We start from the raw sequence: 57,671 nt of genomic DNA on the forward strand, positions 1-57,671 counted from the left end.
GATCCCTAGCAGGGCACCCCGGATAGGTGGCCGAGCGTGTCTTGAGTCACGACCGGAATGAAGCGACCAACTCCCATCCTCGCCAGCCAGTCCCAGACCAGCTACCTCAAGACTCACAGCGTGTCTGATAGACCGACGAGTTGGCGAGCACATGATGTACGCGATGACCTTGCGGCAGTTTATATCGCAAACCCCTGTGAGTGAGCAGGGCTCAGTCGGGTGGTCCCACGGCACCATGCATCAGGCAAGAGTTGTGCCCGGGCACGCCCTGGAAGGGCTCTGTGCCGTTCTTAACCAGAAGCGGCAACGGCCCGCTCGCGTCCGGGGGGAGGCGCGAGCAGGCCGTTGCCTGTCATGGTGCCGGAGAACTACAGCTGAGCTTGGCGGGCTCGCGTCCTCCGGACAATTGCGGTGCCAGCTACCAGGAGCAGCAGTGCCAGCACGACCAGTCCGCCGATGGCGGCTCCGGTGATGGCCAGGCCGGGACCTGAGGGGGCCTCGGGACCGGGGTCCGGCAGGTCTAGCAGGTCTCCATCTGTGCTGGTGACCGGCTCACCAGTCGGCGGGGTGCCGGTCACTGAGGCGGTGTTCTCCACCTCCCCAGCATCGACGTCATCCTGCGTGAGCTCGTAGGTTGCCGTAGCAGTCACCGACTCACCCGGAGCCAACACCCCGGACTCAGCCGGCCACTCACCATAGGCGATCTCCGAGAGACCCTCCAGCTCATCCGTGATGGAGACCCCAGTCAATGTCACCTGGCCCGTGTTCTCCACAGTGAAGGTGTATTCCACTGTGTCTCCCGGATTGCCGGTGCCATCCTCCTCGAGCTGACTCGTCTTGACCAGATCGATGGAGGCCTCTCCAGCCAGCGGGTGCAGGTGCTCGTCCTCGTCCACCGGAGGCTCGCCACTCGGCGGGTTGCCGGTGGTGCTGGCGAGGTTCTCCACCTCACCGGCATCCACATCAGCCTGCGTCAGGGTGTACGACGCCGTAGCAGTCACCGACTCACCCGGAGCCAACACCCCAGACTCGCCCGGCCACTCACCATAGGCGATCTCCGAGAGACCCTCCAGCTCATCCGTGACCGAGACATCAGACAATGTGACATTGCCAGTGTTGGTCACCGTGAAGGAGAAGTCCACCTCATCGCCAACCTCGCCCGAAGCCTCCGGGTCGAGCTGTCCGACCTTGCTCAGCGAAATCCGCGGATCACCTTCCACGGAGACGATTTCTTCGTCCTCGTCCACCGGAGGCTCACCACTTGGCGGCGTGCCAATGACGGTGGCGGTGTTCTCCACCTCACCGGCATCCACATCAGCCTGCGTCAGGGTGTACGACGCCGTAGCAGTCACCGACTCACCCGGAGCCAACACCCCAGACTCGCCCGGCCACTCACCATAGGCGATCTCCGAGAGACCCTCCAGCTCATCGTCAATGCTGACATCGGTCAGAGTGACATTTCCGGTGTTGGTGGCGATGAACGTGTACTCGACCTCATCGCCGGCCTCGCCTTCTGCCTCACCGGTCAGTCCACCTGACTTCGCCAGGTCGATCTGCGGATTGCTGAGAACGATGACAATGTCCTCATCCTCATCCTCCACGGGATCGCCGGTCGGCGGAGTGCCGGTGGTGCTGGCGAGGTTCTCCACCTCACCGGCATCCACATCAGCCTGAGTCAGGGTGTACGACGCCGTAGCAGTTACCGACTCACCCGGAGCCAACACCCCAGACTCGCCCGGCCACTCACCATAGGCGATCTCCGAGAGACCCTCCAGCTCATCGTCAATGCTGACATCAGACAATGTGACATTGCCAGTGTTAGTCGCAGTGAACTCGTAGGAAATCAGGTCTCCGGCCTGTGAGTTCGGGCCCTGTTCCAGAGTGCCTTCCTTGACCAGGGAGATCTGAGGCTCAGCGTTCACGGGAACAGTTTCTTCGTCCTCGTCCACCGGAGGCTCACCTGTGGGTGGGGTACCAGTGGTCGTGGCGGTGTTCTCCACCTGACCGGCGTCCACATCAGCTTGCGTCAGCTCATAGATCGCCGTGGCAGTCACAGACTCACCCGGAGCAAGCACCCCGGACTCACCGGGCCACTGCCCATAACTGAGCTCAGAGAGGCCCTCGAGTTCGTCACTCACGGCAACATCGGTCAGCGTGACATTGCCGGTGTTGGTCACCTCGAAGGTGTAGGTGACGATCTCGCCGGCAACCTGATCGGCGTCGTCGTCGAGCGATCCTGTCTTGACCAGGTCGATGGCAGGCAACTGAGGGACCGGCTGCTCGTGCTCATCTTCATCCTCCACGGGATCGCCGGTCGGCGGGTTGCCGGTGGTGCTGGCGAGGTTCTCCACCTCACCGGCATCCACATCAGCCTGAGTCAGGGTGTACGACGCCGTAGCAGTTACCGACTCACCCGGAGCCAACACCCCAGACTCGCCCGGCCACTCACCATAGGCGATCTCCGAGAGACCCTCCAGCTCATCGTCAATGCTGACATCAGACAATGTGACATTGCCAGTGTTAGTCGCAGTGAACTCGTAGGAAATCAGGTCTCCGGCAGCAGAGTTGACACCGGCGTCCAGCGAGCCGGTCTTCTCCAGTTCGATGTCAGGGCTGCTGGCCACCGGCACCGTGTACTCGTCCTCATCCTCGACCGGGTCGCCGGTCGGCGGAGTGCCGGTCACTTCAGCGAAGTTGTCCACCCCACCAGCATCCACGTCAGCCTGGGTCAGCTCGTAGGTCGCGGTCGCGGTGACTGACTGGAGCGGTGCCAGGACACCGGTCTCGCCTGGCCAGTCCAGGTACTCGAGGTCCGACAGGCCCTCCAGCTCATCACTGATTGACACTTCACTCAACGTGACGTTGCCCGTATTGGTCGCAGTGAAGGTGTAAGTCACCACATCACCAGCCGCGCCAGGCGCCTGTGGGTCCAGCAACCCGATCTTGTCGAGCGAGATCCGCGGTCCCGGCTCGACAGGAACGGTTTCATCGTCCTCGTCAACCGGATGCTCTTCATCACCAGGCGGCGTTCCGGTGGCGGTGGCGTCGTTGTCGACCCCACCAGCATCCACATCGGCCTGAGTCAGGGTGTACGACGCCGTAGCAGTCACCGACTCACCCGGAGCCAACACCCCAGACTCGCCCGGCCACTCACCATAGGCGATCTCCGACAGACCCTCCAGCTCATCGTCAATGCTGACATCGGTCAGAGTGACATTACCGGTATTTGTGACGGTGAAGGTGTAGGTCACAAGGTCATCGGCTATGCCCTCGGCCTCAGGATCCAGCGCACCAACTTTGTTCAAGTCAATGTCCGGAAGGCGATTGATCTCAACGATCTCCTCGTCCTCGTCCTCCACAGGCTCTTCGTCATCTCCAGGAGGAGTTCCGGTGGCAGTCGCGGTGTTGGGCACCTCGCCGGCGTCGATATCGTCCTGGGTCAGCTCATAGGTCGCGGTGGCAGTCACCGACTCACCGGGAACCAAAACTCCCGGCTGATCTGCATCCGGCCAGTCACCGAAGACAATCTCCGGATCCTCACCCAGCAGAGGATCGGAGATCCCCACATCTGTCAGGGTGACATTACCGGTATTGGTCACCACGAAGGTGTAGACGACTGGGTCACCAGCGATGCTGTCGGGACCTTCGGTCAGCTCACCTGTCTTGACCAGGTCGATGGCAGGATTCTGCGGGATGGGCTGTTCGTGCTCATCTTCATCCTCCACGGGATCACCGGTCGGCGGGTTGCCGGTGGTGCTGGCGAGGTTTTCCACCTCACCGGCATCCACATCGGCCTGAGTCAGGGTGTACGACGCCGTGGCAGTCACCGACTCACCCGGAGCAAGCACCCCGGACTCACCCGGCCAGGCATCCTCGTCAATCGTCAGCGGCTCGTCGCTGATCAGTGGGTCACTGATCTCAACACCGGTGAGTGTGACATTGCCGGTGTTGGTCACCTCGAAGGTGTAGACGACATCATCGCCGGCCTCACCCTGGGCGCCCTCTTCGAAAGCGCCGGTCTTCTCTATGCCGATATTCGGTTCCGCGGGAACAGTGACGGTCTCGTCATCTTCGTCCTCCACAGGATCACCACTGGGCGGAGTGCCCTCGGTGGTGGCGGTGTTCTCCACCTGACCAGCATCGACATCAGCCTGAGTCAGCGTATAGGTTGCAGTGCCGGTCACCGACTCCCCCGGGCTCAACACGCCTTCTTCACCCGGCCATGCATCATCTGCGAAAACGATCTCGGACAGCCCTTCCAGCTCGTCCTCAATCGTCACCTCGCTCAGGGTGACGTTGCCTGTGTTAGTCGCGGTGAACTCGTAGGTGATCACGCCACCTTCATTAGCATCAGCCAGTGTGCCGGTCTTCTCCAGTCCGATGCTGGGTGCCTGTGGAACGACGACAGTCACGCTGTCTTCGTCCTCAACGGTCTGATCCTCAGGTGTGGTGCCGACAACGTTTGCGGTGTTCTCGACCTCGCCAGCGTCGATATCGGCCTGGGTCAGGGCATAGGTCGCCTCCGCGGTGACGGTCTCACCTGGGTCGAGGACACCCTCCTCACCCGACCAGTCCAGGTACTCGAGAGCGGACAGGCCCGGCAGTGGGTCGTCAATGGTGACGTCGGTCAAGGTGACGTTGCCCGTATTCTGCGCGATGAAGGTGTAAGTAACGATCTCACCGGGGACTCCGATGGCATCTTGGTCGAGGATGCCGATCTTGTCCAACGAGATCCCTGGCTGGTGGGGAAGCGGGATGTTGTACTCATCTTCGTCCTCAACCTCTTCGCCGACCGGAGAGGTCCCGGTCACTGTGGCCTCATTGTCGATTCCACCATTGTTGACGTCAACTTGGGTGACCTCGTAGGTGGCGGTGGCTCTCACCGAGTCCCCAGGAGCCAGCACACCTGTCTCATAGGGCCACTCTTCGAACTCGATCTCGGAGAGGCCCTCCAAGTCGTCATCCAACTCGATGGCAGAAAGTGTGACGTTGCCGGTGTTGGTGATGAGGAAGGTGTAGGTGGCCACATCTCCAGCCTCACCCTCAGCGTCTGCGGGAAGCAGACCACTCTTGATCAGTGAGATGCTCGGGTTGCCTTCGATGAAGACCGTCTCGTCATCCTCGTGTTCGACAGGATCACCGCTCGGTGGGGCGCCTTCTGTGGTGGCGGTGTTGTCTACCTGACCAGCGTCCACATCAGCCTGGGTCAGGGTATAGGTTGCTGTGGCCTCAACGGTTTGGCCCGGAGTTAGCACACCAGGCTCGCCGGGCCAGGCTTCCTCGGCGATCTGCAGCGGCTCATCGCTGAGCAGCGGGTCGTGAATCACGACTCCGGTCAGGGTCACATTGCCGGTGTTTTCCACCTCGAAGGTGTAGCTGACGGTGTCGCCCTCAACCCCTTCGGACCCATCAGTAAGTTCACCGGTTTTCACGATGGTGATATCCGGATCGCCCTGCACCTCGACAGAGGCGGAGTCCTCGTCGGAGACGGGGTCTCCAGCAGGCGGATTACCAGTGGTCGTCGCGGTGTTGTCCACCTGGCCTGCATCCACATCAGCCTGGGTCAGCAGGTAGCTCGCGGTGGCGGTCACTGACTGACCAGGTTCTAGGACACCAACCTCACCTGGCCATTCGCCGAAGACAATCTCGGAGTCCGCGTCGTCGAGCAGAGGATCAGTGATGCCCACGCCCGTGAGCGTGACGTTGCCGTTGTTGGTGACCTCGAAGCTGTAGTTGACGATGTCATCGGCTACTCCGGTGGCGTCGTCGGCCAGATCACCGTTCTTCGTCAGTGAGATGCTGGGGTTACCCTCGATCAGTAGGGTCTCATCGTCTTCGTCTTCTACAGGTGGGCCCGTCGGTGGATTGCCGATCACGTCCGCATTGTTGAACACTGAACCGTTGTTCACATCTGACTGGGTCAGTGTGTAGGTGGCAGTCGCGCTTACCGATTCTCCGACCAGGAGCACTCCTTCTTCACCGGGCCAGTCATAGGTCAGCTCAGAGAGGCCGGGGAGGGAGTCATCAGTGATCTCCACCCCGGAGAGGTCTACGTTACCGGTGTTGGTCGCGGTGAAGGTGTAGGTGACCTCATCGCCAACGACTCCTGCGGCGTCCTCAGCAAGTGAGCCGGTCTTCGACAGCTCGATTGAGGGTGAGAACTCTGGTATCTCCACGCGGTCCGGATCTGTGTCAGTGACGGGACTTCCCACCGGAGGCACACCAAAGACTGTAGCGAAGTTGTCCACGTATCCGTTCAATACGTCCTGCTCGGTCAGCTGATAGCTGGCAGTGGCACTAACCGACTGACCCGCTTCGAGCACCCCGGGGGCTCCTGGCCAGTCGCCGTAGACGATATCTGAAAGCCCTTCGAGCTCATCCACCAGATCAATGTCCGCAAGAGTGAACTCTCCCTCATTGGCGATGTCGAACGTGTAGGTGACTGTGTCACCGGCTTGGCCGTAAGCTCCACCGTCAAGTTCACCGGACTTGTCCAGCGAAATGACGGCGCAGTTCTCATTAATAACGTCAACCAAAGTGGTCCGGAGGTCTTCGAAGCCGGACATGTAGTAGTCGGAACCTTCAACAGGACCAGTGATCTGGGAAATGTTGTTGACGAAGAGCTGCGGGTTGCTCAAATTATCAGCAACGCCAATGCCTATGATGCGGGTTCCCCCCGCCTTCAACGCGTTGGCGCGGGGTATTGCGGCATTGAGCGCCGTTGTATTGGAAACGTTTGTTTGCGGATTGTTCCCGACCCCGGTTGCGGTGGGCTCGCCGTCTGTCACGAATAGCAGCGCATCGTAGTATTCATCCGATTGGTGGGGCGTGTAGATCCCCGCCTCCCAGTTGGTCCAGAAGCGCGGATTAGTAGGCTTTACCAGGCCGTTGATGTGGTCGGTGAGGGTTTGCCTTCCCTGCTCGGTGCTTGTAGGAGTGAGCGGCAGAATCGCGTTAGCACCAGGCCCATTGGTCGTTGCCCAAGCTGGAGAATGGGACGCAAAAGTGTGGACCGATATGTTGACCGGATAATTGGCAAGGTCTTGTACCAGCGCAGTGAGCTCCTGCTTGGCGGTGTTCAGCTGGTTGTTTGACACCGAACCGGAGAGGTCCACAGTCACTGCGAGGTTCTGCTCACACCGCTGTTGCAGGGGCGGATTGGTGTAGGGCTGAGCATGCGCAGCTGGAACCCCCGTAACAACGGTAGTGACTGCCATGAGGCATGCTGTTAATAACGCGGCGACGCGACGCCCCATGGTTCGGGACGGAGGGCTCTGTCGCCCGCGTCTCCGGGCCTTCTGAAAGAACACTGTGACGACATTGAAGAATCGCACGACAAAACTAAGCGACCTCTGCTCTTGTCCTTTACCGGGCGTCATAGAGACTCCATTCATCTGAACCTGAAAACAACGAATTGGCCTATAAGCACGCTCCAGCCTGAACATCAGCTGAAAGAACTGCCCTGATTCCTGGTTTTTGACCTGGAACAAGCTGGGCGCCGGCCGGGCATGCTTAATCCGCTGCCCAATATTCCTCAACTAAAACTGCAAATTTGCCGAATTGAAGCTATACGCCGGCTTTTCACCCTGAAGTTCACCCTTTGAGATTGAGGGTGATAACCCCACGAGCTAGGGGTCCCCGTCTACCCTGAGTGGAGTAACCCGCTGCTATAGGCGCGCTCAAGCGCTTCAGCTCGCGAACGCACCCCCAACTTGCGGTAGATTCTCCGAAGATGGGTCTTCACCGTGTTCTCAGACACGAGCAGCCTACGGGCGATAGCCGCACGGGACTCGGCGTTGACGAGCTCGTCCAGCACACGATGTTCTGTGTGGGTGAGCTGCACGTCTTGGAGCGGTTCGGGAGATGACCGCTCGTCCTCACCTCGCATCGCCTCAGCTAGATCATGGCGATCCGGTGCGTACTCGTGCAGCAATCCGGTCAACCAGCGCGGCGGAATGACCATGATGTCGTAGGGCGAACCGCATTCATCCGCCAGAGCGAGCGCAGTCACAAACTGCCGCCCAGCAATCTTGCTGTCAGCATTCGGGTAACCTTCCTCGACGAGGCCGAGTTCTGCCTGGACCCAGCAGAGTCTCATACTGATCTCCTCCCGCAGGGTGATCGAGGTACTCTCCAGGATTTCTGCCGCAATGTCCCGTGCTTTGAGCCAGTCCTCTTCATACAGAGCGAGCACCGCGGCCACTCGCTCAATGCTCACTCCGGGCCGTCCCGGGTAGTCAGTCTCCCGAGCCTGGTCAAGATACTTCGACGCAGTAGCCAGAGCGCCGGCGGTGAAAGCGACCGCAGCAGCCCGGGTGAGCAGCTGGACTTGCATGTATGGACTGGTAGGCGGGCGGTCACCGCGTGCAGAAAGTTCCGCAGCGACATAACTCACTATGCCAGGCTCCTTGAAGTAGAGCGCGAGCCGTGCGCGGATATCAAGAATAAAAGCCCAATACTCTGTGCTGCCCTGATGATGCTTGAGACGGTCAAGTTCGGCCGCCGCCGTTTGCGGCCGCCGATCCGCCAGAGAGACATAGGCGGAGGCAATGCAGGCAGGAGCACCGAAATAGCTTTCGTCCCAAGCTGGCGGCAGATCGAAGGAGTGGATCCAGTTGAGCACCCGACGAGTGGCATTGATGTTTCCAGACCCTGCATGGATTAAGGCTTTGATACCGGCACTGTGGAGATTGCGCCAGCTGAAGCGCGCCTGTTCGTCGGTCAACGGTTGAACGATCGGTTCGATCAGCCCCAATGCGTCGGCGTAGTGACCTAGAAACAGTTTGGTGTTGGCCGCAAACTGCCGCAGCGCCTTGACCACCCAGACCTGGGCTGCCTGCACCACGAACCGCTGGTCCTGCGGGACCTCCAAGCCCTCACCCCGAACGACGCGTCCCTCGACGCGAGGCAACAACTCGGTGATGATCTCGTCGGCATGGTGGAAATCGCCGACCAGATAGTGATAGGCGAATGCGACCGTCTGGTTCATCAGACGATGCAGCCCCCGGGTCTCGGGATCCAACATAGACAGAGTGTGATCCCCCACGGCAGTCAAGGTGGCTATGGTGGTCTCCGGACGACCGGCCAGCAGCGCCAAGCGGAACCAGCCAAGGTAGGGCCATTGCCGTATCAGCTCGGGGGAGGCCCGATCGAGGATACGAGTAAGCTCCTCCCTAGCGACATTCTGGAGCTCGTTGAAGTGCAGCAATGTCAGTGCGGAAATCCGCTCCCATGACCCCGCGCGGTCGGCAAGCAGCAAGGCCTGTCGAATATGTCCCTTATGCTCACACCACTCAGATATGGTCACATAGACACGGCGCAGCTCAGCCGGTTGGATACGTTCCAGAGCGAGTTCCCGCAGACCCTCCACCAGTGCCGGATCCAGGTAAAAGGTGCCGCCCTCGTGGAACTCGCCGTGCCCAGCATCACGCAGGCGCCGCAGGACCCTCCTGGCTCCGAAGGCATCCATGACGAGCAGGTTTGCAGTGAGCTGCTCATCGAGCATGGGAGGAAGCGCCAGCCGCAGCAGAAGTCTCTGGTCCTGAGCTGGTGTGCTCTCAGCCAGCAGCCGCCGCACCAGCCGCAGGTTCAACTGTTGCCGCACGTTCTGCGCAGTCTCAGCGGTAATGACCGAATCCCGCTGCTCGCGAGCGCGGTACACCATCGCCTGCAGCATCAGTGGGGAGGAGATCCCGCGGAGCACCTCCCCATCAGGCATGGCCAAACCCGCAAGCTCCAAGGAGCTCTGGATCTCCGCCTCGGTCAGCTCAAGATCTGCGTCACCAATCATTGGGACGTGGAAGTCGTCCTGAACATCGAAGATGAAATCCTCATCCAGCCAGGGAGCCAGCAGAACGAATCGCAACGTCCTGCGGCACGCCAGAGTCTTGATGAGGTCCAGTGCCTCCTCCGTCAACCGGTCAGCCCGCTCCACCACGACCACCGCCTCCGCGGCACGGCGCTGCAGCTGCCGAGAAAGAACCGTTCCCATCCGGCGCAGCGGGCGCGGGGCCCATGCTCCGCCAAGATTCTTCGCGTCCTCGTCCAGCAGCTGAGCAGTCTCAAGCTCGTCCACAAGATCGACGTAGAAGTCCCACCCGTTGCCGCCGGAATCCTCGGCATTGAGCCAGATCACGGGCCGCTGTGTGTGCTGTCTAGCCCACTGGGCGGCCACCGTAGTCTTGCCGGTGCCTTCGGCGGCAACCATCAGCACCAGACCACTGCCGGTAACGCTGTCTTCAAGAAGCCTCACCAGGCGGGGACGGTCCGGCACATCATGGGGCACCGCCGGCAGCCGCGGGGAGAAGTACTGCGGCTGGGCTGGACCCAAATGCGGGATAGCAGAGGCATCAGAGGCTCCCGCCTCGAAATCTTGCATCAGCGGAGCACTTCCCGGTGGCCCTGCAGCAAGCCGTGAACATGGGCCACCGACAATGCCTGGCCCCGGCTGACTACTCCCAGCTTCCGATATAATGAGCGCAACTGACTCTTGACGGTGTTGCGGGAGACCACCAGCGCATCAGCGATGCCCTCGACCTCGGGATGGCGGGCAAGGGCGTGCAGGACCACGCGTTCACGCTGGGTCAAGTCAGGCACAAACCTGCTAAGGGGCATAACATTTGGCACTCGCTCACCGCTGAGAACTTCAGCGTTGTCGAACCCCGAACTGATCGCCAGGTCATGAAGGTCCTCCAGCTCCTGCCGCGGCAGCAACATCAGATGGGAACGTACCCCACTTTCCACCGTTACAGCCAACAAATGGTGCACATGAGGTAACGCAGTCTCTATCTCACCACCCCGAAGTGCTGCTGCGCCCCAGATCAGATGGGCCAATGCCACCTGACGAGCAGACGCCTCGGCCAAGTCGAAACCCACCAGCAGGTTGACTGCTTCGCGGTCATGGGCAAGATGCCCCGCCAAAGCGCACACGAGCCGCCCGAAAGAGCAACTCGGTTCGGCAGGTAGCTCTTCGAGTACCGCCCGCGCCCGTACACCGTGGCCTTCGGCTAGGTGCAGAACGGCCCGCACGGGCGCAAGAGTCTTCGACTCATCGGCGAAGACCTTGCTTCGCCGATGGCGTCGCAGATACCTGTCAATGCGCTGTAACCCGTGGGGCACATGCCCAGAAACCAGGTCCGCCAACGCTTCGAGGGCCAGGAACTCGGCCCTGAACTCAGTGGTTTGCAGATGAGGGGCCAGTGCCTGCACCTCTGCGCGCACTGCACGGGTGTCAAAGGACTCCAGTGCGATGAGTCCACGTGCCAAACGGTAAAGCGCCCCCGGAGGGCCATTGAACACGCTTGCCGGCACCTTGAGCTGGGCCGCCTCTTCAATAGCCACACCTGCTGCGGGGAGATCGCCCGCAGCCGCGCGCAGATATGCGGCAGCACCCAGAGTCTGAAACGCCGCCGCAGGCGACAGAGTCTCTATCACAGCAATGTTCTCGTCAAGGACTTCCCATGCTTCGGTGAGGTTGCCGGCAGCGACCAGGCTCAGGGCATTCTCCAGTCGCAGCCACCCGATCTGGTCGCTGAGCAGAGAAAGATCACCCTGCTGTTCCCGGAAAAGCTCCAGTGCCTGACGCGCTGGAGCAGCACACTGAGACGCTTTCCCGCTGAGTCTCAGCGAGATCGCCTCAACGGTCCACAGCGCCGCTGCCTCGATATCGGTTACACGGCCGACCAACCGTCTGGAGCCTGCCACTGTGGCTTCGAAGTACTCCTGGGCGGTGAGTCGGCGGCTTCGCCGCGCATAACAGCCCATGGCAATGGCGAAAGCGAGCAGCGGGTATCTCCTCACCTCTTTCGGCTTCAGGTGAGCGCACGCGTCGAATACGCTGCCCTCGCCAATCAGCTGCATGCCATCTGCCAGCAGAGCTTCGGAGGCAAGGTCATAGTCCTCAGCGGCCACCGCGTATATCACAGCATCCTGGGGTCTGCCCTGCTCCAGGCACCATCGTGCGGTGATGCGTCGGGCCGGGCGCTGAGCGATGGCAGACTCAGCAGCGTGCTCCATCAGTCCTTGCCGAAAGGCGCTGTGGTAATGCCACAGTGGGTCACCGCAGCGCTCGGCGCGAGTGAGGATTCCCTCTCTTTCCAAAGTCTCCAGGATCCTCTGCGGATCGTCGGCATCGGAAAGTTCCCCGGCTAACTGAAGGTCGAACTCCTCGGGCACACAAGTGCGTAGCATGAAGCTGCGGCACTCAGAATCCATACTGCCCAGCACATCACCAACTACTCTGGCAGCGACCTGTGCGACAGTCTCTCCTGCTGCCCGGCTCTGCATGCCCATGATCATGGCGCGCAACAGCAGCGGGTGACCACCGCAGGCTTCGTGAAGAGTACCGCCAAAGCTGTGATCGCCGAGACTTGCGGCTATCATCCGCGACGACTCCTGCGGAGTCAGCAGCAGAGCCGGCGGGCTGATAATGGTCCTACCGATTCTTGCGCCCACCAAGCCGCCCTCCAGATAGCCTCGGGTGCGAGTGGTGACGATGATCCGCAGTCTCGGACAGGTCCGCAGCAGATGGAAGACATCTTCGGCAACATGCTCGGCATCTTCGCAGCGGTCCAGATCGTCAATGACCAGCAGTTCTGTCTCAGCGCCGATGAAGAGCTGCACCAGGGCAGCTCGCATATCAGGGGCCTTCCCCAGCGCCTCGGCAAAGTCAGCTGCACGTGGGGATTGTCCAGCGACGATCTGGGCAGCAGTTACCCACAGACTGCGCCGGGTGGATGCCGGGCAGCCTGCAGAGAGCCACACGCCCAGCGGCGGATTCGCCTGCACATACTGAGCCACCGCTGTGGTCTTTCCGCTCCCGGCCGGCCCGCGACACACGGTGAGCGGGGATTCCGCGAAGGCGGACAGCAGACGATCACGGAGGATGAGACCCTCCGGCACACGGGGAACACCGGTCATAGACTCTGCAGTTTCGCTCAAGGAACTCAAGGAAGATCCTTCATGGAAACTGGAAGGCTGACTTGACTTCATGATAATGCCACCTCGGCTGCTGTCCCCTACTTCCACGCCCCCACCTCAGACGCGATCGCAGCCAGCCGATGAGCGCACCATCGTGCAGATGTCGCACGAAAGTACGTCAGAATCCTTCATCACCAGATGAACCGCCCTCATCGTCGAGTTACTCTCACATCTTATTTAATCTATACATTGAAGACAAGACGACGTTCTTGACGTGAAGTAATGGAGGTGTCCCATCCCCACCCCACGCCCCAGCAATCCCGCATACTCGGTGCCCGTCTGCGCGCAGCGAGGTCGGAACTCGGCTGGTCCCAGGAGAAAGTCGCTCTGCAGGCAGGAATATCCTTGCAGCATCTGAGCCTGCTAGAGCGTGGACTCAGCAACGGACGTACCAAGTCCCCGGCGAACCCCCGACTGGGCGTCCTGCTCAACCTGGCAAAGGCACTGACCATCGACATCGGACACCTAATCGAGCCGCTGCGGATCGACTACTCGGGCTCCCAAGCAGAAGAGGGACACCGGTCGTCATCACCGGAGCACCCACAGGGCACCTAAGCACCGGCACCCAAGAGCTCTATCAGACTCCACAGACGGGATTCATAGCACCAAGGAGCTCGGCGTCGTCGGTGAGATGTTCGTGGTTGAGCAGGCCAGCGAAAAGCCCGCTCGGCCGCCGGTGGTGATTTGAGCCAGCTCCATCTCCCCGACCGCGGCGGCATCCTCCAGAAGTTCCGGCCGGCTAGGGCGTCGGGTTATCAGGTACGCCTTAGTGCCAGCAGCTCTCACATCTGGCCGATGCGCTGGAAGGACTGGTGCCAGGAGAGCGCCTCGGCCAGCAGGTGCGGGGTGTGGCGGCCCGTCGGATTCTCCGCCAGCGCCCGGTCCAGATAGTCCTGCAGCCTGTCCCGGTAATCAGGATGGGCGCAGTTGCCGATGATGGTCCGAGCCCGCGCAGTGGGTGAGAGTCCGCGCAAATCAGCCAGCCCCTGCTCAGTCACCAGGATCTGAGTGTCGTGCTCCGTGTGGTCGATATGGCTGGCAAAGGGCACGATGGCAGAGATTCTGCCGCCCTTGGCCGTGGAGGGTGAGACGAAGAAGTTCAGATACGCGTTGCGGGCAAAGTCACCGGAGCCGCCGATGCCATTGATGATGGAGCTGGCCATCACGTGGGTGGAGTTCACATTGCCGTAGATATCGGCCTCCACCATCCCGTTGATAGCGATCAGCCCCAGCCGGCGGATCACTTCAGGATGGTTGGAAATCTCCTGGGGCCGCGTGGATCAGCAGACTCTAGAAAGTTACGTCCGGGGAGTACCCAAATCCTCAGAGCTCCCGGAGACATTCCACGGCGTCTCGCATATCTCGCCATTCATCATAGAGCTGCGCGTAGTCCTCTGCGGTCTGCGGCTGTGGAAGGACCTCATCATTTGACGAGAGTAACGCTGAACAGATCGTGGTGTATTCCGCAGCCGGCTCTATCGCAGCGAAACCAACCGCCGCAGCACCCAGCAGAGTGATCTCAGGCTCCCGCTGGACCATGAGAGGCCGGTTGAGGATATTGGCGCGCAGTTGCAGGGCGGGCCGGGAACGTGAAACTCCACCGGCAAGCACCACCGGGAGGCTTTGGTCAGGGTCGAGGACATCGATGGCTTCGCGAACAGTGAACCCGACTGATTCATGCACAGCACGCAGCAGATGGGCCGGACCATGATCCGTGCCTTGGCCGAGCACTGCACCGCGCGCCTTGGGCTTCCAGTGAGGAAACCGGGCACCGGTGAGTGAGGTCAGCACTTTCAGCCCGCACGCTCCAGGGGGGAGCGCCATGACTTCTTCAGCCTCCACCGAACCGATGAGCCCGCGCCAGTGCGTCACCGCTCCGCCTGTCAGGCCAGTCGCTCCCACCGCTGCGAAGAGCTCAGGGAGCACGGCGGGATTAAGCATAGTGCCCTGAGGCTGGTGCGTCTCATCGGGAATCAGCCGCCCAAGCACGTCCGTGGTTCCGGCAATATCGGCGATACGGTCTCTGCGGTCCCCCAAGAGCACCGCGATACCGATGGACCCGTCCGGACCACCTGCGGCCACAGGTAGGCCCTGTGGCAAGCCAGTCCGGTGGGAAGCCTCTGAACTGAGCTCACCGATGATCGATAGGGGTTCGGTCTGGGGCGGGAAGATTGAGGGGTCGAGCCCCATCTGTTCTAATGCGCCGTGGTTCCAGGTGCGGCAGCGCACTGCAGAAGCCAGGGTGTAGGCGGCGTCTATCGTGTCAGTGAGGATCTGCCCGGTCAGCCTAGCCACCACGAAGTCCTTGGGGGAAAGCAGTGCGTGGAGACGGTGGTTGATATCCTCCCGTCGGCGGGCCTGCAGTGCGTAAGCGAGCGCTCCCCCGGTACTGCGCGGTCTGCCCGCTTCATCCAGCACGGAGGCGAGCAGAGACTCATCCTGCTGCTGGAACTCATCCAATCCGCGGGAGTCGGACCACCCTCCGCCCTGGTCCAGGGGATTGAGGTTTTGGTCAACCGGGATAGTACCAATGTGGGCGGAGAGGGACAGAGCCCGCGGGGTACCGGCGGGAGCAACCTCTCGCAATGTATTCAGCACGCAGCGGTAAAGTTCCTCAGCGTCGAAAAGACCGCCCCCTACGCCCCCGTGCCGGTCAACCCGGGAGGATGCAAGGATACTTCCGTCGGCGCCAACCAGCCCTGCTCGTACCGCCGAGGTGCCGATGTCCAGGGCTAATATTTGTCCAACTGCTGGGGTGGAATCTGCATAGATGGGGTTCGCAGTTCTTTCTGTCACTGGGCTTCGATTCTCAGCAGAAGCGGGAACTCCTGGAGCGTCCAGCTGGTAACTCGCTCCACAACGTTGCCGTCAGCTGCGTAGGTTATGCGTCTGGACTCCAGCGCTGGGGCGCCCTCCTCAGCACCAAGCCGGGCAGCGTGGTCAGCGCTCAGCCCGACGGCAGTGAGCTCTTGGTCGGCATGGCTCAGTTCGACTCCGTACCGTCCGGTCAGAGTGCGGTACAGGGAATCTTCAAGTAGCGACTCACGGGTGAGCGCTGGTGCCACAGCGTAGGGGATCCAAGCATCCTGCAGAGCAGCAGGAACCCCACCGACCTTACGAATGCGCTTCACACGATGAGCAATATCATCGGCGCGGATGCCGAAAAGGTCGGCGATGTCGGGTGGGACGGGATACTCCTCGAAGTGGATAGTCTCGCTGGTGACGTCTACGTCATCGGCCGCCAATTCATCACCGAATGACTGCAGCCGGTTCAAATGCCGCCCGGAGCGCCGTTCGGCCACGAACGTGCCGCTCCCCTGGCGTCGCACTACATAACGCTCGGCGTCGAGCATATCTAGTGACTGCCGGACGGTCATCCGGCTCACGCCATAGCGGCGTGCCAAATCATTTTCATTGGGAAGTTGGGCACCTGCAGGGAGACGACCGTCCCGTATCTGGGAGACGATGTCGTCGTAAATTACCCGGTAACGCGGAGCACGAGGCACTAGACCGCTCCCGACTCACGCAGACGATCCCATTCCTGATCACTGAGCCCCAGTAGCTGCCGGTAGACGTACTCGCTGTCCTCTCCGACCTGTGGGGGCGCCTTCTCCACTCTGGCCGGTGTCTTCTCCAACTTCACGGGGTTGCCTGGCATGCGGATGGTGCCCAACCGTGCGTGCTCAGCCTCAACAATCATGTCCCTGGCTGCGATTTGAGGGGTTGCTGCGGCCTCGGTCACACTCGCCACATTCGCGTATGGCACCCCCACCTCGTCCAACGCGCGGGCTGCATCTTCTCTGCTGCGCACGGCCACCCACTTTCCGATCTCCTGTTCGAGGAAGTCCTGATGCCTCATTCTGCCCTCGACGGTAGCAAAACGAGGATCGTCAGCCAGATCGCTCCTGCCCATAGCAGCACAGAGTTTAGGGAACAAAGAAGAGGTTCCCGCCTGAATGTAGATGGGGCCATCTGCTGCTTCATAGACGTTGACCGGTGCGGTCAGTGGGTCCCGGGACCCACTGCGGGGCATGCTCTCTCCGAGCATCAACTCAGCAATCAGGCGAGTGCCTAAAGCCGAGAACATCGTGTCAAATGAGGCGACGTCGACCAGTTGTCCTTCACCTGAGCGCTGGCGGTGGAAAAGCGCTAACAGAGTTCCAATCACAGCCTGGTACCCAGTAGCGTAATCAGCGATGTAAGTTCCTGAGAGTGTCGGTTTTCCATCTGGCTCGCCAGTGATGCTCATGAGCCCGGAGGAGGCCTGGGAGATAGCATCGAACAGGGCGCGACGAGAATCCGGACCTGTCTGACCGAATCCGGAAATGGAGACCAGAATAATATCCTCGTTGATCTCCTTCATCCGGTCGTGGCCGAGGCCCATCTTTTCCAGGGTCCCGGGCCGATAGTTCTCCACAACAACGTCGGCCCATTCGACGAGTTTCTCCAGGACTCCAAGCGCCAAGGGATGCCTGGTGTCGAGGCTGGCGTCGTATTTATTCCGGTGGTAGAGGAACATGTAGACGCTCTCACCTCGATAGTAAGGTCCGTGGTGCCTGGAATCTTCACCGCGCGGACGCTCGACTTTGACCACTTCCGCACCGAAATCGCCAAGGATCTGGGCGCAGAGGGGACCAGCGATGAACCGGGAGAGATCTAGAACCCGAATGCCGTCAAGGACTGCGGCTGCGGGGCTCATTTCTGCTCCACCAGGTCGGGAATGGTGGTCTCCTTCTTCACAAAAGCGGGGTAGGTCCATGCATTGGCATCACGGTCGATGGGAACGTCCAACACCACAGGTTTCTTAGCGCCGAAGGACTCCTCGACCCGACGGCGCAGATCGGAGAGGTTCCCGATGACTTCCCCGGCGACTCCCATCCCCTGCGCGACAATGCCGAAGTTCACTGGGTCAAAGTCCACACCGATAGTACGTCCGTCAAAGTGCAGCTCCTGCTCCTGCCGGATATTGCCGTAGCTGGCGTCGTTGAGCACCACAATGCAGACATTACCGCCTACTCGGGCCAGAGTCTCCAGTTCACCGAGGCTCATGCCAAGAGAACCATCGCCGATGAGTGCCAGGATGGGACGTTCCGGATCTACCAAGGTGGTGGCGATGGCGGAGGGAAGAGCAAAGCCCATGTTCCCGAAACCGACAGGCTTCATGTAGGTGCCGGGTTGGGTGATGTCCCAAAGGAAAGACCAGACCCCGGGGTTCCCAGCATCGGGGATCAGCAGAGTGTCCTCAGGGCTGACCTCACGAAGAGCCCGAACCACGTCCGCCGGAGAGAGCGGAGACTTGGGATTCTCCTCGGCTGGGGTGCTGTGCTCCCACCAGGTATTGCGAGCAGCGGTAAGGTCATGGATCCACTGCCGGCGGCTAGCCTTCGCCTGCTCGGCTCGGGAGCCAACGGCGACAAGCAGGTCACGGGAGAAGGATCCCAGGTCGGCAACTAGTCCATCGGTCAGTTCTGAGTAGTACCGCCCAATCATAGTGGGGTCTACATCGACCTGGACCACCTGTGGTAGTTTCAGCTTCCACCGTCCGGTTGAGACGGCGTTGAGGCTGTTGCCCAAAGCCAGCACCAGATCGGACTCCTCCAAAATGCGCTGGGAAAGAGCCGTACCCATACGACTGACAGCGCCAAAGACCAATGGATGAGTGGTGGGGACTGCTCCGATGCCGTTGAAGGTTGTCACCACTGGAAGGGCGAGCGCCTCAGCAAGGACCAGCACCTCCTCGGAGGCATGTGCGCGATTGCCGCCATTGCCCAGCCAGATGACAGGGCGCTCAGCATCCAGGACCGTCTCGGTCACCCGGGCCAGCGCCACCGGGTTGGTAGAGGGCCGTTCAGAAACCCAGGAACGGCTGGGGTGAACCGTGGGAACCGCAGGTGGGTCCTCTACAGTGCCTTCGATAGTGTCACGGGCGAAGTCCAGGTGCACAGGGCCGGGATTACCGGTGACTGCGTTGATGTAGGCCTCCTCCATCGCCTGCTTGATTGAGGAGGCATGCGCGACCAGCCGGGAGTATTTCACCAAGGGTTTGATCAGCTCTACGTGGTCGGCGTTCTGCGCATCGTCTTTATGGATGTTCTCACCGTTGTTATTGCAGGTGATGACAAACCCTGGGCTAGAGTCCCGGTAAGCGCCCCCGACCCCGGTGATCAGGTTGGTAGCGCCAGGTCCGGTCGTGGAGATACAGGCCGCGGGCTTGCCAGTCAGCCGCCCGTAGGCGTCCATCATTACTGCGGCGGCATTCTCGTGGCGAGTGTGGATGAACTCGATGTCGGGGGCGTCAATGATGGCATCGGTGATGGCTAGCGTCTGGCCTCCGACGACGCCGTAGACGTATTCGACTCCCAGCGACCGGAGCATATCAACAACCAGCTGTCCACCGGTCTTCTGTGTTGTAGTCATAAGTGATGTTCCTTTGGGTGTGTTAGGGAAGATGGTCAGTGGTTGGGAAGGGTGACGGACGCCCAGCCGGCCAACAGCATCCGGTCGTCGGATGCGCGGCGAGCCCATACCTCCAGGTCGATGTGCCGTCTCTCTGCCCCGTTGGTAACTGAGGTGATAAGTCCTGTGCAGCTGAAGGGTTCGAAGACTTCCAGGGGCGCCAGAAACTTGGTGTGCATCCATCCAGAGGTGAAGAAGCTCTGACCGAAGTGCCCCACCAGCAGTTCGGTCAGCACCCCGTAGATCTGCAGTCCCTGGACAACCGGGGCCCTGAGCTGCCCTTGCCGAGCAATGCGGAAGTCGTTATGGAAGTTCTTTACGTACTCACCGATTCGGCTGAAGACTGCAGCCTGATCTGCGGCAATAGTCTTCTCAAGCGGCTCCAGCACATCCCCACTTCGTGGGTCTGGTTCACCCGGGGTGATGGTTCTGGCGCCGGCGGGGATCTCGCCGGTCACACGCTTAGCAGGTTTAGCGGAGCCCCGCCCAGCGATCTCACCAGGCACTGTGCGCATAATCTCCACTCCGCGGTGACGGATCAGGCTGCGACCGTCCTCACCGAGAGCTTGAGCCTCCATGACTACGTGCCCTTGGCCTCGTTTGACGTATGCGTCGGTGTAGCGTCCCTGCAAGGTGACTGTCTCGCCCAATCTGACCGGGAAATCAAACCACATCTGCTCCTCGGTGTGATAGCCGACCACTTTGCTGCCGGCGTACTTGAGGGTGAATAACTGCAACAGATCATTAGCCAATAGGGCTGCGTGCCCAATCCTTGCTCCATCAAAAAAAGGGCTGGACTCCAGATGCCAGGGGGAATAGTCGTCCTGGGTAAATGCAAAACGCTTGATCTTGTGCTCATCGACAACTAACTGCACCGGGCCAAAGTCCTCGGGAACCTCAATGCTCTCGAACACCGGCTCCTTGAGCCCAGCGTCCGGGTCCTCGGTGCCACCGAGCTGCCGGGGATCGATGAGATCCCGCCACAGCTGATGAGATTCTCGCATCACTCGCTCCTAATTCGTCTAGACAACTAGTCATATTCTGATGTATTCCATTGATTTGTGTCAACTGGCTCAGACCACCCCGGCCTGGCGCAGTGCCACGAACTCTTCGTCGCTGCGGCTGAGCAGTTCCTGGTAGACGTAGCTGTTGTGCTCACCCACCTGAGGCGCTCCGCGCCGGATGACCCCGGGGGACTCGCTGAGCTTGACCGGCATGCCGGTCAGCGTGACCTCGCCAATCCCGGTGTGCGGCACAGGTACGAGCATCTGGCGGGCTGCCAGCTGGGGCAACTCGACCACCTCCGGGACAGTCAGGGCTGGGCCGAAGGGGATTGCGGCCTCCTCCAACAGTTCGGCCACTTGGTCGGTGGTGAGGCTGCTTAGCCACTGCTGCACGCAGTCCTCGACTGCCTCGATGTCCGCCATCCGGCCGGCGATGGTGCCCCACTCCCCTTCGGCAAGTTCAGGAGCGCCTATCAGCCCGCAGAGTCGCCGGAAGAGAGGGTTGGTGCCGGCATGCATGTAGACCCAGCCGTCGGAGGTCTGGAAGAGGTTGGCGGGCCCACTGAGCTCGTCCCTGGAGCCGGTTCGTCGGGACTGCCGACCAAGGTTGGCATAGGCGCTGGGCGCTGTTCCCAGGGAGGAGAACAGCACGTCGAGGGAGCCGACGTCGACCACTTGACCGGTGCCGGTGCGTTCTCGGTGCAGCAGAGCGGTAGTGGTGCCGAGAGCTCCGAAGACCCCGGTGAGGTAGTCGGCGATGAAGGCTCCGGCCATAGTTGGCGGATCCTCCGGTTCTCCGGTGAGAGTCATCAGCCCCGACATCGCCTGGGCGATCGCGTCGAAAAGTGCCCGCCCTGCCATCGGACCTGTCTGACCGAAGCCCGAGAGCGAGGTCACCACCAAGCGCGGGTTGATCTGGCGCAGCCGCTCATGGCCAATCCCCATCTTCTCTAGGGTGCCGGGACGGTAGTTCTCCACCAGCACGTCGCTGTGGGCGACAAGCTCCTCGAGGATCCCCAGCGCCTGGGGTGACCGCGTGTCCAGCGTCATGCCGAGTTTATTTCGGTTGTAGCTCATGACGTAGAGACTCATACCGTCCACGAAGGGACCCAGTTGGCGTGCATCCTCTCCGCCGGGTCGTTCCAGTTTGATCACCTCGGCTCCCATATCGCCCAAGAGCTGCCCGCAAAGCGGGCCTGCGATGAAACGCGAGAGGTCTAGGACTCGCATACCCTTGAGCGGTTCAGGTTTATCCTCAGGGGTACCGGCTGGATAGGTCATCAGTTTTGTTGTCTCCTTATGGTCAGGGGCCGGGTTTGATCGAAAGAGTGGGATGCAGATGCTCAGTGCCGCAGTAGGGCTTGACCCTCATCTATCTCGTTGCGAATTAGCTTTATCTGCTCTTCGTTAGGTTTTGGCGTCTGTGGGACCTGGTCCGGGATAACCGGTTCAAAACTCATCTGGTCAAGCACTTGGTCTACAGTGACCCCGGGATGCAGTGAGTTCAGCCTCATGAGGCCCTGGCCGGTGAAGTCGAAGGTGCACAGATCGGTGACCACCAGGGCAGGCCCACCGGTGCTGTAGCCCAGCTGGCGACGAGAGCCCTGTGTAGAGGCGTGACCGAAGCTGCTGATCACGTCGACCTCCTCGACAAAGGTTCGTGAAGAGAGGTCCACCACGATGATCGGGCGCTCCACGAAGGCCAAATGCTCCGCCTGGGCCAGGGTTCCCACCAGGCGGACATCCGGGGCCTCCGCGGCGCCGATGGCAGTAATGTTGAGGTTCCCCCAACGGTCCACCTGGGCAGCCGATTCGAAGCTGACAGTGAAATCGCCCCGGACCAGTGCATCCACCTTATTGCCGATATCTGCAGGGGCATGGGCGCCGGGCCACCGTGTGATGGCGTCCTGGGTGAGCTGGGTCGGCATCTTCGCCAGGTCCGGGCTGAGCAGGTTCCCTAGGTAGATGTCCAGGTCCGGGGCATGGTCGAGCTGGGCGAGCCGCGAGGCCACCAGTGGGATACCCACAGCCAATGTGTAAGCGCGCCCGGCGGTGCCGACACCGATGAAGACCAGGTCCTCGCTGCGCAGCCGACGACTGACCGCGTAGGCCATGAGTTCATTGGTCGTGAAGCTCATCGTTCGCTCACCTCCAGGCTGGAGAGACGCTGCGCCCCAGCCAGCTCTTCGATCATCTGAGCATGGGAGCCGCCGGCAAGCAGCCCTCCTAGGTAGTCGGCGAAGGTCTGGGGGTCTCGTCCCGCGGCAAGCCAGCGTTTCAGCTCCTCCGCGTCCTCGTCATAACGGGTATCACAGCTTCCCGGCCACGCCCCGAAGCGTGCTTGGCAGATCATGTCGACCTTGGTGTGGGGGATGTAAGTGAGGTTGGGCATGGCCGCGATCTGCTCGTGGGGCACGATCTCCTCGACGCTGACGATCAGCCGCCGGGCACCGGAAGCCATGATGAGGTCGAGGTCGTCGCTGTCGCGGTGCGCCGGCCAGGCAATGTTCCCGTAGCGGTCACCCCGGTAGGCGTGCAGGATGGTGACCTCGGGTTCAGCCGCCGGCACGGCATGAAGCTGCTGCCCGGTGAAGGGGCAGGTCACCTCCTGCACGCCGTGCCGGATGCTGTGGATGCCCGGAATAGGTGCCACCGGCAGGTACGGCAGGCCCATGGCGGCCGCCCGAAAACGGGCGGTCATATAGGACTCCGAACGGTCTTGGACGGTGAACTCCCCCCATTGGACTGCCCGCCTGAAGTTCGGCGCCAATCCGTACCACCAGAAACCGACGTAGATGCCCTCCCAGGAACGCAACACTCCGCCGGCCGCGAGCAGATCGGCGGCGAGGCTGGAGGCCCAGGTCATGATGCTCAGCCTGTCGGTCCCCTGGCGAAGGATCTCCCGCACCAGGGCCATCGGCTGCCTGCGCAGCAGTGATCCTCCGACCGCCACTGTGCTGCAGGACGGTATGGAGGCCACCGCCTGCTCGAGGGGTGTCAACTTGTCGCGCACTGCATCACTCCTGTCTCTGGGCTCGGTCCTACGGGGCTCTGCGCCCGGTCTGGAACAGGTAGCATCAGTTGGAGGCCGCCTCCTCCATGGCGTCGGTGATCAGCTGTCCGGTCTCTTCGAAGCGTCCGGCGAAGCGTTCGGAGGCACCCTGGACCGCTTCGGCCCATTCCTCGCGGTCTTCGAGCTCGATGAGCTCCACGCCCTGTTCCTCAAGGGCGATCAGCGCCTCCTCGTTGGCCTCTTCCAGGTAGGAGACCTGCCGCTCCACAGCGGAGTCCACAGCGTTCTGGATGATCTCTTGCTCTTCCTCCGAAAGCGCCTCCCAGGCTTCTATGCTGTAAATGATGGACAGTGGGTGGTAGACGTGGCGGTCGAGGGTCAGATATTTGGCCACCTCACCGAATCCACCGGAGTACAGGTCGTCGGGCGAGCCTTCCTGCGCATCGATTGTGCCCTGTTCCAGGCCGGAGTAAGCATCGCCCAGCGGCAGGGTCACCGCGTTGGCGCCCAGGGCCTCGGCCATGTCCACGTAAAGATCGGAGGTTGGCACCCGCAGCTGGACGCCCTGCATGTCCTCCAGCGACCTGATGGGCTGGGTCGAGATGGTGCTACGGGGACCGTTGAAGAAGGCGCCGAGCAGTTTGAAGCCCTCCTCCTGATAGACCACGTCCAGGTCGTCCCGCACGGATTCGAAGGCCTCCATGAGGGTCTCGAGGTCGTCGTAGGCGTACCAGAGCTCGAACAGAGCAGTTTCCGGGACGTAGAGGGCGATGCCAGCGGTTCCGGTTTGGGTCATTTCCAGAGAACCCTCCAGGATGCCTTCTAGCATTTCTGGTTCGTAACCGAGGGTTCCACCGTGATAGCTGTCCAGCTCAATAGCGCCATCAGACTCTTCTGCGATCTCCTCTGCCATCTCGTCGATGGCACGTGAGAACGTGGTGCCGGCTGGGTAGATGTTGCCGTAGCGGATCACCAGTTCGGCGTCCGAAGCGCCTGCGCCTTCGTCAACTTGAGCCTCGTCAGGCACTGCTGAGTCTCCGCCGCAGGAAGCCAGAAGCAGGCAGACCGCCGCAGACAGTGCGGTTCTACGCGCCATTGTCGGGGTGATGTTCATTGAGATTCCTTTCAGGGTTTGGTCCGTGGAAGGACCGGTGCGGGTGTTAAAGAACTGAGGGAATGAAGGTGACCAATTGAGGGAAAGCGATGAGGATCCCTAGGCTGGCCACCAAGGACAGCCAGAACGGCAGTAAAGGTCTAACTGTCTGGGTCAGAGGTATACGAGCAATCCCGCTGGCAATGATGAGGTATCCGCCCACCGGTGGAGTAACCGCGCCGATGGTGGCGGTAATAACGACGAGGACACCGAAGAAGATTGGGTCATAGCCGATTTCACTGGCTACGGCTGCCAATGGGGCTGCGAACATGATCAGCAGTGGCGTCACATCGATGAAGAGCCCCAGGACCAGCAGGGACACGACAATCATTATTAAGATGACGGTGGGGTTAGTGGAGATGCTTAGGAAGGTGTCCAGTAGCATCCCCTGGAACTGCAGCCTGGTCAGGACATTGGCAAAGAGGCCGGAGGTGCCGATGATCAGCAGGATGGCTGCCGACGTAGTGAGAGCACGAGTGAGCACACCGGTGAGTTCGCGCATTCCTCGCAGGCGGCCGAAAGCCACCACACCCAGTAGCATGCTCACCACTACTGCGATGACACCGACCTCAGTGGCGGTGGCAATGCCGAAGAAGATGGCGCCAACGATGATCGTAGGCACCACAGCGGCCACGAGTCCTCCGAGTGCAGCAGCGCCTAGCTCGCTCCAGCTGAACTTTGCAACTTTCTGCTGATAGCCACGGCGGCGTGAAGTGTAGTAAGCCACCACCATGAGCAGTGCGCCCATGAGTATTCCCGGCAGGACACCGCCGAGGAAAAGCGCGCCCACAGAGACATTAGTGAGCGACCCGTAGACCACAAAGAGTACTGAGGGCGGGATGATTGGTCCGATAGTCGCGGAGGCAGCAGTCACAGCGACTGCGTAAGAACGGCTGTAGCCCTTCTTTGCCATCTCCGGGATCAGTACGGTGCCCAGGGCCGCGGTGTCAGCAGCGCCAGAGCCGGAAACTCCTGACATCATCAAGCTGCCCAGTACGTTGACCTGCGCCAAGCTTCCACGAATGTGCCCGACTACAGCTAAGGCCAACCGGATAATACGCTGTGTCACGCCCGCGGCGTTCATCATTTCCCCTGCCAGCACAAAGAACGGCACAGCCATCAGGGCGTAACTGTTCATTCCACCAAAGATCTGCCGAGGAACGAGCGAAAGTGGCACAGACAGGTCGGCTACCAGGATCGTACCTAGCGCAGCGATACCGATGCTCACAGCTACGGGGATGCCCATAGCTAAGAACAGGATCAGCAGTCCGAATAGTATGAGCATCTCCATCAGCGAGCGTCCTCCTTGGCATCAACGTCTGCGTTGACTGCGTCCTCATAGGTGGGTCTTGGAGCACGGCCGGCAAACGCCTCAAGCAGCCGGACGACGGTTTCCAAAAGCATCAATGCAGCTGAGACCACCACAAGGAGGTAGGGCCAGAACTGCGAGATACCCAGCACTGGCGTGCGCTGAGAGCGGTTGAGGTTCATAGCGTCCATTCCATGCCAGACAACAACCAAGAAGAAGGCTCCGATAAGCAGAGAATTCACAGCAGTCAAGATCTGAAGACCACGGGGGCCGAGTTTTGACGGCAGGAAAGTGACTGCCATGTGCGTGTTCTCCCTCAAGCCACGAGGCACAATCAGCAGTACAGCCGCGATAATGGAAAGGTTAGTGAGCTCAATCGCCCAGGAAGCACTGGGCATATACGCCGGGAACTGTCTAGCCAGTACCGCAAAGCAGGTAGCGCATACCCCGACCACAAACAGTCCGACTGCCACCACAGTGAGGAAGCGGTGAAGGTATGTGGCCAAGACGGCATAGTGGTCTATGAGGCTTCCTAGCCAAGAGGCTCCAGGAGGTGCATGCTCAGGCACTCGAACTCCCCTCGATGTGGGCTCAAAGATTTTCGTGTCATCCATATGTCTAGACGATTGTACTGTGGATCACATTAGACGCAAATCCTCGTGTCCCGTGTTCAACTCTCAATATCTGGACTGTTCTGTGACTAAACAGAACGTCAGGCTAGTACCCACTGATACGCACTGAATCCCGCCGCCAGCTTCAGTGGGGATGAGCTCCGTGTATTGAAGGAATGTTTTGGCTGGGTGGGGGAGTCGTGAGCTGGGCCGCCTGCACACCCTAATGCTGCAGGAACTCACGCCCTGAGCAACTGCTGCACTTTCCCCTTCAGAGCACAGACGACGCGAGCCCCCGACACCCTGGTGGGACCCACGTTCCATAGCGCTTGAGTAGCAACTTTGCGTTCACTAGAGTGATGAATTTACGTGGACTTTATTAAGGCGTTTGCGTTCGATTCGATGCGCAGTTAGCGCACTGAGCAGCTCTCACATCTGGCCGATGCGCTGGAAGGACTGGTGCCAGGAGAGCGCCTCGGCCAGCAGGTGCGGGGTGTGGCGGCCCGTCGGATTCTCCGCCAGCGCCCGGTCCAGATAGTCCTGCAGCCTGTCCCGGTAATCAGGATGGGCGCAGTTGCCGATGATGGTCCGAGCCCGCGCAGTGGGTGAGAGTCCGCGCAAATCAGCCAGCCCCTGCTCAGTCACCAGGATCTGAGTGTCGTGCTCCGTGTGGTCGATATGGCTGGCAAAGGGCACGATGGCAGAGATTCTGCCGCCCTTGGCCGTGGAGGGTGAGACGAAGAAGTTCAGATACGCGTTGCGGGCAAAGTCACCGGAGCCGCCGATGCCATTGATGATGGAGCTGGCCATCACGTGGGTGGAGTTCACATTGCCGTAGATATCGGCCTCCACCATCCCGTTGATAGCGATCAGCCCCAGCCGGCGGATCACTTCAGGATGGTTGGAAATCTCCTGGGGCCGCAGCAGGATCCGGCCCTTATAGCTCTCAATGTTCTGGTTGAAGTGCGCGGCCCGCTCCGCAGAGAGTGAGAAGCTCGTAGCAGAGGCCGCGATGAGCTTCCCGGTGTCCAGCAGGTCCAGCATGCCGTCCTGGATCACTTCCGTGTAGGCAGTGAGGTTCTCGAAGGTGCTGTGTGCAAGGCTGGTCATCAGTGCATTGGCTACGTTGCCCACACCAGACTGCAGTGGGAAGAGATTCTTGGGCAGCCGATCCTGACCGACCTCATGGTGCAGAAAGTCCACCACGTGATGGGCCATAGCCTGCGAATCCTGGTCCACGGCCTTGAACGGCAGATTCCGGTCCGGGGCGTTGGTCTCCACCACCGCCACCACCTTCTGCGGGTCCACTCTCAGGTAGGGGTCACCGATCCGCTGCATCGGGTCCAGCAGCTGCAGGGGCCGGCGCTGGGGTGGCAGGCGGGTGCCGTAGTAGATGTCATGGAAGCCCTCATAGGCGCGCGGCTGCCAGGCGTTGACCTCCAGAATCACCTTCTCCGCCAGGTCCAGCCAGGTCTTGGAGTTGCCCACCGAGCTGCTGGGCACCAGCATGCCGTTGGGTAGGATCGCGGCGACCTCCACGACGGCCACATCCAGTTTCCCGTAGAAGCCGAACCATGCCTGCTGCGCCGAATGGCTGAGGTGTGCATCGATGTACTCCACCTCACCAGCGTTGATCGCCTTCCGGGTGGCGGGGTCGGACTGGAAGGGAAGCCGTTTGCTCACCGCGCCGGCTTCAGTCAGCACCCCATCGAGCTCCGGAGCAGTGGAGGCCCCAGTCCACAGCTCAATCCGGAAGTCCTCACCCCGCTGGTGCGCCTGTTCGGCCCGGTCCGCCAGTGCTGCGGGTACTGCCTTGGGATAGCCCGCCCCGGTGAATCCGCTCATTCCTATCCGGTCCCCATGACCGATATGCGCTGCGGCTTCCTCCGCAGAGACGGTTCTGCTGCTCAGTGCTGACACGTGCTTCCTGACATTGACATGGGCAAATACCGCAAGGATATGCGATGAACGACGCCAACCGATTTTCTACACAGTGTAGAAGCTTTCTGTGCTGCCGGTATAGAGTCGATAGGGGAATAACGACGACGCCCACGCCGTACCAGCACAGTACGCATCAGGAGCCCCGTGACTCTCGAGCACCGCAGCGAACCCCACACACTTTCTGTCCAGGAGGTCCTTCAGCGGCATCAGACTGCTCTCGCGGACGGTCTGAGCAATTCCGAGGCCGCAGAACGCCTGGGCACACACGGACCTAATGAGCTTCCGCCCGCAGAGAAGGACGGTCCTCTAGTCCGGTTCCTGCGGCACCTGAACGATGTGCTTATCTATGTGCTCTTAGGTGCTGCAGTGCTCACCGCGGCTCTGCAGCACTGGGTCGACACCATCGTGATTCTCTTTGTGGTGGTGATCAACGCCACAGTGGGGTTTCTTCAGGAGGGTCGGGCCGAACGCGCACTGGAAGGCATCCGCGAGATGCTCGCGCCCTCTGCCTCAGTGCTGCGCGAAGGATCCTGGGGCCAGATCCCCGCCGCAGAGCTGGTTCCCGGTGATGTGATCCGCCTGCGCGCAGGGGATAAGGTGCCCGCCGACCTCCGACTGGCTGAAGCCCATGAACTCAGCGCTGAGGAGTCCGCGCTGACCGGGGAGTCAGTGCCCACCACCAAGCGCACCACCCCGGCGGAGGCCGATGCCCCACTGGGCGACCGGCACTGTATGGCGTTCTCCGGGACCATGATCACCTCCGGCACAGGCACCGGGATGGTGGTGGCCACCGGCTCAGAGACGGAGATCGGCCGGATCAACACCATGATGAGCGAGGTGGAGTCCCTCCAGACTCCGCTGACCCGTCAGATCGCTGCCTTTGGGCGGTGGTTAGCTCTGGCCGTGGTGGTGATGACCGTGGTGCTGGTGCTGGTGGGTTCGCTAATCCACCGCACCGATCTGGGGGAGCTGCTGCAGGCTGCGGCCAGCTTCGCGGTGGCGGCGATCCCAGAGGGTCTACCGGCGCTGATCACCATCACCCTGGCCCTGGGTGTTCAGTCCATGGCCCGGCGCAAGGCGATCACCCGCAAGCTGCCAGCAGTACAGACCCTGGGCAGTGTGACCAGCATCTGCTCGGATAAGACCGGCACACTGACCAAGAACGAGATGACCGTCGAACGAATCGTCACCGCAGGGGAGATACTCGCTGTCACCGGCAGCGGCTACGCCCCAGAAGGCCAGGTGCTTGCCGGGGACGGCACCGCTGTAGGGTTGGACCACTACGGGGTGCGCCGGGCCACTGAGGCTTTCAGCACTGCCAATGACACCCAGCTGGTTCAGGACCAGGAGGGCCGATGGGGCATCAACGGCGAACCGACTGAAGGAGCACTGCAGTCCCTGGCTGGAAAGGTCGGCTTCGACCCTGCCGCCGCTGACCGGCTGACCACTCTTCCGTTCAACTCGGAGAACAAACTGATGGCCACTGTGGCCAGCATCCAGGACCAGCAGCGGGTGCTGGTCAAAGGCGCCCCGGACCGCCTGTTGGACCGCTCGGCTGAACAGCTGAGCGCTGACGGCAGCACCGAACCGCTGGACCGCGAGTTCTGGGATGAGCAGATCAATCAGCTGTCCTCCCAAGGGCTGCGCGTACTGGCCGCCGCAGAGCGTACCGCCAGTCAGGAGGATGCCGAGAAGCTGGCTGTGGAGACCCTGGGTGACCAGCTGATATTCCTCGGCGTCGTCGGTATTGTAGATCCGCCGCGTGAGGCGGCCATAGCCGCTATTGAGGTCTGCCACCAGGCCGGGATCACGGTGAAGATGATCACCGGCGACCATGTGGGCACAGCTACTGCGATCGCCCGGCAGATGGGGATTGATGATGGAGCAGGTGCGATCAGCGGCGCCCGGCTGGAGGAGGCCGATGAGGCTGAGCTGCGACGGCTGGCCACCGAGCATAATGTCTTTGCCCGAACCAGCCCGGAGCATAAGCTGCGCCTGGTCACCGCCCTGCAGGCCGCCGGTGAGGTGGTGGCGATGACCGGCGACGGGGTCAATGACGCCCCTGCGCTGCGGCGGGCCGATGTGGGTGTGGCCATGGGGGTCAAAGGCACAGAGGTGACCAAGGAGTCGGCTGAGATTGTGCTGGCCGATGACAACTTCACCACTATTGAGGTGGCGGTGGAGGAGGGCCGCCGGATCTACGACAATCTGCGCAAAGCCATTGTCTTTCTGCTGCCCACCAATGGTGCTCAGTCCGCAGTGGTGCTCTTTGCGGTGGCCCTGGGCTGGACACTGCCGCTGACTCCGCTGCAGGTGCTCTGGGCCAATATGGTCACTGCGGTGACCCTGGCCTTTGCCTTTGCATTCGAGCCAGCGGAGAAGGGGTTGATGCAGCGGGCGCCCCGGGACCCGGGCAAAGGGATTGTGGAGCTGCGCCATATGGTGCAGATCGGGCTGGTTTCGCTGTTGATCGCGGCGGCCACTATGGGGGTCTTCACCTGGCGGATCAATGCCGGTGATGCTCTGGAGTCCGCCCGCACCCTGGCCACCACAGTGCTGGTGGTCTGCCAGGCGTTCTACCTTTTCAATGTCAAGGCCCTGGAATCGACCAGCCTGCGGCCATCTGCGCTGTTGAACAACGCTGTGGCCTGGGTCTGCGTGGTGGGTCTGACGGTGCTTCAGCTGCTTTTCATCTATGCCCCGCCGCTGCAGCAGCTCTTCGAATCCACTGCTCTGGGCCCGGAGTACATCCTGATCATCAGCCTGGTCGGGTTGGCCGTCTTCGGCGTCACCGAGCTCCTCAAACTGGTGCTGTATCCGGCTCAGTCACGCCGCGGGCACATCACCGCCAGGTGAGCACGGTCCTGGTCGGTGAGTTCATCGCCGGTCAGCAGGGCGGCAGTCAGCCGGGCAGCCAGGGGGCTGAGCAGAATCCCGTGCCGATGGTAGCCGGTAGAGATCACAATGCGCGATTGAGCCGAGTTCAGCTCTCGAGCTCGCCCCGGAGATGCCGAAGCGATTGGGCGAGTGAGCGAAGCGACGTCGCTCCCATCGGTGGCTGCCCCCAGGTAGGGGCGATCGTCCGGGGTGCCAGGGCGGGCGCGGGTGGTGATCTCCACCAGTTCCATCTCGCGGACAGCCGGCAGCACAGTGGCGGCGTCCTCCAACAGCTCGGTCACACTGCCGACATGGGTGCCAGAGAGCCCATCCTCACGCGAGGAGGCACCGACTACCAGACCCAGCGGCTCCTGCGGGTCTTCCAGGGCGCGGGGCACCAAATACACCGAGCGGCCGCGGACCTTGGCCCGGATAGTGGAGCTGATGATGTGCTGCTCTCCCGGGCCCAGCTGGTCTGACCGGACTCGCAGCCGGATCACATCCCCGTGCACCGGGCGCAGGTCTAGTGGGTGCTGTTCCGGGATGCCTTTGATCTCCGAATACCCCATCCCAGGCACCAGGGCGACCCGGTCGAAGACTGCGGGGGCGGCGTCGTTTCGCTCACTCTGCTCAATCTGAATGCCATAGTCGGTCTGGTCCACACGGCTGGCACGGGCGGCTATCCACTCGGCGGACGGCCCGGCGGCAGGGAACTCAGCGGGGTCAAGCGCAGCGTTAAGCGCCTCGGTGACGCAGCGGACCAGCTGCCGGGGGTTGACCTGGTGATCGCCCGGGACTGCCCAGGCTTTGGTCAGCCCGGGGGCGAGTGCTGGCTCGATGCGGCGCAGTTCTCGAGAGGTCAGAGCGGAGACCTCCATACCCGCAGCCTGCTGGACTCTGACCAGGTCCGCTACTGCCTGACGGTCGCCGGGATCGGCAGCCACCAGCAGGGTTCCATTCTCCCGGTAACCGGTGGGCTGGGCCGTGGCAGGCTCAAGGCGCTCGATCAGCGCCGGGTACTCCGCCTGCGCTGCGGTCATCAGATCCCAGAGCTGCTGCTGGCCGTACTGGACTTCGCTGATCGGGGCGAGCATCCCGGCAGCAGCATAGGAGGCCTGTGCTCCGGGATCCGGATCGATGATGGTGACCGTATGTCCGCTCAGCCGTAACTGCCAGGCAGTCAGCAGCCCGACCACGCCTGCACCCACCACCGCGGTTCTCATCACTGAGCGGGCGACGGGAATCGAACCCGCGTCGTCTGCTTGGGAAGCAGAAGCTTTGCCATTAAGCTACGCCCGCTTGGCCGCCGCCATGAGTGCGAGTGATCCCACCGTGACGGCGTGCTGACCAGTGTACCGCGCTCTGAGTGGTCGGTGCGCACTGCCGGCTCGGTAGAGTCAAGGGATGACTTCCGCACATCAGGGGGTGCGGTTCACCCACTTGTTCACCCAAGAGAACGACGACGCCGCCCTCGCCCAGTTCCTTTCGGCCCAGCATTATCCGTTCCACGTACGTTCGCGTCTGACTGCTGAGCAAGTCCGCGTCAATATTGCCGAAGGTGCCTACGGATACAATCCCGAGCATTATGAGACTGACGCGGCCTCGGAGACGGACCACCGCGGATGGTGGGCATGGGCAGAGGAGACGCTGCTGGGCGTCGTCGTACTGGAGGATCTCACTGATGCAGTCCCGCTGTTCGACCTGCGTCTGGCAGATGAGCACCGCGGGAGAGGCTGGGGCGTACCGGTACTGCGGGCACTGACCTCCCTCGTCTTCCAAACCTACCCGGAGGTGGACAGGTTCGAGGGTCAGACCCGGGAGGACAATATCGCGATGCGCAAGGTGTTCCTGCGCAGCGGGTTCATCAAGGAGGCTCACTACCGCCGCGGCTGGCCGGTGGAAGGCGCCGAGCCGGTGGCCTCAGTGGCCTATGCGATCCTGCGCCAAGACTGGGAGAACGGGACCACCACCACATTCGCGTGGGAGGATCTCGCTGCCTGATCAAGACTAGTTCTGGCCACGGTTGTTCCGGGCGATGATGTCGAATCGGTGCCAATGCTTCGGCCCCCGACCGCTAGGGCCGTCGAACTCCTGCTCCTGAAGCTGCAGCACCTCAAATCCGGTCAGCAGCGCCTCAACCTCTGAACGGGTATGGAAGGTCATTCCGGCCACAGCGCTCTCACCCTGGGCCCAGGAGTCCTGGTCGCCGAAGAGGTGCACAGCCAACAGCCCGCGGGCACTGAGGGCTCCGCGCAGCCGCTCCCAAAGCCCGGTGAAGAACTCCGGGGCCACGAAGGGCAGGCTCGCCGAAGCAAGGATCAAGTCTGCCTGTGCGGGCTGGTAGGCCGCGAGATCAGCCGCTTCGGTGCTCAGCGCAGCACTCTCTCCTGCGCGCTGACTGGTCAGCTCTAGGGCGGCCGGCTCCAGATCCACAGCCGTCACCGCCCAGCCGCGCTCCAGAAGAAACACCGTCTCGGTGCCGTCGCCGCAGCCGAGGTCCACCGCCGTGCCCGGCTGGTCTGAGATTTCAGCGGCTCGGACTACCAGGGGCCGGGGCGGCCGGTCTTTGACCCGCCGGTAGTACTCTGCCCAGTCAGCGTCTGCGGTGGAACCCATAACAGCGAGTCTATGCATGCCTCACCGGAGTATCAGGGCTCAGTGAATTGTCAGGTCGAAGTGCCGTGCAATGCTATGGATTCGGGCGTCTGATCTGTCAATCGTACTTTCTCGCCGGTGAATGATTTGCGCTCCGCGGAAGACCGCCCAGCATTCGAAATCTCCCAGACGGGAACCGTATCGAATACCCGAATAGAGAAACGGTCACCCTCGTCCGTAAGGGAGTAGATCCATCCCGCAATCATGCGGGTCAAGAGGCGATCCCGGCCCCGAACTGCGAACATCCAAGTCGTCGTGTCCCAGAACCGCTAAATCACCATTTAACGCCGTTATCAGTGCGGTGTGTGTCTCTGGGTGATCAACATCCACAAAAGGCAATGGGTCAGAAAGGCTGAACTCTACTAGGCGGCGTCGAGTTCTCCAGTCTGCAGGGACAGCACCGGGCTCCATAAAATGCTCGTCCCGTTCTCTTGGGAGGGCTCTCATAGCTGGAGATGGACGGAAGCGAGCCAGTGTTTCCGCAAACGCCCCCTCAGCGTCAGTAGCTGCATAGAGCACGCCTCCACCGGGAACATCGAAGCGATTCCCGCCGCGGGGGTTCTGGGCATCTTCAGCTCCCAGCGCTGAAAAGTTGAGTGCATCCGGCAGCCGCCCCACACGCCAGAGGCTGCGGGGGACGTCGACCAACTGAAGTTCAGCCACCGGAGATAAAAGCTCGTGCGGCCGCGGTGACATCCCGGAACTGCTCAGCTGCCAACGCTTCGGCCGGCGATTCGTCGTCCAGCTGAGGATTCATGCCCATGAACCACGCCCGGATCGTGTGGTCGCTCTCCACCTGGTCCAGCAACGCGTAGACCTGGAATGCGTTGCGAAGAATGCGCTCTTCCCGCTCACGGGGGTGCGCCTCTCCTCGCGCCCATCTCTGCACGCTCTTGGGATCCCGGCCAATAATGAAGGACAGCAGCTGCTTTCCCAAAACCCGTAACAGTTGCCCGGCAACATCCTCAGCACTCAGCTGAACTGCGCGGCCGTGTGCGCGTGTCCGTCTGGCCTCATATGGATTTGCGAGATTCGGGCTCGACATTTTGCCTCACTTCCCGCCAGCTAGCTATATCTGTCCAATAAGTGTCTCAGGTTTGTCCGCCATCCGCTAGCCACTCTCCAGCAGGTGGCAGAGGTAGCGTTCAGGGACCTACAGATAGCGGCGGCGGGACTGGACCAATTCGAGATCCTCCTATCTGGCCTCTTGGGTCCCAGTCACCCAGCTCCAGGATGGTCGCACCCGGCAGGGAGGCGAGCACCGGCGCTCCGGTATGTTCAGCGGCCAGTCAGTTCCGCAGGATCTTCTCCATGGCTTTGCCGCGGGCGAGCTCGTCGATGAGTTTGTCCAGGTAACGAATCTCCTGCATCAGCGGCTCCTCGATCTCCTCCACCCGCATCCCGCAGATCACCCCGGTGATCTGGCGCCGGTTCTCATGCAGTGCGGGCGCCTCGGCAAAAAATACCTTAAAGTCCTTGTTTGCGGCCACCTGGGCCTCCAACTGCTCCTGGCTGTAGCCGGTGAGCCAACGGATGATCGTATCCACCTCGTCTTTGGTGCGATCCTTACGCTCGGCCTTGCTGATGTAGAGCGGGTACACCTTGGAGAACGCCATGCCGTATATGTTGTGCGCCATGACGCAAGCTTAACTCGTCACAACGACTGCGTGTCCACGTGCTGATCCCTGCGATCGGCGTTCTGGTACTGCGCCTGATCCTGCCCAAGCTGGTTCCGGCGGTCTGCTCGCCTCCTTCTGGGGTGCGCGCCGCCCTACGGATGAGCAGACAGAGAACGACGCCGCCGTCACACCCGTAGCCACCTGGCAAACTCGAAGTTCAGGCGGCCTCTGCCACCAGGGTGAGGAAGGCCCGGTTGAAATCCTTCAGGTCGTCCGGGGTACGTGAAGTGACCAGGCCGTTGGAGACCACCGCGGCGTCGTCGATCCATTCCGCCCCGGCGTTGGTCAGATCGGTCTTCAGGGATGGGTAGCTGGTCACGGTCCGGCCTGCGGCGGCTCCGACTTCGGTGAGGATCCACGGGCCGTGGCAGATGGCAGCCACCGGTTTGCTGGCCTCGAAGAACGCCTTGACGAACCGCTGTGCGTCCTCATCGATCCGCAGGGCATCAGCGTTGAGCGTGCCGCCGGGCAGTACCAGGCCTGCGTACTCAGCCGGGTCGGCACTGGGCAGATGGACGTCCACATCAAAGTGGTCTGCATGCTCCCAGTCGCCCTTCATCGCCTGTATCTGACCTTCCTTGGGCGAGATGACCACAGGCGTTCCACCGGTCTCCTGGATCGCAGCGTAGGGCTCGGTCAGCTCGGGCTGCTCCACGCCGTTGGTGGTAAGGATGGCGATCTTCAGTCCTGGAATCGTGATGTCAGCCATGGTCATTCCTCCTAGTTTGCGGGTCATGCCGAAAATGCCGGCCCGGCAGCTCCGGTGCAACGAGTTGAGCTCCTCTGTGGGCCGCTTGGGGTTTTCAACTTAGGAGCTGGGTCTGCACCTGAACAGCACGTCAGCTCAACATTGGCTCAGAATCTCATCCCAGAGACGGATGTGGCGCGGCGGTGGGCTCCCTAGGGTGAAGGTATGACCGAGCAGAAGAACGACGCCGCATACCATTTCCTCGCCGACCCCTGGGGCCAGGCGGCTGCTGTGGGTGTGCTGACCCTGTTCCCGGTGCGCAAGTACCCCGGCTGGCTGAAGACCACCATGGCATGGGGCCCGGCAATTGGGGTGACCGCTATGGTAGCCACCCCGGGGGCCACCACCAAGGTGCTGCGCAAGCTATGTGAGTGGGCCGGCGATGACCCCGAACAGATCAACGAGGTCGAGGAGATCAAGCCGGTCACCCGGGCAGGGATGGCCGTGGCTGCCGGTGCCGCCATGTACGGGGGATGGAAACTCTCCGTGTGGTCCGACACTGCCATGGAAAACCTTGTGCGCAAGCTGCGCATCCCGGCCCCTCGGGTGGCGATGGGCGCGGCGGCCGGCTGGGCCACCTGGTGGCAGGTCAAGCAGGCCAACGAACGCGTGGCTGCTCAGCGGGCAGAGCGTCAGCGGGAAGCCGAGCGCGAGCGCATCCGAGATACCAGCGCATAGATCACCAGCGCCGAGGCTGTGATGCACGGCCAGATCGCCAGGGTCGGCACAATCCCCAGCACCGATCCAGAGACCCCGCCGAACAGCCCGGCCACTGGCACCACGCCCATAGTCAGGGTGCGTCGCGCGGTGGTGATCCGCCCGAAGTGTGACTCCGGCATGATCGAAGCCGCCCAGCCCATATTGGCCACCGATGCCGCCACCACTGCGAAGCCCCAGAGCACACTGTGCGCGAACACCAGCGCCACTGCCACCGGAAGAGTCGTAAAGGCAGCCACTATGTAGAACGACGACGCCACCACCTGTCCCAACGTTCCGGCCACCACAATCTGAGGTGCGGTAAAGCGAGGCAGCAGCCGCGGTCCGACCAGAGCGCCGAGCAGCCCGCCCACTGCGCCCGCGCTGAGGGCGGCACCGAAGAGGGCGGGGTCAAGACCGAGCACCTCCAGCAGGAAGATGACCTCCACCGCGGTACCGAAGCTGATCGCGGCATTGGTGGCAGTCACCAGCAGGGTGATGGCCAGCAGCTGCCGCAGTTTGGTCAACTCGGTGAACCCGGCAGTCACAGTTTTCCAGAATGCGGTTTTGGGGGCAGGTGCCGCTGATCCGGCGTCGTCATCTGTGCTGGCCTCGGCCGCAGGCAGGGCGGTCCTCCGGATTGGCGTAAGTGACAGCAGGGCGATGCCGAGCAGGGCGATGCTGATCCCGATCAGCGCTGAGGCTCCCCACGCTGTGATCACCAGGCCGGACGCAGCGGGCGCAATGATGCGTACGGTCTCGTCCGTCGAGGTCAGCCGGGAGACGAACCGGGAGACATAGGAGGTGCGGTCGGCGTCGTACTCGATCAGGCGCGGAGCGAGAGTCTCCTTACTGGCGCTCAATGCGGTGGTGCACACCCCAATGAGCGTGACCAGTACCATGCCCAGCCAGATGGTGAGCACTCCGATCAGGTGCAGGGCCAACAGCGCACTGACGAGTACCAGCAGCACCATCTGGGCCAAGCGCAGGATCAGCAGCGGGTGGCTGCGGTCGATGAGGATCCCGATGGGCACAGCCAGCAGCAGGAAGCTGAGCGAGCCGAGGGCGTTGATCAGTCCCATCTGGTAGGCCGCGGCCCCCAGGATGGTCACGAACAGCACGTCGGTGGCGACGTCCAGAGCTGAGGTGTGGGCGGCTGCGGAGCCGTTGGATGCCATCAGCGCGCGCCGCTGGACAGGGAGGGATGTCATGAGAGTTCTTCTTTCAGGGCGTAGTAGGTCTCCAGGGACGGCAAACAACACCCAGGCCGGATGCTCGGCGGGGCGGTTCGCGGTCGAAGAGCTACACGCGCATGAAGAACATGGGCTCCACATTATCCCGGATCGGATTTTCAGGGGATTGTTGGGTTATCTACAGCTCATGAAGTGTCGATAATCCGACAAGTGCCTGATTTTGCGAGGTGGGAGGGAGTTCAGCTGCACCCGATACTGTGGAGTCATGACTACCGCCACTCCAGAACCCACCCATCTTGGCCAGCTGCGGCGCGAGCGTCTGCTGGCCTCCAGGCTCTACGTCTGTACCGACCTGCAGCGGTTCATCACCCGCCCAGAGGCCGGCCCTGTGGACGAGCTGGACTTCGAGGCGCTGCGCAGCTTCTTCGCCGAGGCCTATGCCGGGGGCGTGGACATCATCCAGGTGCGGGACAAGAACGTCTCAGCCCGCACCGAGATCGCCGCCCTGACCCTGCTCAAAGAGGTAGCCGATGAGTACGCTGGCCTCTCTGCGGCCAATGACCGGGCGGACCTGGCGCTGATCACCGGAGTGGATGTGTTCCACGTGGGCCAGGAGGACCTGGCCACCGATCATGCCCGGGCTATCCTGGGTGATGACGTGATCATCGGCCGCTCCTGCCGGAGCCTGACACAGGTGCGGGAAGCTGATTCAGACATCGGCATCGACTATTACTGCACCGGTCCGGTCTGGGAGACCCCCACCAAGCCCGGCCGCGCGGCAGTGGGCACCGAGCTGGTGGCTCAGGCGGCTGGTCTGGAATCTGTGAAACCGTTCTTCGCCATCGGCGGGATCAACACGGAGAACATCGGGCAGGTCACCGGAGCCGGCGGCGACCGCGTGGTGGTCGTCCGCGCGGTGACCCAGGCTTCGGACGTGGCTGCCGCGGCGAGGACCCTGCGCGAGCACCTGCCGGCTTAGCCCTCTGCTTCGGTGCAAGCTGACTGCGACCTGAGGACTCCTTGCGCCCGCGCGCAATCCCGATGAACTCCTGGATCTCCTCTGAGTCTCTCTCGCGCAGCCACACCAGAGAGACCGGATACCCCGGCTGACCAGCAACAGTGCGGACGACGACGTCCTTTCGGCTCACTGCCCGTGCCACTGAGTTTGGCACCACCACCAGTCCTGCCCCTGCGGCGGCCACCTCCATGGCCGTCCGTTCGGCAGCAGCAAGGTCTGCACCGGTCAGCGCCGTATGCGGGTCATGAGCTGCCACCCCCATCTGCGAGGGGTCGATGAATGGCTCGTCAGCGATCTCCACCCAGTCCACAGAATTCTCAGCCGCAGCCACCCAGTGGTCCCGCGAGGCGCAGACCGCCGGCTCCTCGGTGTAGATCTGCACTGCGTGAAACGTGTCCTTATCCGGAGCGGGGGTGCCTGGGCGGCTGCGGAGGTAGGTGATGTCCACGGTGCCTGCGGTGAGGCGCTCGAGCACGCCGGCGTCGTCGTAATAGTGAACCTCAAGCGGGATATCGGGATACCTCTGGCGCCAGCGCCGCATCCATTTGTCCGGCGCTGCCCCTGCCATCGCCCCGATCCGCATCTGATCAGCCTACCGGCGCGGCAGCACCGTGCCCCTACTTCACCTGCTTGCGGAGGAAGTCTGCGGCGCGGTCCCAGGCAAGCTGGGCGAGCTCGGGGTCGTAGGTGCCGATGAGGTTCTCGTCGTTGTGAAAGGCGTGGCCGGCATCGTAGTAGAAGAACTCCACCTCCGCGCCTGACTCCTCACGAATCTGGGCCTCCTGCTGACGGGCCTGCTCCTCCGGGTACATCTGGTCCTGCTTGGCATAGTGCCCCTGCACCGCCGCCTTCACCCCGGTGTAGGTCTCCGGCACCGCCTGCCCGACCCCGTAGAACGGCACCGCAGCTGAGACCTTCTCGCCCTGCTGGGCGGCCAGGGCAAGCACGAAGCCCCCGCCCATGCAGAAGCCGATGGCACCCACGGATGTGGAGGTGACGTCCTGGTGGGCCAGCAGGAAGTCGGTAGCTCCGGCCAGCTGCCGGGCGCCTTCCTCGGCGGGCAGCTTGGACATCATCTCCCCGGCCTCCTCGCCGTCATGGGTGATCCAGCCGCCGTAGAGATCGGGGGCCAGTGCCACGAACCCTGAAGCCGCCAGTCGGTCGGTGACCTCTTTGATGTGGTCAGTCAGGCCCCACCACTCCTGGATGACGATGATCCCCGGGCCCGACCCAGAGGGCGGGGTGGCCAGATAGCCGTGACCGGTATCGGTGACCTCAGCGCTGGGCAGCTGGAAGGTGATGTTCTGGTGCGGGGTCTTCTCTGCCATGGGATCCTCCTATGAGTACCTGGGTGAGCACATCTTCCCTGTTCAGACTACTGAACACAGCTGCAGCGGTGAAGAGCAGCTGCGAATCCTTAGCCGGGAATGTCCTCGTTCTGCCACAAGGTTGACCTTAGGGGTAGATTCGACGCATGCGATGAGGAGCTGACAAGGAGGAACGCACGTGGATCAGGTGATGGTGGTCATCCTGTCCGTGGTCCTGATCGTACTGCTGCTGAACTTCCTGGTAGCCCTGTTCGCCTTCGCCCGCCGGGGCTTCAGCGAGAACTGGCTGCTGGTGGTGCTGCTGACCGGGACCACCGGGGCCGGCATGGTGGCGCTGCTGATCGTGCTGGAGTCCATCCTGGGAGAGAGTCTCAACCCGCCGTTCCGGCTGCTGGATGTTGCACTGATCCTCACCGGTACCGCCGCACTGACCGCTGCGGTGCGCGCCGCTGCTGGTGCCCGCACCCGGCAGGACGCCGCCGAGGGCCATGACACCGCCGGCTCCACCGCGGAGCGGAGTGAACGCCTATGAGCCTGGTGCTGGATGTGCTGGCCGCAGTGCTGATCATCGGTGGGGCCTTCTTCTTCACCGTGGGCACTCTGGGGCTGATCCGCTTCTCCGATGTGCGCTCCCGGCTGCATGCGCTGACCAAGGCGGACAACTTGGGGCTCGGGCTGGTCCTGGTGGGTTCCGCGCTCTGGCTGGCTGACTGGGCGATCGCGGGACTGATGCTGCTGTGCTGGCTCTTCGCCCTGGCCGGGGCCTCGGTCTCTGCGCATGTCATCGCCGGCCTGGAGGCTGATCATGCGGAGCAGCGTGAGCCGACACATTACGACAACGCCGCCTCACCTGAGGCAGGTGATGACCGGTGATCTCCCCCATCGACATCACCTTGGGCCTGGCCGTGCTGGCCGTCGCCGGGCTCAGCCTGATCCCGCGCTCCCGTCTGGTGTTCACTATGGGGTTCCTGGCCTTAGGGATCGTGATCACTATGGTGTGGCTGCGGCTGGACTCTCTGGACGTGGCGCTGGCTGAGGCGGCTATCGGCACCGGTCTGCTCTCGGCACTGATGGTGTGGCTGGCCATACGCAGCCCCGAGCCCCCTGGGGCCGGGGGGATGCAGTCCAGTCCGCGGCTGCCCTGGCTGCGCCCGGTCATCGGTGCAATTGCCGGATCCGGTCTCACCATGGTCATGGCCGCCGTGTGGTTACGAGTGGACCAGCAGCTGCCGGCCTGGCGTCAGAGTGTTGACCAGCAGTTGCCGGACACCGGAGTGGAGCACCCGATTACCGGGGTACTGCTGGCCTTCCGCGCCTATGACACTCTGTTGGAATCGGCCATCTTGATGCTCACCGCTGCCGCGGTGCTGGCGCTGTGCCGTGGAGGCGGGCTCTCCACCCCCGGCACCCACCGTCTGGGGGTCCATCAGACCTCCTCCCCTATGCCGCCGGTGCCCTCCGCACTGCCCTGGGCGGCCCGGCTGTTGGCCCCGGCACTGGTCCTGCTGGGTCTCTGGCTGCTCTTCGCCGGTTCTGCTGACTCCGGTGGGGCCTTCCAGTCCGGGGCGGTGTTGGCTGCCGCCTTCATCCTCTTACGGACTTCGCAGGTAAGCCTGGGGACAGCCACGGAGCACTGGCTGCGCCCAGTGCTGGTGGGCGGCGTCGTGATTTTTATTCTGGCCGGGCTGCTGGGTCCGGTGCTGGGGCTGCCCTGGCTGTCCTGGGAGCCGGGGTGGGCCTTCGTCGTGGTGCTGATCGTGGAGGTGCTGCTCACCGCCGGGATCGCTGCCGGGCTGTACACCCTCTTCCTGACCTTGGAGAATCCCGAGGGGGTGCGCTGATGCTGCTTCAGCTGGATACCATCACCTGGTATCTGATGATCGCTTCGGCAGTCACCGTGTTCGGCATGGTGCGGCTGCTGTTGGTCCGGGACCGGCTGGCCCGGCTGATCGCCTTGGATGTCACCGGAATCGGGGTGCTGCTGACCTTGGTGGCGCTGGCCGCCCGGGCGGATGCCCCGGATGCGGTGCTGCAGGCCCTGGTGATCACCGGCCTGGTGATTGCTGTGGCGTTCACCGGCCTGGGCGCAGTGCTGATCCGCCGGATCGAAGGTGCACAGGACACTGACGGCGGTGATGCGCGGTGACGTTAGCCCAGTTCAGCCTCGGCGGCTTGGTACTGCTGCCCCTGCTGGCAGCGGCGGTGATGATCGTGCTGCCGCACCTGTGGCGCCGGATCCTCGGGGTGGTGTTCGGGGTGCTGACCGCCGGACTCACCGTGCCGGTGATCGCCCAGGTATCGGCTTCGAACCTGCCGGAGCTGGTGCTGGGCGGGTTCGAAGCCCCGCTGGGCATTCATCTGCGCGGCGACGGTCTGGCCGCAGTCTTCCTGGGAGTCACTGCCCTGGTGGGGCTGGTGCTGACGGGGTACGCCGCGGTGGTGACCAAAGCTGAGGGCAGTTACTTTAGCGGTTCCTCCTGGCAGCCGGGAAACCCAGGTTTCTGGCCGTTGTGGCTGGGCTGCTGGTCGGGGCTGAATGCGGTGTACCTCTCCGGGGACCTGTTCAACCTGTATGTGGGCCTGGAGCTGGTGGGCCTGACCGCGGTAGCACTGGTGGCCCTGGGCGGGCGCAGCTCCTGGGAAGCTGCCCTGCGCTACCTGTTCATCGCCGTGCTGGGTTCCCTGCTGTTCCTGGCTGGGGTGGGGCTGCTGGTCTCAGTGACCGGCACCTTGGATATTGAGCAGACCCGTGAGGCACTCGAGCAGCTCGATGATCAGGCGGCACCGCTGCTGGCGCTGGTGCTGATCACCTTAGGGCTAGGCATGAAGATCGCCCTGCTGCCGATGCACCGCTGGCTGGTGCCGGCGCACTCCGCAGCACCCAGTGCGGTCTCTCCGATCCTCTCAGGACTGGTGATCAAAGCGGCACTGGTGGTACTGCTGCGCACCTGGCTCTGGGCAGTGCCGCTGGTGCAGGGCAGCCAATGGCTGGCCTGGCTGCTGGGGGCCCTAGGTGCGGCCGCAGTGCTGGTGGGCTCGGTGCTGGCGTTGCGCCAGACCCGGCTCAAACCCCTGGTGGCCTACTCCACGGTGGCTCAGATCGGCTACTGGTTTCTGGCCTTCCCGCTGCTGCCCACAGACAACAACGACGACGCCCTGGCCGCAGGTGCCTTTCATGCAGTAGTTTCCCTGGCAGCTGGGCACGCGATCGCCAAAGCGGGTCTGTTTGCTGCTGCAGGGCTGCTGAAGGACCGCTGCGGCACTGATGAGATTGATGCGCTACGCGGGGCCGGGGTGCATCAGCCAGCGCTGATCCTGGCGATGGGCATGTGCGCGGTGGGGCTGATCGGGCTGCCGATCAGCCTGGGCTTCACCGGCAAGTGGCAGCTGACCACCGCCGCGGTGGCTGCCGGGCACTGGTGGCTGGTTGTGGTAATTGCCGCCGGGACTCTGCTTACGGCAGGGTATCTGCTGCGCGGCATCGCCCCCCTGCTGCTCGCGCCGGCTGAGCAGCCCGAAGACGCACCGGCCGCCGGGCCGGTCACGCAGCGCATCCGTCTCGGCGAAGCCGCAGTCATACTATTGGGCCTGGCCACCATCGGCACCGGGTTGCTGGGCGCCTGGCTGGCCGACCTGCTGGAGGTGGGCGCATGGTGGTGACCAATAGCCTCATACCGCTGCTGCTGGTGCTGCTCTCGGTGGCGGTGGCCGCCATGATCTTCCCGCTGCCTGAGCACTCAGTGAAGCTACGCAGCACCATCAATCTCGGCGGTGCGGTGGCCAAACTGGTGCTGATCATTCTGCTGGTCCCACCGGTGGTAGCCGAGGGTGCACGTCCGGAGTTCTCGGTACCGTTCTTGCCCACCGCCGGCGGTGAGGCAATCAGCCTGGTGCTGCGGGTGGATCCGCTGGCGCTGTTCTTCGCCGGACTCTCTGCGGTGCTCTGGCTGTTGACCACCGTGTATGCCATCGGCTATCTGGAGGGCAAACCGAACCGCAGCCGGTTCTTTGGGTTCTTCGGTCTGTGCGTGGCCGCCACCGTGGGGATCAGTTTCTCCGGGAACCTCATCACCTTCTTAGTGTTCTACGAGCTGCTGACTCTGGTCACCTATCCGTTGGTGGCCCACTGGGGGGATGAGAAGTCCCTGAACGCGGCCAAGCTGTATATGCGCTATGCCTTGGGCGGCGGGGTGGCGGTGCTCATCGGGGTGGTCTGGCTGACCATGGAGGCTGGGGCGGTGGACTTCGCTGAGGGTGGGGCAGCTGACGTGGCGGAACTGGCCGCCCGCTCCCCCGGCGTCGTCGTACTCATCTTTGTCCTGCTGGTGGGCGGGCTGGGGGTGAAGTCCGCCCTGGTTCCGCTGCACTCCTGGCTGCCTGCCGCCATGGTGGCCCCGGCTCCGGTGTCTGCGCTGCTGCACGCAGTGGCAGTGGTCAAGGCCGGGGTGTTCGGGATTGTGCGGGTGATCGATGACGTCTATGGCATCCATGTGGCCTGGGAGCTGGGCGTGCTGACCCCGCTGCTGGTCATCGCCAGCATCACCGTGATCTACGGCTCCTACCAGGCGCTGCGGCAGAGCGAGATCAAACGGCGGCTGGCCTTCTCCACGATCTCCCAGGTCAGCTATGTGGTGCTGGGGGTGACCATGTTCTCGGTGGCCGGGACCGCTGGTGGGGTGGTGCACCTGGTGCATCAGGGGCTCATGAAGATCACCCTGTTCTTCTGCGCGGGCCTGTTCGCTGAATCCATGGGGGCGCATACGATCGCTCAGCTGCGCGGGGCCGGGCGGCGGATGCCCTGGACCTCGGCGGCCTTCACCGTGGGGGCCTTCGGGATGATCGGGCTGCCGCCCACTGCCGGGTTTGTCTCCAAGTGGCAGTTAGGGCTAGGTGCCCTGGATTCTCCGCACCCGTGGGTGCTGGTGGTGCTGGTGGTCTCCTCGCTGCTGAATGCTGCGTATTTTTTGCCCGTCGTGTATTCACTCTGGTTCGGTGAGCCAGATGACGGCGAGCGATTGAGCCATGAGGTCACCAGCAGGGGTGCCGAGTCTGCCGAGGCGATTGAGGCAGCGCCCAGCCGGAGGCGCGGCCACCTCTCCAAAATACGGGAGCCGGGGATGCTGCTGGTGCCGGCGCTCTGCACTGCCGGGTTCACCCTGGGCGTGGGGTTGGCGACGTCGTTGACCTTCTCTCCCCTGCAGATCGCCCGGTTCATCGCTGAGGGGGTGTTCGGCTGATGCTGGGGGCTGCTCTGATTGCGCTGAGCCTGCTGCTGCCGCTGGCCGCGGTGGCGCTGATTGCGCTGGCCGGGGCCCTGGCCGCGGAGCAGGCACACCGAGTGCGAAGGTCAGCGGCGCTGTTCTCCCCGCTGACCGTGGCTCCGACCGTAGTGCTGACCCTGGCTGCACCCGGGGCTGAGCTGAGCCTCGACTGGCTGCTCTTCGGCACGGTGTTGCACATGGATGCCGCTGCCCGAGCGCTGGTGCTGATCGCTGCCCTGCTCTACGGGGCGGCGCTGATGGCGGTCACCTGGGTTAAATTGCGCGACGCCGAACGCGGCTCCGGGGCGCTGAGCGCGTTCCTCATGGTGTGCTTCGCCGGGAACATCGGTACCTATCTGGCCGCTGATGCGGTCACCTTCTATCTGGCATTTGCGGTGATGAGCTTCTCCGCCGCCGGACTGGTGATCCACTACCGCACCGCCTCGGCCCACCGGGCCACCCGGATCTACCTGGTGATGTCAGTCTTCTCCGAAACCGCCATACTTGCTGGACTTATCCTCACTGCGAGTGCTGGTGGTTACCTAGTGGCTGATGCACCCTCCGCAGTGGCCGCCAGTGAGCACACCGGGCTGATCGTGGCTCTGCTGTTGATCGGCTTCGGGGTGAAGGCTGGCACTGTGCCGCTGCATATGTGGCTGCCGCTGGCCCATCCGGCGGCTCCGCCTGCTGCCTCCGCGGTGCTTTCCGGGGCGATGGTCAAGGCGGGACTGGTCGGGTGGCTGCGGTTCCTCCCCATTGGGGACGACGCCGCCGCCCTCGCCACCGCCGGAAACACTCTGCTGGTCCTGGCCCTGCTGGGGGCCTTCGCCGCGGTGGTGGTCGGCGTGCTGCAGTCAGATCCCAAGGTGGTGCTGGCATATTCGACCATCTCTCAGATGGGATTCATCGCCTGTCTGGTGGCCGTCGCCCTGCTGGTGCCGGAGAGCGCCGGTGCTGCCATGGCGGCTGCAGTGCTCTACGCGGTGCATCACGGGCTGGCCAAGGGGGCGCTGTTCCTGGGGGTGCCAGTCGTCAAGCACTACGGTCGCGGTGGAACCGGGGTGCTGGTGCTCATCGGTATGGCCGGTGCCGGCCTGGCTGTGGCCGGCGCACCGCTGACCTCAGGCGCCTATGGCAAGTATGTCTCCAAGGAGGCGGTGGAGGGTTTCGCGGTGCTGGGGGTGGGGCTGGATCAGCTGCTGCCGCTGGTGGCAACTGGTTCGACTCTGCTGCTGATCCGCTTCGCTTTCATAGTGAGCCACACCGAAGTCCGCCCCCGTCCTGGAGCCGATGGTGAGTTAGCTTCGTGGTTGGCGGTGTGTGCAGCCGGTATTGCGGTGCCCTGGCTCATCGGGGCCGCTTGGTTGCCAGACGATCCGGAGTTCAGCTGGTCCGCCGGTGCACTCTGGGATGCCAGCTGGCCGATCCTGCTGGCGCTCGGTCTCGGCGCAGTCGTCTGGCTCTATGTACGAAACAGGGGCACGGGCGGTCAGGCCCAGAGCGAAGCGAGTGAGCTGACTTTAAGGGGTGAAGGCCGCAGTAAGGCAGGCGAGAGCCGAGCCCGACTTGCGCGCGCCGGCGGAATGAGCATTCTTCAGCCTGGGGATCTGATTGTGGCTGAAGAATCGCTGGCGATGCGCAGCTGGCAGCATGCCTCCCCTGGGCTGAATGCTGCGCACCGGGCCGCTGGCAAAGTGCGCAATGCCAGTGCCCGTGTCGCACAGAACCTAGCCGAGCGCACCCGTCGGCTGACCGCGAGCGCCGAGGGCTCTCTGGGTAGCTGGGAGGGCTCGGGTCTCGTGATACTGGTGTTGACCACCGTGGCAGTGCTGATCATTATGTGGACAGGAGGTGTGTGGTGATGAGTGAACGCCTCCTCACCTGGACGGCGGCTGCGCTGCTGCGTGTCGTGGTGCTGGGCCTGCTGTGGGTGTTCTTCGCCGGGCTCAACGGCGACTACGCGGTCTACGGGGTGGTCTCAGTGGCCATCTGCACCACACTAAGTTTGTGGCTGGCACCCCCGCGGTCCCCGGTGCGGATCGCCGGCTGGCCGCAGCGGGCCTGGCATGCTGCGACCCTGTTCCTGTGGTTCGTGTGGCAGTCGGTGCTCGGCGGGGTGGATGTGGCTCTGCGCTCGCTGCGCCGCCCGGTGCGGATCGAGCCTGCTGTGGTCAGCGCACCTTTTGAGCTGCAGGAGGGCCATGCCCGGCAGCTGGCGATGGTGATGATGAACCTGATGCCAGGCTCGATGATCCAGCGCACCACCGACGCCACCGGCGCCACCTCCCTGATGGACGGTGATGGGCATACCGCTGAGCCCACCCATGTGGAGCTGCACACTCTGGCCGCAGAGCTGGACCCCGCCGCCCAGTGGCAGACTCTGCAGCACCGGGTAGCCCGCGCGGTGAACTGAACCTGCAGTCACCCGGGGTTCACCAGCGGCCGTTGCGGGGCCTGGGCTGGCATACCGGGCAGAAGTAGGAGGAGCGGTTCATGAACTTCTCCAGTCGGATGGCCCCCACACTGCGCCGGGCAGCCAGCTCACCTGACTCTTGCAGACCAGCACACCGAGAGCACTGACGCCCAGCTCGTCCGTAGACCGCCAGCGACCGGTCGAAGTACCCGGAGGCCCCGTTGACGTTGACGTAGAGCGCATCAAAGCTGGTCCCGCCGGCGGCGAGCGCGGCCTCCATCACCTCGCGCAGTGCTGTCAGCAGCAGCCCCGCCTGGGCACGGGTGACCGTCTCAGTCCGACGGGCGTAGTGCATCCGGGCCCGCCAGAGCGCCTCATCGGCGTAGATGTTTCCCACCCCGGAGATCGCAGTCTGGTCCAGCAGGGCTCGTTTCAACCCAGTGCGACGCCGTCTGAGCACCTGGAAAAGCCACTCCCCGGTCACCACAGGTTCCAGTGGGTCAGGAGCGATATGCGCAGCAATCTCCGGAATAAGCCGCCCAGATTCCGGCACCACCGCATCCGGCACCAGCGGCGAGAGCTGCATCCCGCCGAAGATCCGCTGGTCCACAAACCGCAGCTGACCTGGCAGCCAAGCAATTTCCCCAACAGAACCCAGTATGACGGCGTCGTCCGCTGTGTTCCCCAGATCCAACGTGATCTTCAGGTGCCGTTCTTCAGGAGCCTCGCGCTGCTCGATCAGCACCTGACCGCTCATGCCCAGGTGGACCACCAGTGCCACCGCCAGCGGCTCGCCCGCAGACTCCAGCGGGACCCACAGAAACTTTCCCCGCCGCTGAGGCGCCCCCAGCACAAGCCCAGTCAGCCGGCGGGAGAACTCCGCCGGTCCCTCAGCGAATCTCCGGAGACTGCGGTCATCGTGGACATGGACCTGCTCCACCCGCCGGCCGGCGGCCCACTGCGCCACACCTCGACGCACCACCTCCACCTCAGGCAGCTCAGGCATATCCGCTCTCTCCTCTGCTCATCGGCGCACCATGCACAGCTCCACCACCCCGCGCAGGGAGGCATCGTTCTCCTCCTCCCCGAGGTCCTTCTCCGAACCGTCGGGCTCGAACCCGTGCTTGCGATAGAAGCCCTGGGCCCGCGGATTGTCCTTGAACACCCACAACGAGGCGGGCTGTTCACCCAGCAGCTCAGTCAGCAGCCGGGAGGCAGCACCACAGCCGTGGTGCTCAGCGAGCAGATAGATCAGGTAGAGCTGGAGGCTGGTCTCGGTGTCTTGATCCTCCGGCTTCCCCACCATGGCCAGGCCGATGAGGCTCCCGTCCAGCTCTGCCACCCGGGCGCGTTCGCGGTGGACAGGTGTGGTGGTGATCTGCTGCCGGATCTGCAGGTTCCCGTTCATAGCTGCCATCCTGCCATCTCCTGGGGGTGTGCGGCCCCTACTTCGAGCCGCGGACCATGCGGATCTCTACAATCCCGCTCAGCGCCTCGGCACCACGGTCATCACCGAGATCCTTCTCCACTCCGTCAGACTCAAATCCGTACCTGCGATAGAAGGCCAGCGCACGTGGGTTGTCCCTAAGCACCCACAGCGAGGCGGATTTGTCATTGAGCAGTTCGGTGAGCATGTCTTCGGCGGCCCCGCACCCGTGGTGCTCAGCCAGCAGGTAGATCATGTAGAGCTCATGCTCCACGTCCAGGTCATCCTCACGAGGCGGGCCGATCTGGGCGATACCGATCACCTCACCGTCCACCTCGGCCACCCGCGTCCGGGCACGGTGCGCGGGGTCCGCCAGCATCTGCCGCCAAGAGTCGATGCGCCGCTGCAAGGCCTGCTCATTCCAGAACTGATCCGGCAGAATCCCGGAGTACGCCTGCTCCCAGCACGTCACATGCACCGCGGCCAGTTCCTGCGCTTCATCCATCCGCGGATGCCGGATGGTGTACTCACTGCTCATCAATGATTCCCCTTCTGCACCATACGCAGGATCCGGTGCCCGCCGATGTTCTCCAGGCGCTTGAGTGTGCCGTCGGGTGTGTAGCCGTGCTTGCGGTAGAAAGCGATGGCGCGCGGATTGTTTTCCATCACCCACAGGTAGGCCCGATTGAGCCGAGCGGAGCCACGCCATCGTGCGCTGTCTCCTGAGGCGCTTGCGGAGCGTGAGCGAAACGACGACGAGGCCGGCTCGGGGTTCAGCGCCTGCAGCAGCCTGGTGGCCAGGCCGGTTCCGTAAGCCTCGGAGAGCACGTAGAGCCGGTGCAGCTCCTGGGGTGCAGGGGCGTCCTCATCCCGCGGTCTGCCGAAGATCCCGAAGCCGAGCACCTTGTCGCCGTCCTCGGCGATCCGGATCCGCCATCCTGAATCACCGCGGGCATAGGTGGCCAGCTGCTCCGTCCACTGCTCGGTGCGCCGCTCCGGGGTGTTGCGCGCCAGCATCCACTCACGCGGGAAGTAATGCCCGTAGGCCTCTCTGGCAGCAATCGAGTGTGCCACCGCAATCCGCTCTGCATCCGCTGTTTCTGGCTCCCGGATGACCATCTGTTTCAGCACCCCTCCAGCATAATCGCAGGGATCAGAGAGGAGAGGCGTGGGATGTAAGGAATATCGCAGATTTACGCCGCTACTCCACATCCCAAGTGATCCGCGACCGGAGCAGGGTTTCGGGCCGCTGATGCTCTGGGTGCTGGTGCAACGACTCCTAGAATCCGCCTACCTCTTTTCTCTCAAGATAAGCGTGGTTTGAGAGAAACGTGAGAGAAAACGTCGCCCCCGCCACCTCTGGAAGGTGCGGGGGCGTCGTCGTGCTGTGTACTGGTTGAGCGAAGCAGTGAGGGATCAGCTGTCCTGGTTGAGGACGAAGGAGGCGTCGAGCTCGATCTTGACGTTGTCGGAAACCAGTACACCGCCGGCCTCAAGGGCTGCGTTCCAGGTCAGGCCAAACTCCTTGCGGGAGATGGTGGTGGAGGCGGAGAAGCCGGCGCGAGTCAGGCCGAAGGGGTCCACCGCCTGGCCACCAAACTCGACCTCGAAGGTCACGGTCTTGGATACGCCGCGGATGGTCAGCTCGCCGGTCAGGTCGAAAACCTCGCCGGAGGGCTTGATGCCGGTGGCCACGAAGGTCAGCTCCGGGTGCTTCTCGGCGTCCAGGAAGTCCTCGCCGCGCACATGGGCGTCACGGTCACCGTTCTTGGAGTTGAAGGATTCGGCGCGCACCACAGCCTTGACATCTGCGGAGCCGTCCTCCTTCACGTCCAGGGTGCCGGTGGCTTCCTCGAAGAGCGCCCGGACCTTGGAGATGCCGGCGTGACGCACAGTCAGACCGATCTCGGAGTGGGAGGCGTCCAGAGTCCAGGTGCCGGGGTTCAGAGTTGCTGCCATGATGTTGATCTCCTTCTCAAGGGCTTGGGTTGCTGTCCAGCGACAGTGTGACGCCGCAGTCTTGCGGCTCGCTTCTTTGCAACTTAGCGGAACCTGGATTTATTTCAAATTTGTATGACTTCACGTGAAGTTCACCCTGATGTTACGCAGAGGCTCTCCGGACCAGCTTCGTCTCCAGGATCACTCGGGACTCCACAGGCTGCTCCTCCAGCAGCCTCAGCAGCAGCTTGACCGCTGTGCCGGCCAGAGCAGTGACCGGGTTGACCACCGTGGTCAGCGGGGGCCGGGTCAGCTCGGCCGCCTGGGAGTTGTCGAAGCCCACCACCGCGATCTCTTCGGGCACCTTCCGCCCTGCAGCCTGCAGCTCATGCACGGCTGCGACCGCCATCAGGTCGCTGGCCACAAACACCCCGTCGAGCTGAGGCTCACGCTTCAGGAGGCGGCGAATCGCCACCGCCCCCGAGGCTGCGCTGAAGTCACCGTGCTCCACCAGGCCGGCGTCCAGCCCCGCACTGTGCAGCTGCTCCCGCCAGCCGGCCAGCCGGTCCTCACTGGCTGCCATGTCCATTGCTCCGGTGATGGTGCCGATGCGGCGTCGTCCTGTGCTGACCAGTTGCTGGGCGGCCAATGCCCCACCGGCACGGTTGTCCACGTCCACATAGGGGATCCCCACATCCCCGGCATAGGGTCTGCCCACATATACCGCCGGCAGCTTGGTGGCGGTGAGCACCTGCCAGATGTGGTCATCCTTATGATGGGAGACCACGATCGCCCCGTCGGTGTAGCCACCGCGCAGGTAGCGCTCGATCTTCTGGGAGTCGCCCGGCTGGCCCATGGCCAGCAGTACCTGCACCGGGGAATCGGCCAGCGACTGGGTGATCGCTGCCAGCAGCGCGGCGAAGAAGGGGTCGGAGAAGACCGTCTCCTCAGCCTCCGGAACCACCACCGCAATCGAATCGACCTCCGGGCGGACCAGGGAGCGCGCATTGCGGTTGGGTCGGTAACCCAGCTCCACGATGGCCTCCTGGACTGCCTCCCTGGCCAGCCGGCCGACTCTGGGGTCGGCGTTAACCACCCGGGAGGCGGTGGCCCGGGAGACCCCGGCGCGCGCGGCAACATCCTCCAAGGTGGGTAGTCGCTTAGCTGGCATATCTCCTAGTCCACCACACCGGTGCGGGCCACCTCGGCATACCAGTGCGCACTGGCCTTGGGGGTGCGCTCCAGCGTGCCATAGTCCACCCGGACAATCCCGAACCGCTTGTCATAGCCGAAGGCCCACTCAAAGTTGTCCAGCAGCGACCAGACGAAGTAGCCGCGCACATCGGCACCGGCCTCGATCGCGGCGTGCACCGCCTTGAGGTGGCGGCGGATGTAGTCCAGCCGCTGCGGATCATGCACTGAGCCGTCCGGCTCCACGGCATCGTCATAGGCCGCTCCGTTCTCGGTGACATAGAGGACGACGCCGAGTTCTGAGGTGTACTGCTCATGCAGGCGGACCAGCAGGTCCTGCAGAGCCTGCGGGTAGACCTCCCAGCCCATAGCGGTCTGCGGCAGGCCGCGGCGCACCGAGGTCACATGCTCCGAGCCCACATTCGGGCTGGGTTCGCCGCTGGCCCGTGCGGCGGCTGCGGCCGCCGGTGCCTGCTCCGGGGCCGCACCGGTGAGCAGCTCGCCGGTGTAGAAGTTCACCCCCAGCACATCGATGGGTGCGGAGATGATCTCCAGGTCGCCTTCCTGCACGGTGCCTGAAGGCCACAGCCCGGTCTGGTCGGTGAGCACATCCGCCGGGTAGACTCCGCGGATGACCGGATCGATGAAGAACCGGTTGAAGGCCCCGTCCAGCCGGCGGGCGGCGTCCCGGTCCCCGGGGGAGTCCGGATCTGCTGGCCGGTAGTCGGTGAAGTTCAGGGTCAGGCCCAGCTCCAGCTGTGGGTCCCGCTGCCGCAGTGTGCGTACCGCCAGTCCGTGGCCCAACAGCAGGTGGTGGGCCGCTGCCAGGGCGGCGCCGGGCTCGGTACGGCCCGGAGCGTGGTGGCCGTTGGCGTAGCCCAGGAACGCGGAGCACCAGGGCTCGTTCAGCGTAGTCCAGTGCCGCACCCTGTCCCCTAGAGCCTCATGCAGGACCTGGGCGTACTTCTCGAAGGCGTAGGCGGTCTGCCGGTTGGCCCATCCCCCGGCGTCCTCCAGCGCCTGCGGCAGGTCCCAGTGGTACTGGGTCAACCAGGGGATGATCCCGGCGGCCAGCAGCTCGTCCACCAGCTCGGAGTAGAAGCGCAGGCCCTCGGGGTTGACGGTGACCCCGTCGGGCATCACCCGGGACCAGCTCACCGAGAACCGGTAGACCTTCAGGTTCAGCCACTTCATCAGGGCCACGTCCTCGCGGTACCGGTGGTAGTGGTCACAGGCGGTGTCCCCAGTGTGCCCGGCATGCACCTTCCCCGGGGTCTTCGAGAAGGTGTCCCAGATACTGGGTGCCCTACCCGCGGCGTCGTGGGCTCCCTCCACCTGGTATGCGGCGGTGGCCGAGCCGAAGAGGAACCCCGGAGGGAACTGCACCGCGGTGGGTGCCGCAGCGGGGGCGGTGGAAGTGACGGTCATGCTTTGACAGCTCCTTGCATAATTCCGGACACCAGCTGGCGGCCGGTGAAGACGAAGAGGATCAGCAGCGGCACAGTGGCCAGGGTCGCCCCGGTGAGCACCAGCGAGTAGTCCACGAAGTGGGCGGCCTGCAGCTGCTGCAGGGCCACCGGCAGAGTGGGGTTGGAGGGGCCCAGCACGATGAACGGCCAGAAGAAGTTGGTCCAGTTCATCACGAAAGTGAACAGGAACAGCATTGCAGCCGCCGGCCGTGCTGCGGGCAGGCACACATGGTAGAAGGTGCGGATCATATTGCAGCCGTCCACCGTGGCGGCCTCGATGAGCTCATCGGGGATCGCCTGGCGCAGGTACTGGGTCATCCAGAACACCCCGAAGGCGGTCACCAGTGCTGGGACGATCACCGCGGTCAGCTCACCGGTCCAGCCGAGTCTGGCCATCACCTGGTAGAGCGGGACGACGCCGAGCTGGGTGGGCACTGCCATAGTGGCGATCACAAAGACCAGCAGCGGGCCCGAGCCCTTGAAGCGCAGCTTCGCGAAGGCGTATCCGGCCAGGGTGGAGAAGATCACCACGGAGAACGCGGTGGTGGTGGAGACGATGATGGAGTTCAGCGTGGCCCGCCAGAACGGCACCGTATCCATCACGGTGGCGGCATTGGCGAAGAAGTTCCCGCCCGGCCACCAGGGGAAGGAGGTCTGGGACAGGATGGTCGCGTGGTGGGAGCCGATGAGCGCCGACCACCACAGCGGAAACAGCCCGCCGAGCACCACGGCGGCCAGACAGCCGTAGATGATGAAGCCGGGGCGGCGCTGAGCACCGCCGGGGGAAGAACGACGCCGCCGGTTGCGGCCCAGCGTACGGCCGCTGTCTGCCTGCTCGTCCACCGGGGCAATAGGTGCTGCTGCGGTCATCGGGCAGCCTCCTTCCTGCTGAGTTTCTTCCCCCGGGCGCGCCCTGCGGCACGCCGGCCGGCACGCGTTGGCGGAGCTTGTCTGGCCCCGTCAGCGGTGGCGATGCGGCGGGTGATCATGAAGTTGATGATGCCGATGGCCACGATGAGCAGGAACAGCAGCACTGCGACCGCCGAAGCCCGGCCGAAGTCGGAGCGGGTCCAGCCCAGCTCATAGAGGTAGAGGGTCATAGTGCGCCACTGGCCGTCGGAGCCGCCGCGGCCGGAGTGGTCGTACATGCGGGGCTCGTCGAAGATCTGCAGCCCGCCGATAGTGGAGGTGATCACCACGAAGATGATGGTTGGGCGCAGCATCGGCACGGTGACCGAGAGGAACTGGCGGACTCTGCCCGCACCGTCAATCTCGGCCTGCTCGTAGAGGTCGCGGGGAATGGCCTGCATAGCGGCCAGGAAGATCAGCGCGTTATAGCCGGTCCATCGGAAGTTGACCATCGTGGCGATCGCGATGTGGCTGGCCAGCGAGTCCGACTGCCAACCCACCGGGTTCAGCCCGATGGTCTCCAGGGCGGAGTTGACCAGGCCGAAGCGCTCGGCGAACAGGTTGCCGAAGATCAGGGCCACGGCCACCGGGGTGACCACATAGGGCAGCAGCACACCCATCCGCCAGAAGGTCTTGGCGCGCAGGTGGGCGTCTAGCATATAGGCGATCACAATCGCGAAAAGCACCTGGGGCCCCGTGGAGAGGATGAAGATGCTCAGGGTATTGCGCAGCGAGATCCAGAAGGCGCGCTGGCCCAGGATATGCGTGAAGTTCTCGAATCCGACGAACTCGCCCTGGCCCATGATGAGGTCCCAATCGTGTGCGGCGACCCAGACGGTGTAGAGCAGGGGGAAGAGCCCGACGATGGCAAAGAGGATGAAGAACGGACTGATGTAGAGATACGGGGAATACTTCCGGTCCCAGGCCGAGGCCCGGGACCGTAAGTCCATGCGAGGAGCAGAGGCCATTGACTACTTCAGTGCCTCAACATCGTCCAGGAACTTCTCCCAGGAGGTCTCGGGGTCATCCACCCCGTCCACGTCCACCCGGTTCAGCGCGTCCTGGATGGCCACGTTGATCAGCAGGTAGTTGGGTCCCTTGAAGGGCTGGACCTCGATGGCCTCAGCCCGGTTGGCCAGGATCTCGCCGACCGGGGCGTCATTGAAGAACTCATCGGTGGCGGACTGGATCTCTTCCGACTCTAGTGCCTCCACGGTGGAGGGGAAGGCGCCGATGGCTTCGAAGGCCTTGATCTGCTGCTCGGGTTCGGTCAGCCAGGCAGCCAGCTCCTTGGCGGCCTCCACGTTCTCACCCTGGATGGGCACGGTCAGGTAGGAGCCGCCCCAGTTGCCGCCGCCGCCCGGGAAGGCATCGGCAACGTCCCAGCCCTCGACGCCGTCGGCGTTGCCTTCGATGACCCCGAGCATCCAGCCGGGGCAGAGCATGGTGGCGAAGCCGTCTCGCTGAAAGGCATCAGCCCAGTCACCGGACCACTGGGAGAGCCCGGCGGAGAGCTCATCGTCCACACTGGCGGTGAGCAGCTGGTCGTAGAGATCCTTGACCTCCGGGTTGGTGTCGGCGATGATCTCGCCATCCTCGGTCTCGAAGGGCACCTCCACCTGGTTGATCATGCCCTGCCAGATATTGTCTGATCCGGAGTACCAGGCTGAGTCGGAGGCGGCCACGAACTCGCGGCCCAGGTCGAAGTAGTTGTCCCAGTCGCCGTCCAGGACGGCGGCGACCTCTTCGCGGTCGCTGGACAGCCCGGCCTCCTCAAAGAGATCTGCTCGGTAGCACAGGGCCTGCGGGCCGATATCGGTGCCGAAGCCGATCACCCGGCCATCCTCAGCGGCGGCGTCCTCGTACTTCCAGTCCAGCCAACGGTCTGCCGAGGCGTCCTCGGAGAGATCCTCGAACTGGTCGGAGTACTGCATGAACTCCACCAGCCAGTCCACCTCCACGGCCTCGATATCGCTGGCACCGGAGCCGGCGCCCAGGCTGTTGCGCAGCGAGTCGCGGGCGTTCTCGGCGGTATCGGCCTTGTTGTGCTCAATCCGGATGCCGGTGAGTTCCTCGTACTCCTCGAAGAGATCCTCGTAGCCAAACTCGTTGAAAGTGGTCACGGTCAGCGACTCAGGCGCCTCTGCACCGCCGGAGCCGGAACCATTGTCATCGCCGTTGTCCCCGCAGGCTGACAGGAGCAGTGCCGCTACTGCGGAGAGTGCGGCAACCGGGGCCAGTCGCCGGCCGGTAGTGCGGCCGCGGCGTCGTCCCTGATGGAAATCTGTTGTGCTCACAGTTCCTCCTCATCGGAATTGGTTATCTGATGCGAGCTGGTGTGAGAGCGCTCTCACAGTGTGAGGACGCTAACACTAATGAATGGCCTATGGCAAGCATCACAAGCC

The 57,671-nt window shown here is 63.0% G+C and carries 47 protein-coding genes, 1 tRNA gene and 1 pseudogene; 13 read left to right on the top strand and 36 right to left on the bottom strand.

The window, feature by feature from the left end; translation table 11 throughout:
* Positions 1–368: 368 nt before the first annotated feature.
* The 3 genes from F0311_RS17165 to F0311_RS17175 form a co-directional block, all read right to left on the bottom strand.
* Positions 369–7,217 carry a DUF7507 domain-containing protein gene (locus tag F0311_RS17165; protein ID WP_191090010.1) on the bottom strand — a complete coding sequence of 2,283 codons (6,849 nt, stop codon included), beginning with the start codon at positions 7,215–7,217 and terminating at the stop codon, positions 369–371.
* Between the two features lie 425 nt (positions 7,218–7,642).
* Entirely contained in the window at positions 7,643–10,378 is a 2,736-nt protein-coding gene (locus F0311_RS18855; protein WP_150463182.1) for a LuxR C-terminal-related transcriptional regulator, read from the bottom strand.
* Complete coding sequence (locus F0311_RS17175) at positions 10,378–12,939, bottom strand: LuxR C-terminal-related transcriptional regulator (protein WP_191090011.1); 2,562 nt, start codon at positions 12,937–12,939, stop codon at positions 10,378–10,380. The genes F0311_RS18855 and F0311_RS17175 overlap by 1 nt, the downstream gene beginning before the upstream one ends.
* Before the next feature lie 267 nt (positions 12,940–13,206).
* On the opposite strand from F0311_RS17175, the gene F0311_RS17180 reads away from it, so the two are divergent.
* Positions 13,207–13,533, top strand: a complete 327-nt coding sequence (locus tag F0311_RS17180) for a helix-turn-helix domain-containing protein (protein ID WP_191090012.1) — start codon at positions 13,207–13,209, stop codon at positions 13,531–13,533.
* 227 nt (positions 13,534–13,760) lie between these two features.
* Here the strand turns inward: F0311_RS17180 and F0311_RS17185 are convergent.
* The 13 genes and pseudogenes from F0311_RS17185 to F0311_RS17245 all read right to left on the bottom strand — a co-directional run.
* Positions 13,761–14,252 (bottom strand): annotated as a pseudogene (locus F0311_RS17185) (acetyl-CoA hydrolase/transferase C-terminal domain-containing protein); the annotation flags it as partial.
* A gap of 49 nt (positions 14,253–14,301) precedes the next feature.
* A complete protein-coding gene (locus F0311_RS17190) occupies positions 14,302–15,774 on the bottom strand; it encodes a xylulokinase (protein ID WP_223881455.1) in 1,473 nt (490 codons plus the stop codon).
* Positions 15,771–16,484, bottom strand: coding sequence for a GntR family transcriptional regulator (locus F0311_RS17195; RefSeq protein ID WP_150463185.1), 714 nt, complete (start codon positions 16,482–16,484; stop codon positions 15,771–15,773). Before F0311_RS17195 ends, F0311_RS17190 begins: the two co-directional genes overlap by 4 nt.
* Positions 16,484–17,677 (bottom strand): CaiB/BaiF CoA transferase family protein, encoded by a 1,194-nt coding sequence (locus tag F0311_RS17200; RefSeq protein WP_150463186.1) that lies wholly within the window; start codon positions 17,675–17,677, stop codon positions 16,484–16,486. The genes F0311_RS17195 and F0311_RS17200 overlap by 1 nt, the downstream gene beginning before the upstream one ends.
* Positions 17,674–19,395, bottom strand: a complete 1,722-nt coding sequence (locus F0311_RS17205; protein ID WP_150463187.1) for a thiamine pyrophosphate-binding protein — start codon at positions 19,393–19,395, stop codon at positions 17,674–17,676. Before F0311_RS17205 ends, F0311_RS17200 begins: the two co-directional genes overlap by 4 nt.
* Positions 19,396–19,430: 35 nt before the next feature.
* Positions 19,431–20,438, bottom strand: coding sequence for a MaoC family dehydratase (locus F0311_RS17210; RefSeq protein ID WP_150463188.1), 1,008 nt, complete (start codon positions 20,436–20,438; stop codon positions 19,431–19,433).
* A 69-nt stretch (positions 20,439–20,507) separates the two neighbouring features.
* Complete coding sequence (locus F0311_RS17215; RefSeq protein WP_150463189.1) at positions 20,508–21,719, bottom strand: CaiB/BaiF CoA transferase family protein; 1,212 nt, start codon at positions 21,717–21,719, stop codon at positions 20,508–20,510.
* A gap of 62 nt (positions 21,720–21,781) precedes the next feature.
* The gene (locus F0311_RS17220) at positions 21,782–22,576 is read right to left on the bottom strand and encodes a CoA-transferase (RefSeq protein ID WP_150463190.1); all 795 of its coding nucleotides are present in this window, start codon (positions 22,574–22,576) and stop codon (positions 21,782–21,784) included.
* Positions 22,573–23,451, bottom strand: coding sequence for a CoA transferase subunit A (locus tag F0311_RS17225; protein WP_150463191.1), 879 nt, complete (start codon positions 23,449–23,451; stop codon positions 22,573–22,575). Before F0311_RS17225 ends, F0311_RS17220 begins: the two co-directional genes overlap by 4 nt.
* Before the next feature lie 64 nt (positions 23,452–23,515).
* Positions 23,516–24,565: a TRAP transporter substrate-binding protein gene (locus F0311_RS17230; RefSeq protein ID WP_150463192.1), complete on the bottom strand. Its 1,050-nt coding sequence runs from the start codon at positions 24,563–24,565 to the stop codon at positions 23,516–23,518.
* 46 nt (positions 24,566–24,611) lie between these two features.
* Complete coding sequence (locus tag F0311_RS17235; RefSeq protein WP_150463193.1) at positions 24,612–25,895, bottom strand: TRAP transporter large permease; 1,284 nt, start codon at positions 25,893–25,895, stop codon at positions 24,612–24,614.
* Positions 25,895–26,527: a TRAP transporter small permease gene (locus tag F0311_RS17240; RefSeq protein WP_150463194.1), complete on the bottom strand. Its 633-nt coding sequence runs from the start codon at positions 26,525–26,527 to the stop codon at positions 25,895–25,897. Before F0311_RS17240 ends, F0311_RS17235 begins: the two co-directional genes overlap by 1 nt.
* A gap of 426 nt (positions 26,528–26,953) precedes the next feature.
* Entirely contained in the window at positions 26,954–28,444 is a 1,491-nt protein-coding gene (locus tag F0311_RS17245) for an acetyl-CoA hydrolase/transferase family protein (protein WP_191090013.1), read from the bottom strand.
* Between the two features lie 165 nt (positions 28,445–28,609).
* Between F0311_RS17245 and F0311_RS17250 the strand changes: the two genes are divergently transcribed.
* Positions 28,610–31,321: an HAD-IC family P-type ATPase gene (locus F0311_RS17250; RefSeq protein WP_150463196.1), complete on the top strand. Its 2,712-nt coding sequence runs from the start codon at positions 28,610–28,612 to the stop codon at positions 31,319–31,321.
* Here the strand turns inward: F0311_RS17250 and F0311_RS17255 are convergent.
* Together F0311_RS17255 and F0311_RS17260 are read right to left on the bottom strand one after the other, a co-directional pair.
* Positions 31,288–32,565, bottom strand: a complete 1,278-nt coding sequence (locus F0311_RS17255) for an FAD-dependent oxidoreductase (RefSeq protein ID WP_150463197.1) — start codon at positions 32,563–32,565, stop codon at positions 31,288–31,290. The genes F0311_RS17250 and F0311_RS17255 overlap by 34 nt on opposite strands.
* A gap of 5 nt (positions 32,566–32,570) precedes the next feature.
* Positions 32,571–32,641: transfer RNA gene (locus F0311_RS17260), tRNA-Gly, on the bottom strand.
* Between the two features lie 105 nt (positions 32,642–32,746).
* On the opposite strand from F0311_RS17260, the gene F0311_RS17265 reads away from it, so the two are divergent.
* Complete coding sequence (locus F0311_RS17265) at positions 32,747–33,343, top strand: GNAT family N-acetyltransferase (protein WP_150463198.1); 597 nt, start codon at positions 32,747–32,749, stop codon at positions 33,341–33,343.
* Between the two features lie 6 nt (positions 33,344–33,349).
* Here the strand turns inward: F0311_RS17265 and F0311_RS17270 are convergent, their stop codons facing one another.
* The 5 genes from F0311_RS17270 to F0311_RS17290 form a co-directional block, all read right to left on the bottom strand.
* Positions 33,350–33,958, bottom strand: a complete 609-nt coding sequence (locus F0311_RS17270) for a class I SAM-dependent methyltransferase (RefSeq protein WP_223881456.1) — start codon at positions 33,956–33,958, stop codon at positions 33,350–33,352.
* Between the two features lie 204 nt (positions 33,959–34,162).
* Entirely contained in the window at positions 34,163–34,693 is a 531-nt protein-coding gene (locus F0311_RS19170) for an RES family NAD+ phosphorylase (RefSeq protein WP_150463200.1), read from the bottom strand.
* Positions 34,653–34,934: a hypothetical protein gene (locus F0311_RS17280; RefSeq protein ID WP_150463201.1), complete on the bottom strand. Its 282-nt coding sequence runs from the start codon at positions 34,932–34,934 to the stop codon at positions 34,653–34,655. Before F0311_RS17280 ends, F0311_RS19170 begins: the two co-directional genes overlap by 41 nt.
* A gap of 352 nt (positions 34,935–35,286) precedes the next feature.
* A complete protein-coding gene (locus F0311_RS17285) occupies positions 35,287–35,634 on the bottom strand; it encodes a DUF2200 domain-containing protein (RefSeq protein ID WP_150463202.1) in 348 nt (115 codons plus the stop codon).
* A 199-nt stretch (positions 35,635–35,833) separates the two neighbouring features.
* The gene (locus F0311_RS17290) at positions 35,834–36,385 is read right to left on the bottom strand and encodes a type 1 glutamine amidotransferase domain-containing protein (protein WP_150463203.1); all 552 of its coding nucleotides are present in this window, start codon (positions 36,383–36,385) and stop codon (positions 35,834–35,836) included.
* Between the two features lie 204 nt (positions 36,386–36,589).
* On the opposite strand from F0311_RS17290, the gene F0311_RS17295 reads away from it, so the two are divergent.
* Positions 36,590–37,102, top strand: a complete 513-nt coding sequence (locus F0311_RS17295) for a hypothetical protein (protein ID WP_150463204.1) — start codon at positions 36,590–36,592, stop codon at positions 37,100–37,102.
* On the opposite strand, the gene F0311_RS17300 is transcribed toward F0311_RS17295, so the two are convergent.
* Positions 37,057–38,331 (bottom strand): MFS transporter, encoded by a 1,275-nt coding sequence (locus F0311_RS17300; protein WP_191090015.1) that lies wholly within the window; start codon positions 38,329–38,331, stop codon positions 37,057–37,059. The two genes, F0311_RS17295 and F0311_RS17300, sit on opposite strands and share 46 nt — an antisense overlap.
* A gap of 247 nt (positions 38,332–38,578) precedes the next feature.
* Here F0311_RS17300 and thiE point away from each other — a divergent pair, with 247 nt between their 5' ends.
* A complete protein-coding gene (thiE, locus tag F0311_RS17305) occupies positions 38,579–39,292 on the top strand; it encodes a thiamine phosphate synthase (protein WP_150463206.1) in 714 nt (237 codons plus the stop codon).
* On the opposite strand, the gene F0311_RS17310 is transcribed toward thiE, so the two are convergent.
* Both F0311_RS17310 and F0311_RS17315 read right to left on the bottom strand, forming a co-directional pair.
* Complete coding sequence (locus tag F0311_RS17310; protein ID WP_150463207.1) at positions 39,189–39,914, bottom strand: LysR family transcriptional regulator substrate-binding protein; 726 nt, start codon at positions 39,912–39,914, stop codon at positions 39,189–39,191. The two genes, thiE and F0311_RS17310, sit on opposite strands and share 104 nt — an antisense overlap.
* A 34-nt stretch (positions 39,915–39,948) precedes the next feature.
* Positions 39,949–40,659, bottom strand: a complete 711-nt coding sequence (locus tag F0311_RS17315) for a dienelactone hydrolase family protein (protein WP_150463208.1) — start codon at positions 40,657–40,659, stop codon at positions 39,949–39,951.
* A gap of 178 nt (positions 40,660–40,837) precedes the next feature.
* Between F0311_RS17315 and F0311_RS17320 the strand changes: the two genes are divergently transcribed.
* The 8 genes from F0311_RS17320 to F0311_RS17355 are packed head-to-tail and all read left to right on the top strand — an operon-like array spanning position 40,838 to position 48,333.
* On the top strand, positions 40,838–41,191 hold the full coding sequence (locus tag F0311_RS17320) for a hypothetical protein (protein WP_150463209.1): 354 nt from the start codon (positions 40,838–40,840) through the stop codon (positions 41,189–41,191).
* A complete protein-coding gene (locus F0311_RS17325; protein ID WP_223881457.1) occupies positions 41,188–41,532 on the top strand; it encodes a cation:proton antiporter in 345 nt (114 codons plus the stop codon). The genes F0311_RS17320 and F0311_RS17325 overlap by 4 nt, the downstream gene beginning before the upstream one ends.
* On the top strand, positions 41,529–42,500 hold the full coding sequence (locus F0311_RS17330; RefSeq protein WP_150463210.1) for a Na(+)/H(+) antiporter subunit B: 972 nt from the start codon (positions 41,529–41,531) through the stop codon (positions 42,498–42,500). Before F0311_RS17325 ends, F0311_RS17330 begins: the two co-directional genes overlap by 4 nt.
* On the top strand, positions 42,500–42,805 hold the full coding sequence (locus tag F0311_RS17335) for an NADH-quinone oxidoreductase subunit K (RefSeq protein WP_150463211.1): 306 nt from the start codon (positions 42,500–42,502) through the stop codon (positions 42,803–42,805). Before F0311_RS17330 ends, F0311_RS17335 begins: the two co-directional genes overlap by 1 nt.
* The gene (locus F0311_RS17340; protein ID WP_150463212.1) at positions 42,802–44,319 is read left to right on the top strand and encodes a complex I subunit 5 family protein; all 1,518 of its coding nucleotides are present in this window, start codon (positions 42,802–42,804) and stop codon (positions 44,317–44,319) included. The genes F0311_RS17335 and F0311_RS17340 overlap by 4 nt, the downstream gene beginning before the upstream one ends.
* Complete coding sequence (locus F0311_RS17345; protein WP_150463213.1) at positions 44,310–45,896, top strand: complex I subunit 5 family protein; 1,587 nt, start codon at positions 44,310–44,312, stop codon at positions 45,894–45,896. Before F0311_RS17340 ends, F0311_RS17345 begins: the two co-directional genes overlap by 10 nt.
* Positions 45,896–47,782 (top strand): complex I subunit 5 family protein, encoded by a 1,887-nt coding sequence (locus F0311_RS17350; protein ID WP_223881458.1) that lies wholly within the window; start codon positions 45,896–45,898, stop codon positions 47,780–47,782. Before F0311_RS17345 ends, F0311_RS17350 begins: the two co-directional genes overlap by 1 nt.
* Positions 47,782–48,333 carry a Na+/H+ antiporter subunit E gene (locus F0311_RS17355; protein WP_150463214.1) on the top strand — a complete coding sequence of 184 codons (552 nt, stop codon included), beginning with the start codon at positions 47,782–47,784 and terminating at the stop codon, positions 48,331–48,333. Before F0311_RS17350 ends, F0311_RS17355 begins: the two co-directional genes overlap by 1 nt.
* A 19-nt stretch (positions 48,334–48,352) precedes the next feature.
* Here F0311_RS17355 and mutM read toward each other — a convergent pair whose 3' ends face one another.
* The 10 genes from mutM to F0311_RS17405 all read right to left on the bottom strand — a co-directional run bounded on the left by mutM (position 48,353) and on the right by F0311_RS17405 (position 57,563).
* Entirely contained in the window at positions 48,353–49,339 is a 987-nt protein-coding gene (mutM, locus tag F0311_RS17360) for a bifunctional DNA-formamidopyrimidine glycosylase/DNA-(apurinic or apyrimidinic site) lyase (RefSeq protein WP_150463215.1), read from the bottom strand.
* An 18-nt stretch (positions 49,340–49,357) separates the two neighbouring features.
* Positions 49,358–49,750 carry a GNAT family N-acetyltransferase gene (locus F0311_RS17365; RefSeq protein WP_150463216.1) on the bottom strand — a complete coding sequence of 131 codons (393 nt, stop codon included), beginning with the start codon at positions 49,748–49,750 and terminating at the stop codon, positions 49,358–49,360.
* A gap of 28 nt (positions 49,751–49,778) precedes the next feature.
* Positions 49,779–50,297, bottom strand: a complete 519-nt coding sequence (locus F0311_RS17370; RefSeq protein WP_191090016.1) for a GNAT family N-acetyltransferase — start codon at positions 50,295–50,297, stop codon at positions 49,779–49,781.
* Positions 50,297–50,890 (bottom strand): GNAT family N-acetyltransferase, encoded by a 594-nt coding sequence (locus tag F0311_RS17375; protein WP_191090017.1) that lies wholly within the window; start codon positions 50,888–50,890, stop codon positions 50,297–50,299. Before F0311_RS17375 ends, F0311_RS17370 begins: the two co-directional genes overlap by 1 nt.
* Positions 50,891–51,175: 285 nt before the next feature.
* Positions 51,176–51,718, bottom strand: a complete 543-nt coding sequence (locus F0311_RS17380; protein WP_150463219.1) for a YceI family protein — start codon at positions 51,716–51,718, stop codon at positions 51,176–51,178.
* Positions 51,719–51,860: 142 nt separating this feature from the next.
* On the bottom strand, positions 51,861–52,868 hold the full coding sequence (locus tag F0311_RS17385) for a LacI family DNA-binding transcriptional regulator (RefSeq protein ID WP_150463220.1): 1,008 nt from the start codon (positions 52,866–52,868) through the stop codon (positions 51,861–51,863).
* Between the two features lie 5 nt (positions 52,869–52,873).
* Positions 52,874–54,316, bottom strand: coding sequence for a GH1 family beta-glucosidase (locus F0311_RS17390; RefSeq protein WP_150463221.1), 1,443 nt, complete (start codon positions 54,314–54,316; stop codon positions 52,874–52,876).
* Entirely contained in the window at positions 54,313–55,227 is a 915-nt protein-coding gene (locus tag F0311_RS17395) for a carbohydrate ABC transporter permease (protein ID WP_150463222.1), read from the bottom strand. Before F0311_RS17395 ends, F0311_RS17390 begins: the two co-directional genes overlap by 4 nt.
* Positions 55,224–56,234, bottom strand: coding sequence for a carbohydrate ABC transporter permease (locus F0311_RS17400; protein WP_150463223.1), 1,011 nt, complete (start codon positions 56,232–56,234; stop codon positions 55,224–55,226). Before F0311_RS17400 ends, F0311_RS17395 begins: the two co-directional genes overlap by 4 nt.
* Before the next feature lie 3 nt (positions 56,235–56,237).
* Complete coding sequence (locus tag F0311_RS17405) at positions 56,238–57,563, bottom strand: ABC transporter substrate-binding protein (protein WP_150463224.1); 1,326 nt, start codon at positions 57,561–57,563, stop codon at positions 56,238–56,240.
* Between the last annotated feature and the right edge of the window lie 108 nt (positions 57,564–57,671).

This window comes from Nesterenkonia ebinurensis (assembly GCF_008711175.1).
Lineage (GTDB): Bacteria > Actinomycetota > Actinomycetes > Actinomycetales > Micrococcaceae > Nesterenkonia > Nesterenkonia ebinurensis.

Excerpts from the sequence above, each read along its gene's own strand:
- F0311_RS17385 (WP_150463220.1), bottom strand. The coding sequence starts at position 52,868 with ATGCCAGCTAAGCGACTACCCACCTTGGAGGATGTTGCCGCGCGCGCC.
- F0311_RS17395 (WP_150463222.1), bottom strand. The coding sequence starts at position 55,227 with ATGACCGCAGCAGCACCTATTGCCCCGGTGGACGAGCAGGCAGACAGC.
- F0311_RS18855 (WP_150463182.1), bottom strand. The coding sequence starts at position 10,378 with ATGCAAGATTTCGAGGCGGGAGCCTCTGATGCCTCTGCTATCCCGCAT.
- F0311_RS17310 (WP_150463207.1), bottom strand. The coding sequence starts at position 39,914 with ATGCGGATCGGGGCGATGGCAGGGGCAGCGCCGGACAAATGGATGCGG.
- F0311_RS17325 (WP_223881457.1), top strand. The coding sequence starts at position 41,188 with ATGAGCCTGGTGCTGGATGTGCTGGCCGCAGTGCTGATCATCGGTGGG.
- F0311_RS17345 (WP_150463213.1), top strand. The coding sequence starts at position 44,310 with ATGGTGGTGACCAATAGCCTCATACCGCTGCTGCTGGTGCTGCTCTCG.
- F0311_RS17215 (WP_150463189.1), bottom strand. The coding sequence starts at position 21,719 with ATGACCTATCCAGCCGGTACCCCTGAGGATAAACCTGAACCGCTCAAG.
- F0311_RS17315 (WP_150463208.1), bottom strand. The coding sequence starts at position 40,659 with ATGGCAGAGAAGACCCCGCACCAGAACATCACCTTCCAGCTGCCCAGC.
- F0311_RS17300 (WP_191090015.1), bottom strand. The coding sequence starts at position 38,331 with ATGACATCCCTCCCTGTCCAGCGGCGCGCGCTGATGGCATCCAACGGC.
- F0311_RS17380 (WP_150463219.1), bottom strand. The coding sequence starts at position 51,718 with ATGGCAGCAACTCTGAACCCCGGCACCTGGACTCTGGACGCCTCCCAC.
- F0311_RS17365 (WP_150463216.1), bottom strand. The coding sequence starts at position 49,750 with ATGGCAGCTATGAACGGGAACCTGCAGATCCGGCAGCAGATCACCACC.
- F0311_RS17350 (WP_223881458.1), top strand. The coding sequence starts at position 45,896 with ATGCTGGGGGCTGCTCTGATTGCGCTGAGCCTGCTGCTGCCGCTGGCC.
- F0311_RS17285 (WP_150463202.1), bottom strand. The coding sequence starts at position 35,634 with ATGGCGCACAACATATACGGCATGGCGTTCTCCAAGGTGTACCCGCTC.
- F0311_RS17220 (WP_150463190.1), bottom strand. The coding sequence starts at position 22,576 with ATGAGCTTCACGACCAATGAACTCATGGCCTACGCGGTCAGTCGTCGG.
- F0311_RS17200 (WP_150463186.1), bottom strand. The coding sequence starts at position 17,677 with ATGAGCCCCGCAGCCGCAGTCCTTGACGGCATTCGGGTTCTAGATCTC.
- F0311_RS17210 (WP_150463188.1), bottom strand. The coding sequence starts at position 20,438 with ATGCGAGAATCTCATCAGCTGTGGCGGGATCTCATCGATCCCCGGCAG.
- F0311_RS17355 (WP_150463214.1), top strand. The coding sequence starts at position 47,782 with ATGAGTGAACGCCTCCTCACCTGGACGGCGGCTGCGCTGCTGCGTGTC.
- F0311_RS19170 (WP_150463200.1), bottom strand. The coding sequence starts at position 34,693 with ATGTCACCGCGGCCGCACGAGCTTTTATCTCCGGTGGCTGAACTTCAG.
- thiE (WP_150463206.1), top strand. The coding sequence starts at position 38,579 with ATGACTACCGCCACTCCAGAACCCACCCATCTTGGCCAGCTGCGGCGC.
- F0311_RS17335 (WP_150463211.1), top strand. The coding sequence starts at position 42,500 with ATGCTGCTTCAGCTGGATACCATCACCTGGTATCTGATGATCGCTTCG.
- F0311_RS17270 (WP_223881456.1), bottom strand. The coding sequence starts at position 33,958 with ATGGGTTCCACCGCAGACGCTGACTGGGCAGAGTACTACCGGCGGGTC.
- F0311_RS17400 (WP_150463223.1), bottom strand. The coding sequence starts at position 56,234 with ATGGCCTCTGCTCCTCGCATGGACTTACGGTCCCGGGCCTCGGCCTGG.
- mutM (WP_150463215.1), bottom strand. The coding sequence starts at position 49,339 with ATGCCTGAGCTGCCTGAGGTGGAGGTGGTGCGTCGAGGTGTGGCGCAG.
- F0311_RS17230 (WP_150463192.1), bottom strand. The coding sequence starts at position 24,565 with ATGAACATCACCCCGACAATGGCGCGTAGAACCGCACTGTCTGCGGCG.
- F0311_RS17205 (WP_150463187.1), bottom strand. The coding sequence starts at position 19,395 with ATGACTACAACACAGAAGACCGGTGGACAGCTGGTTGTTGATATGCTC.
- F0311_RS17390 (WP_150463221.1), bottom strand. The coding sequence starts at position 54,316 with ATGACCGTCACTTCCACCGCCCCCGCTGCGGCACCCACCGCGGTGCAG.
- F0311_RS17255 (WP_150463197.1), bottom strand. The coding sequence starts at position 32,565 with ATGAGAACCGCGGTGGTGGGTGCAGGCGTGGTCGGGCTGCTGACTGCC.
- F0311_RS17165 (WP_191090010.1), bottom strand. The coding sequence starts at position 7,217 with ATGGCAGTCACTACCGTTGTTACGGGGGTTCCAGCTGCGCATGCTCAG.
- F0311_RS17265 (WP_150463198.1), top strand. The coding sequence starts at position 32,747 with ATGACTTCCGCACATCAGGGGGTGCGGTTCACCCACTTGTTCACCCAA.
- F0311_RS17295 (WP_150463204.1), top strand. The coding sequence starts at position 36,590 with ATGACCGAGCAGAAGAACGACGCCGCATACCATTTCCTCGCCGACCCC.
- F0311_RS17370 (WP_191090016.1), bottom strand. The coding sequence starts at position 50,297 with ATGAGCAGTGAGTACACCATCCGGCATCCGCGGATGGATGAAGCGCAG.
- F0311_RS17235 (WP_150463193.1), bottom strand. The coding sequence starts at position 25,895 with ATGGAGATGCTCATACTATTCGGACTGCTGATCCTGTTCTTAGCTATG.
- F0311_RS17290 (WP_150463203.1), bottom strand. The coding sequence starts at position 36,385 with ATGGCTGACATCACGATTCCAGGACTGAAGATCGCCATCCTTACCACC.
- F0311_RS17240 (WP_150463194.1), bottom strand. The coding sequence starts at position 26,527 with ATGGATGACACGAAAATCTTTGAGCCCACATCGAGGGGAGTTCGAGTG.